The organism is Parvibaculum sp. (assembly GCF_002684405.1).
Lineage (GTDB): Bacteria > Pseudomonadota > Alphaproteobacteria > Parvibaculales > Parvibaculaceae > Parvibaculum.
The window spans coordinates 1-52,135 of sequence record NZ_NYVD01000042.1 but is presented as its reverse complement, the minus strand read 5'-3'; the positions used below and the strand labels follow the sequence as shown (position 1 = coordinate 52,135).

The window sequence follows — 52,135 nt, the reverse complement described above, 5'->3', positions numbered from 1 at the left end:
CGCGCAGCGTCGTGACGCCGAGCATGAACTCGCAAGGCTGGGCGAAGAGCCAGCGTCCGGCCTCGAGCGCATCGGCGCCCGTTCCGTCCTCCGTCTCGCCGCCTTCAGCTGTCATGAGATCAGCTCTTGCCGGAGCCGCCGAACAGGCGGTCGAAGCCGAGATTGCTGAAGATTTCGATCTTCACGCCCTGCCGCTTCATGATGACGCCCTGCTGCAGCACGGACAGGGAGTTGTTCCATGCCCAGTAGATGACGAGACCGGCCGGGAAGCCCGCCAGCATCACGGTGAAGATGACGGGCATCCAGGTGAAGATCTGCTGCTGGATCGGGTCGGCGGGCGCCGGGTTCATGCGCTGCTGCATGAACATGGTCACGCCCATGATCAGCGGCCAGGCGCCGATCATCAGCATGGAGGGCGGCGTCCAGGGGATCAGGCCGAACAGATTGAAGACCGTCGTCGGGTCGGGTACCGACAGGTCATGGATCCAGCCGAAGAACGGCGCATGCCGCATTTCGATGGTGACGTAGAGCACCTTGTAGAGCGAGAAGAAGACGGGGATCTGGATCAGAATGGGCAGGCAGCCGGCCAGCGGGTTCACCTGCTCCTTCTTGTAGAGCTCCATGATCTCCTGCTGCTGCTTCATCTTATCGTCGGCGTAGCGCTCCTGCAGCTCCTTCATCTTGGGCTGCAGCATCTTCATCTTGCTCATCACCACATAGGAGCGGTTGGCGAGCGGGAAGAAGGCGAGTTTCACGAGCACGGTCACGATCAGGATCGCAACGCCGAAATTGCCCACGATGTTGGCAAAGAAGTGCAGCGCCTGGAACATCGGCTTGGTCAGGAACCAGAACCAGCCCCAGTCGATCATCAGGTCGAACTTGTAGACGCCCTGGTCGCGATAGCCGTCGACAACATTCACCACCTTGGCGCCCGCAAAGAGCTTGTTGGTGATGGTCTGCGTGGCCGAGGCCGGGACGGTGACGGCGTCATAGCGGAAATCGGCCTGATAGATTTCCTTGGCCTTGCCCGGCGCCTCGCTGAAACGCGCATCGAAGCTGCGGTCCTTCTGGGGGATCAGCGCCGCGGCCCAGTATTTGTCGGTAATGCCGAGCCAGCCGTCAGTCGCCTTGTAGGTCTGGGCTGGTTCGTCCTTCACGTCGTCATAGTTGATTTCCAGAAGGCCTTCGCTGTCGAGGGCGCCGATCAGGCCTTCATGAAGGAGATATATCTTGCGACCGGCGGGCTCTCCGTTGCGAGAGATGAGGCCGTAGGGGTAGAGCGTGACCGACGACCCGGTCTTGTTTTCCACGCTGTCTTTGATCGTGAAGAGATATTCGTCGTCGAGCGAAATCTTGCGATGGAAGACGAGGCCCTTGCCATTGTTCCAGACGAGATTGACCGGCGTGGTGGGCGTCAGCGTGTTGTTGCCTTCCACGGTCCAGACCGTTTTGGCATTGGGTGTGGCGATGCCGGAATTGGGCGGCGCGATCCAGCCGAATTCGGAGAAATAGGGATGCTGGGTTCCCACCGGCGAGAACAGCCGGACTTCGGGCGTGTCGTCTTTGATGCCGGTGTGATAGTTGCGCAGTTTCAGATCGTCGAAGCGCACGCCGCTCAGCGAAATCGAGCCGTCGAGCTTGTCGGAGCTGACCTTGATGCGCGGCCCCTGCGTGGCAGCCGTTTCCGCGCTGAGAGCGGAGGTGGCCGGTGTGCGGGGCGCGGCACCGTCGATTGCGGGCGGGCGGGCATGTCCATCGCTTTGCGCGGCGGCATCGGTCTGCTGGGTCTGCGCAGCCTGTTGGGCGGCCTTCTGGGCCTTCTCGGCTTCCATCTTCGGATTGATGAAGAAGTACTGCCATCCGACGAAAACGAGCACAGAAAGCGCGATCGCGATGATGAAATTGCGGTTGTCACCCATACGGCAGGCTTCCTACTTTTCCACGTTTTTGGCTGGGCGCTGCTTGTCCGCCTTGCCGCCTTGCGGCGATACGGAGCGGCGCGCCGAATGGACGCGGGCAAGTGCCGCGCGCAAATCCTCCAGAAGGTCGGGCCAGGCGCGCGTCAGCGTTCCCGTCCGGCCGATCAGGACGTAGTCGTAACCGGGTTTTCCAAGGGAAGGAAGGATTTCGGCAGCTGCCGCGCGCAATCGTCGCTTTGCCCGGTTGCGCGTCACGGCTGTGCCCACCTTCTTGGTCACTGTGTAGCCGACCCGAAGCGGGTCGGTATCGCCGCGCTTATGCGCCTGCAGGACAAGGCCCGGCGCGGCCCATTTACGGCCTCTCGCGGCAGTCAGAAACTCGCGGCGGCGTCTGAGACGGTCCATCTTGGCGTCCATAGGCGCCTTCGGAGACGAAATCCCCTGAAATGGCGCAACGACGCTCGTCACCGCTGTCGGTTCAAGCGGAAAGCCGCTTGCGTCCCTTTGCGCGACGGGCGGCCAGCACCTTGCGGCCGCCGATCGTGGCCTTGCGCGCACGGAAACCGTGACGGCGCTTGCGGACGAGCTTGCTCGGTTGATAAGTGCGTTTCACGTTTCTTCTCCGGCATATCTGATGGAAATCCCCCGAAAAGGGGCTCCCCGGGGCCGCCGCGGCCAGTCCCGAAACCGGGGCCGGCGCTGTCGCCCCCGTCAGACGGTAGGGCCGTCATCGGGTCTTGAGATGGGCCATGAACAACAAGAGCCGCAGGCGTTGCCGCCAAACGGCTGGTTGGCGCGGTGTATAAGCGAAAGAGGGGGCGGAAGTCAACGCCGGAGCAGTCCGCCGCCCGCGTTCAAGCACTATGAACTCCTCTCACATTCGGGTGAAGAGGTCTTCGCAACCGGCCATTTCCCGTTACCTTCAGGCTCCGGACGCGCGGGGACCGGCCCAAGCCCTTCGTGTTCTCTAAATGTTCTTTTGTGCCGTCCGGCCCTCACATTCCGTTCCGAGGCCTTCAGAAGCGAGACGTCCATGATATCTCCAGCCGATCCGGTCCCCTCAGAGCCGGCAACGCCAGAGCCTGCAAAGGCCCGTGCGCTCTGGCGGCGGCTTCTCCCGCTGGCCATTCTGGCCGTGCTTGTTGCGCTCGCCTTCTGGTCGGGCCTCGACGATTATTTCTCGCTGCGGCGGGTGGCGGAGAACCGGGCCGCCCTGACAGGCTTCGTGCGCGACAATTTCCTGCTCGCGGTCATGGCCTACACCGCCATCTATATTGTCGTGACGGCGCTGTCGCTGCCCACGGGCGCGCTCCTCACCATTACGGGCGGCTTTCTGTTCGGCCCCGTTATGGGCGGAACAGCCACCGTCGTGGGGGCGACGATCGGGGCCACCATCATCTATCTGATCGCCAGAAGCTCTCTGGGCGAGCCGCTCGCGGCCCGGGCGGGGCCATGGCTTGCGAAGCTCCGAAAGGGCTTTCAGGACGATGCCATGTCCTATCTGCTCTTCCTGCGGCTGGTGCCCGCCTTTCCCTTTGCCGTGGTCAATCTGGTGCCCGCCGTCCTGGGGGTTCCGCTGCGCACTTACGTGATCGCCACGTTTTTCGGCATAATCCCCGGCACCTTCGCCTTTGCCTGGGTGGGGGCGGGGCTCGATTCCATCATCAAGGTCCAGCAGGAGGCCTATCGGCAATGCGTCGCCACGCAAGGGGCGGGGGCGGCATGCCGCTTCGAACTCGATCCCGGGGCCTTGCTGACCAGGGAAATCATCATCGCCTTCGTCGCGCTGGGCGTCGTGGCGCTGATCCCGCCGCTTCTCCGCCGCTGGCGGAACCGCGGCGTCTCGGAGTAGGAACCGGAATGGAAAGAATAAAAGCCGATATTTGCGTCATTGGCGCAGGCTCCGCCGGGCTTTCCGTCGCCGCCGGTGCCGCCCAGATGGGCGCGCGCACCGTGCTGGTGGAAAAGGCGGTGAGGAACGGCGCCATGGGCGGCGATTGCCTTCACACGGGCTGTGTGCCGTCCAAGGCGTTGCTGGCCGCCGCCGGTCACGCCCAGGCGATGCGCTCGGGCGCGGCGTTCGGCGTTGCCGCGACGCAGCCCGACATCGACTTTTCGCGCGTCCACGACCATGTGCATGGCGTGATCGCCTCCATCGCGCCGATGGATTCCGTCGCGCGTTTCGAGGGGCTCGGTGTCACCGTCATTCAGGACCATGCCCGTTTCACCGGCGAACGGCTGCTCGTGGCAGGGGATAAGGAAATACAGGCCCGCCGTTTCGTGATCGCCACGGGCTCGCGCGCCGCCATGCCGCCCATTCCGGGCCTGGCGGACACGCCCGCCTATACCAACGAAACCATTTTCGACCTGACCGAATGTCCGAAACATCTCATCGTCATCGGCGGCGGTCCCATCGGCATGGAGATGGCGCAGGCGCATCGCCGGCTGGGCGCCGAGGTGACGGTGATCGAAGGCGCGCGCGTGCTGGGCCGCGAAGACCCGGAACTTGCCGCGATCGTCGCCGACAATCTGCGCCGCGAGGGCGTGACACTGGTCGAAGAGGCCAGGGTGTCGAACATTTCCGGCGACACGGGCGCGGTCAACGTCACCTATTCCTGCGACGGCAAGGAGGCCTCCGTCTCCGGCTCGCATCTATTGGTCGCGACCGGCCGTACACCGAATGTGGAGGATATGGGCCTTGAGGAAGCGGGTGTGGACTACACCCCGCGCGGCATCACCGTCGACGACAGGCTGAGAACCACCAACAAGAAGATTTTTGCCATCGGCGACGTGGCCGGCGGACCGCAATTCACCCATGTGGCGGGCTATCATGCCGGGCTCGTCATTCGGAACGCGCTCTTTCGCGTGCCCGCCCGGGTCGATCATTCGGCGATCCCCCATGTCACCTATACCGATCCCGAACTCGCCCATGTCGGCGAGACCGAGGCGGAGGCGCGCGAGCGCCATTCGAAGATCAGTGCGCTTCGCTGGCATATGGCGGAGAACGACCGCGCCCAGGCCGACCGGCAGACCGAGGGGGCGATCAAGATCGTCATCGACGGCCATGCCCGCGTCCTGGGGGCGACCATTGTGGGGCCGCATGCGGGAGAGCTCATCCTGCCCTGGGTGATGGCCATGCAGCAGGGGCTGAAGCTCTCTGCGATGGCGGGCTATGTGGTTCCCTATCCGACCTATTCGGAAGTCACCAAGCGCGTGGCCGGCTCCTACTACACCTCCACCTTGTTCGGGCCCAGAACGAAGGCGCTGGTCCGCTTCCTGTCCTGGTTCGGCTGATTCCGCCCGGGCGCCGTTTGCGTATACGATGGCAGCGCGCGCGGTACGGCGCGGATCACGATCGAGGGGACGGCATGAAGGCGGGGGCTGAAAAGGACGAAGGCGGCAAGCCCGGCACCCTGCGGCATGTCGCCGGGCCGGTGCTGCGCCCCCTGCAAGCCAGCCTCTCTTTCCGGCTTCTGGTGATGACGGTGCTTTTCGTCATGCTGGCCGAAGTGATGATCTTCGTGCCGTCCATCGCCAATTTCCGCAAGACATGGCTCGACCAGCGCGCCGCCGCCGCGCAGATCGCCTCGCTATCGCTGGAAGCGACCCCCGACAACATGGTGTCGCCGGAACTGCGCGAGGAACTTCTGCGCAATGCCCAGATATTCCTTGTGGTGCTGCACCGGACGGATACGCGCAAGCTGCTGCTGAGCGAGAGTATGCCCCCCAAGGTCGATACCTATTACGACCTGCAAAAGGCAACGGCCTTTTCGCTGGTGGTGGATGCCTTTGAAACGCTGCTGGCGAAGGACGGGCGCACCATTCGCGTGATGAGCAAGCCCAACCATTCGGCAGGCGAGTCGATAGAAATCGTTCTGGACGAGACGCCGCTGCGCAGCGCCATGCTTCACTACGGTGCGAACATCTTCTGGCTGTCTCTCGTGATTTCCGTCATCACCGCCGGACTTGTCTATCTTGCGCTGCATGTTCTAATGGTCCGTCCCATGCGCCGGATCACCCATCATATGGTTTCGTTTCGTCAAAACCCGGAGGATGCACGCCGTGTCATCCTGCCGTCCGGCCGTCTGGACGAAATCGGTGTCGCCGAGCGCGAACTCGCCGCCATGCAGTCGGAGATTCGCGCGACCCTCAACCAGAAGGCGCGACTGGCCGCGCTGGGCGGCGCGGTGAGCAAGATCAATCACGATTTGCGCAATATTCTGGCGAGCGTTCAGCTCATCTCCGACCGTCTCGGCGCGGTCGACGATCCGACGGTGCAGAAACTCGCGCCGCGTCTTTTTTCTTCCATCGACCGTGCGATCCAGCTCTGCACCGATACGCTCAAATTCGGCCGCGCCAAGGAGGAGCTGCCGCAGCGGCGGCGTTTCCGTCTCGCTTCTTTCGCAAACGAGATCGCCGAGGCTTCGATCCCCGAAAAACTCGGTATCGGCTGGATCGATCATGTCCCCGACGATCTGGAGATCGACGCCGATCCCGACCAGCTTTTCCGGGTGCTGCTGAACCTCGTGCGCAATGCGACGCAAGCACTAGGTGAGCGAGGGCGCGTCGGCGGAGAAATTCGTCTCACCGCCCAGCGTTGCCAAGACCATGTCCATATATATCTGTCGGATAACGGTCCCGGCCTGCCGGAAAAGGCGAAGGCGCATCTTTTCGAACCCTTTTCGGGCAGTGCGCGGGCGGGCGGCAGCGGTCTGGGTCTTGCCATTGCCGACGAACTCGTGCGCGCACATGGCGGCCATATCGGCTTGTTGAAATCGGACGCCTCCGGCACCGTGTTCCGCATCTGCATTCCCGATGGCGGCGGTTCGGACGTGGACTGCGATGAGGCGGAAGATATATGCGGCCATACGGCGGGCGGGACGGTGCACAAGTGAGCGAATTCACTCTTCCCGAACCGCGCCGCAACTGGGCGCTCTTCCTCGATTTCGACGGAACGCTGGCCGAACTTGCGCCGCATCCCGATGCCGTGCGTATCGACCCCGCCCTGCCGGGGCTTCTTGAGACGATCTTCTCCGAACTGGACGGGGCGCTTGCTGTCGTCTCCGGCCGCAGGCTTTCAGAGCTGGATCGTCATCTGCGGGTCCGCTTGCCCGCCGCCGGGGTCCACGGGCTGGAACTGCGCGAACGGCCCGGCGCCACTATTCATCCGCCCGCCGAAGCGCTTCTCATTGCACGGCTCAAGGCGCGTCTGACCGGTTTTGTCGCCGCCGATAACCGTCTTCTGCTGGAGGAAAAGCCGGGCGCGCTGGCGCTGCATTTCCGCCAGGCGCCCGACAAGGCCGCCGAATGCGCACGCCTGATGGAGGAGGCGACGGCCGACCTCGATGGTATCCATGTGCTGAAGGGCAAAATGGTGCTGGAGGCCAAGCCTGCGCGTGTGAACAAGGGGTATGCGATAGAAGCCATGATGAAGGAGCCCCCCTTTATTGGCCGCATACCCGTTTTCGCAGGTGACGACACGACGGATGAGGACGGATTCCGTATCGTCAACGCGCTGGGCGGTATATCGATCAAGATCGCCGATGGCGATACGCTCGCCCGCTACAGGATGGATGATGTCCAGGGCTTCATTAACTGGTTGAAGCATGTAGCATCGGTATTGTCGCCCTAGGGCGTTACTCTGTATTTGTGTTTCCAGGAGGGTCTCTTGTCGTCGCTCGATCTCGGTGTCATCGGAAATGGCAGCTTTGGTGCATTGATCGACGAGGAGGGCCGGATCGTCTGGTGCTGTCTGCCCCGCTTCGACGGCGATCCCGTTTTTCACGACCTCCTGAACGGCAAGCGGGAGGGCGACGGCGAGCGGGACCGTGGCTTTTGGGAAATCTCTCTGGTCGGCCAGAAACACGTCACCCGGGAATACCGCACCAACACCGCGATCCTCGTCACCACCATCTCCGACGATAATGGCAATGCGATTGAGATTACCGATTTCGCACCGCGTTTTGCCACGCGCGGGCGCATGTTCCAGCCCATGTCGCTGGTCCGGCGCGTGCGGCCCGTCAGCGGTACGCCGCGTGTCAAGGTGCGGCTGCGTCCCGGCTTCAACTACGGCAAGATCGCGCCCACGGTGACGCGGGGCTCCAACCATGCGCGCTTCATGCATTCCGGTCTCGTTCTGCGCCTCACCACCAACGCGCCGATTACCTATGTGCTGGACGAAACCTCCTTCCAGCTCAAGACGCCGGTGAGTTTCATTCTCGGGCCGGATGAGACGCTTTCCGACGGCATCGAGGAAACCGCGCGAAAATTCGAAGAGGATACGGAATTCTACTGGCGACAATGGGTGCGCCGTCTGGCCCTGCCGCTGGAGTGGCAGCAGGCCGTCATCCGGGCTGCGATCACGCTGAAGCTTTGCTGTTACGAAGAAACCGGCGCCATCGTCGCGGCCATGACGACGAGCATTCCCGAGGCTGCGGAGAGCGGACGCAACTGGGATTACCGGTTCTGCTGGCTGCGCGACGCCTTCTTCGTCATTCGCGCGCTGAACTCTCTCGCCGAAGTCGAGACGATGGAAAACTATCTCCGTTATCTCGGCAATGTGGTCGGCGGCGCGCAGGACGGCCATTTGCAGCCCGTCTTCGGGATCGGTCTCGAAACCGACCTGACCGAACATATCGTGGATACGCTGCCCGGCTATCGCGGCATGGGGCCGGTGCGCCGTGGCAATCAGGCCTATGAGCATCTCCAGCACGACGTTTACGGCAATGTCGTGCTGGCCGCAGCGCAGAGCTTTTTCGACGACCGCCTGCTGCGACCGGGCAACCTCGAAGAGTTCGAGGCCTATGAGAAAGTCGGCGAGCGGGCCTATGCGATGCACAATGTGCCCGATGCGGGCATGTGGGAGCTGCGCACGCGGGCGCGCACCCATACCTCGTCGAGCCTGATGTGCTGGGCGGCCTGCGACCGGCTCGCGCGGATCGCCGGGCATATGGGGCTCGAAGACCGGGAAACCCATTGGCGCGGCCTTGCCGATGAAATCCATCAGACGATCTGCACCCGCGCCTGGAGCGAGGAAAAAGGCGCCTTCGTGGAAAGCTTCGAGGGCGAGGCGCTCGATGCCGGTCTCCTGCTGATGGCCGAGGTGAATTTCATCAGCCCCGACGACAAACGCTTTGTCGGTACGCTGGAAGCCATCGAGAAGTCGCTCCGACGCGGCAATCATATGTTCCGCTATGCCAGCGCGGACGATTTCGGCATGCCGCAGAACGCCTTCAACATCTGCACCTTCTGGTACATCGATGCGCTGGCCCGTGTGGGCCGGACGGACGAGGCCCGCGAAATTTTCGAAAGCATTTTGTCCTGCCGCAATTCGCTGGGTCTGCTGTCGGAAGATACCGATCCGGCAACCGGCGAACTCTGGGGCAACTATCCCCAGACCTATTCGCTGGTCGGCATCATCAATGCCGCGATGCGGCTGAGCCGGAAATGGGAGGAAGAGGTATGAGCCGGCTTGTCATCGTCTCCAATCGCGTCGGGCCGGTGCGCGATGCGGCGCGGGCGGGCGGTCTCGCCGTCGCGCTGGTGGACGCGCTGCGTGCCCGTGGCGGCCTCTGGTATGGATGGAGCGGCGACACCAATAACCAGAGCGCCGGGGTCAAGGTCGAACAGGCCGGCCCCTTGCAGCTCGCCACCGCCGACCTCACCGAAGATGAGTATGACGACTACTACAACGGGTTCGCCAATCGCTGTCTCTGGCCGCTCTTCCATTACCGGATAGACCTCACCGCCTTCGACCGCCGCTATTATGAAGGCTATCGGCGGGTGAACGCGAAATTCGCCAGCGGCCTCTTTCCCCTGCTGCGCGAAGACGACACGATCTGGGTGCACGACTACCATTTCCTCGCCTTCGGTAACGAACTGCGCCAGATGGGCGCCGAACAGGCCATCGGCTTCTTCCTGCACATCCCGTTCCCTTCGCCCGAAGTGCTCGCCACGCTACCGAACCATGACGCGCTGGTGCGCGGTCTCTTTGCCTATGACGTGCTGGGCTTCCAGACCTCGCGCGACCTTGAGCGCTTCTGCGACTTCGTGGTGCGCGAGGCAGGCGGCCATGTCGAGGGCGACCGCGTGACATGCTTCGGTCGCACCATTATTGCGCGCGCCTTTCCCATCGGTATCGACACGGAGGGTTTTGCGAAGATGGCGGCGGAATCGGAGGATGCGCGCCGTCAGCAGGAAAAAGCGGTGCGGAGCCTGCGCGGCCGCGCCCAGATGATCGGCGTGGACCGCCTCGACTACACGAAAGGGTTGCCGGAACGGTTTCAGGCCTTCGAACGGCTGCTGGACGATTATCCCGATGCCCGCGGCGAGCTGGTCTATCTGCAGATCGCGCCCACATCGCGCGGCGACGTGCAGGCCTATCGCGAGATGCGTCAGGAGCTGGAGGGGCTTTCCGGGCATATCAACGGGCAGTATGGTGAATTCGACTGGACGCCGCTGCGCTACATCAATCGCGCTTTTGCGCGCCGCTCGCTGGCGGGCCTTTACCGGGCCAGCAAGATCGGCCTGATCACGCCGCTGCGCGACGGCATGAATCTCGTTGCCAAGGAATACGTCGCGGCCCAGAACCCCGAAGACCCCGGCGTTCTCATCCTGTCGCGTTTCGCAGGCGCCATCTATCAGATGCCGGAAGCGATTGCCGTCAATCCCTACGACATCAAGGAAGTGGCCGACGCCATTCAGAATGCGCGCTATATGAGCCTAGAAGAACGCCAGGAAAGGTTCCAGGCCCTGTTCGACGGCCTCAAGCGCGACGACGTCGCCTATTGGCGCGACAGCTTTCTCGCCACGCTGGAGCATGAGGCGCCGATGCACCGCAACACGGAGCGGTCCGCATGAAGCGCTATCTCCTGGGAGATATAGGCGGCACCAATGCCCGTTTCGCGCTGGCCGAGGAGAGCGATGACAATCGGTCGCTTTCTATTCTGCACAAGGCGGGTTTCGCCACCGCCGACTATCGCTCTCTGGAAGATGCCCTGTCGCGCTTCCTGTCTGACGTTCGGCAGCCGCCGCTGGACGCGGCCGCCATTTGCGCGGCGGGGCCTCTCTTGTCGGAGGGAGAGACGGATCGTATCCGCATGACGAATTGTCCCTGGGAGATCTCGAGCGGCGCGATTGCACAGGTCAGCGGCTGCGCACATCCGCGCCTGATGAACGATTTCACCGCGCTCGCTCTCGCCATTCCCGAACTGCCGATGGAAGCGCTGCATGCGGTAGGTGATGGTGCCGCGGAGGTCGGGCGGCCGATTGCGCTGCTCGGCGCAGGCACCGGGCTCGGTGTCGCCTCGCTGGTGCATGACGGTACCCGCTACATTCCCGTGCCGGGGGAGGGCGGTCATGTCGATCTTCCGGTAACGGATGAATTCGAGATCGAGATTTTACGCCGCCTCATGGCCCGCTTCGGCCGCGTCTCCGTCGAGCGCGTCCTGTCGGGGCCGGGGCTCGTTTCCCTTTACGAGGTGCTGGGCGAATTGCGCCGCCGCCCCGTCGAAGTCGGGCTGACACCGGAGGAGGTGTCTGCGCATGCCGGCGACGGCTCGTGCCCGATTGCAGTCGAGGCGGTGTCCTTCTTCTGCGGCTGGCTCGGATCGGTCGCGGGCAATCTCGCGCTGACGCTCTGGGCGAGCGGCGGCATCTATATCGGCGGCGGGATCGTGCCCGGCTGGGTGAGTTCGGGCAGCGGGCTGTTCGACGAGGCGCATTTCCGCCGCCGCTTCGAGGCCAAGGGCCGTTTCGCGGAGCATCTGGCCGGGTTCCCGGTTCACGTCATTCTGGTGGAGGAACCTGCCTTTTTTGGCCTCGTCGCCGCCGCCCGCGAGGTGGCGCGCTGAACATCCGTCATTGCGGGTGTCGGCGCAGCGATCCGGCGGAGCATGGGTTGCTTCGTCGCTTCGCTTCTCGCAAGGACGAGTAGGGAAGTCTATCTTGTACCGCTCACCACATTGCCGTCGCGGCGCGGATCGGCCCCGCCGTCGAGCGAGCCGTCCGGCATCACCAGAAGGCCATGGAGGCCGCTCATCATTCGTTCGACCTTCACCTCATGACCGAGCTGCTCGAATTCGGGGATCTTCTGCTCGAGCACCGTGTTCTTCTCGATTTCCAGCGGTCCGTTCCGGTCCATGAAATGCGGCAGACCGATAGCCGCCGGCACATCCATGTCCCAGTCCAGCATGGCGATGAGCGACTGGTTCACATAATTGATGATCTTGGAGCCGCCGGGTGAGCCGATGGCGGCATGGAAGCTGCCATCCTTGTTGAAGACGATCACCGGGTCCATGGACGAGCGCGGGCGCTTGCCCGGCGCCACCGCATTTGCCACCGGCTTGCCGTCGCGTTCCGGCAGGAAGGAAAAATCCGTCAGCTGATTGTTGAGGATCATGCCGCCCGCCATCAGGTGAGAGCCGAACGGCCCTTCCACCGAGGTCGTCATCGACACCACATTGCCGTCCGGGTCGATAATGCTGAAATGGCTGGTGGAAGGCTGGGAGATATCGGCATTGGAGCCCCGGTTATCCGCGTGCTCTTCGCCCGGATTGCCCGGCGCGGCTTTGCCCATGGAAAGGCTCGCATCGATAAGCGCTGCGCGTGAGGCGAGATATTTCGGATCGAGCATTGCGTCCACCGGCACATCCACGAAATCGGGGTCGCCGATATACCGGTCGCGGTCGGCATAGGCGAGGGCTTCGGCCTCGGCGATGAAATGCATCGACGTCACGGTCATCGCGCCCATGCCCTTAAGGTCGAAATTCTCGAGAATGCCGAGTGTCTGCAGCGTGGTGAGCCCGCCCGAAGTGGGCGGCGGCATGGTGCAGATGCGATAGATACGATAGGGGCGGCAAAGCGCGCCGCGCTCCTTTGCCTGGTAACCGGCAAGGTCGTCCAGCGACAGCGTACCGGGCCGCGCCGGTGCGTTATGCACGGCATCGACGATCGCCTGCGCCACATCGCCCGCATAAAACCCGTCGGGTCCCTTCTCCGCGATTTCGCGCAGCGTCCGCGCGTAAGTCGGGTTCTTGATGATCTCGCCCGCCTTGTAAGGCACCTTCGCGCCATCCGGACCGGTCTTGTAGAAATAGTCGCCCGCCACCGGCATGTTCTTCAGCACCGGATCCCATTCCAGCCATTCCTGAAGTTTGGGCTGAACCTTGAAGCCGTTCTCGGCAAGGCGAATGGCGGGCTCGAAAAGATCGCTCCAGGGCAGGGCGCCGTGCTGTTGATGCGCAAGCCACAGCATCTTCACCACGCCCGGCACGCCGACCGACCGCCCGCTCACCACGGCATCGCGGAAATTGAGCGGCTGGCCGTCGTCATCCAGAAACAGCTTCGAGGTCGCCCCGGCCGGGGCCGTCTCCCGCCCGTCATAGGCCAGCACTTCATCCGCCGCCTTGTCGAAATAGACCATGAAGGCGCCGCCGCCGAGGCCGGAGCTTTCCGGCTCCACCAGCGTCAGTACGGCCTGAACCGCGATGGCCGCGTCGATGGCATTGCCGCCCTTTTTGATGATCTCCTGCGCCGCCGCCGTCGCATCGGGGTTCGCGGCGGCGATCATATAGGGGCCGGAGGAAGGGCCGGTGGCGATTTCGGGGCGCTGGCTGCCGAGCCACCAGGAGGTGCCGCCGATAATGAGGAGAAGGGCGGCGAAAATCACCGGGATCGTTCTTGAGTTTTGCATGGGCTCGCGCCTCCCCCTGAATCTATGTGTCGTCTATTGCTATGTTATCGCCAGTTTAGCCGCTCACGCTCGCGGCGTCTGCCAACAGGAGTTTTGAGATGGCCGAAGCGCGGATTACGCCGGGCCCCCGCAACCTGATTACGGATGTAGCTGGGCTCTCCATCGGCAATGCGCAAGATGAGCGCGCGCGCACCGGCGTCACGGTGCTGCTGCCGGACGAACCCGGCACCGCCGCCATGGATGTGCGCGGCGGCGGGCCCGGCACGCGCGAAAGCGATGCGCTGGACCCGAGGCATCTGCTGGAAGGCCGGGTCGATGCGCTGGTGCTGTCCGGCGGGTCGGTCTACGGGCTCGACGCGCCCTCCGGCGTGACGCACTGGCTGGGCGGGCAGGGGCGCGGCTTTGCCTTTCCGGGGCTTTCCATCACCGCGCCCATCGTGCCCGGCGCGATCCTCTTCGACCTTGCCAATGGCGGCGAGAAATACTGGGCAAATGGCGGTGCGGAAGAGCCGCCCTACCGTGCGTTGGGCTATGAGGCCTGCGAGGCGGCGGGTGCGGATTTCGAGCTCGGCAATGCAGGGGCGGGGTTCGGCGCGCAGGCCGGGCACTACAAGGGCGGGCTCGGCTCGGCCTCCGCCGTGACGCCGGACGGCATCACCGTCGGCGCGCTTGTCGCTGTGAACGCGGTAGGCTCGCCCGTCATCCCCGGTACCGACTGCTTCTGGGCGGCGCCCTTTGAGCTCAATGGCGAATTCGGCGGCAGGCGCTGGAACGGGGAAGGCGCGCCGGCCTCATACGATCCGCTGGAGGGCACCAAACTGGCGGGCCCGCGCGAAAACACCACCATCGGCATCGTCGCGACCGATGCGGTGCTCGATGCGACCGCCATGCACCGCATCGCCGTGATGGCGCATGACGGCTTCGCCCGCGCGCTTCGCCCGGTTCATGCGCCGGTGGATGGCGATGCCGTTTTCGCGCTCTCGACGGGCAGGAAACCGCTGGAGGCTGAGGCGCGGACGCTCGACATCACCCGGCTGGGCGCCATCGCGGCCGATTGCATGGCTCGCGCCATCGCCAGAGGGGTTTTCGAGGCGGAAACGCTGGGGTCGATCCCTTCGTGGGCCGCCCGCCACGGGGCCGGGTAAACGGCAGGAGGGCCCCGCGGCCATACCCGGCGATGGGCACTTGCGTTCGGGCGCATGACGCTTTATGAGTACGCGCCTCGCCCGACGGTGCCCGTGCTTTTCAGCCGTTTTCGCCCGTCAGGTCAGGTTGCGCCGGTAGCTCAGCTGGATAGAGCACCAGACTACGAATCTGGGGGTCGGGAGTTCGAATCTTCCCCGGCGCGCCACTCCCTCGCCTTCCCGGCACCTCCTCAAACCCGTTCTTTTTCTTTAGGCGCCGTAACGCGCCGCGGTTTGCTCTCCATCTTTGGCTTGGGCAGGAGACGGAAGCGCGTTTGGCACCATGCGAAGCCGACACCGACATCCAGGAGCGCATCTGAACGCCCGCATGGGCAGGCAAACTCCATGACATCGAGAACACGATAGGTCTCTCCGGCCTGCAGAGGCACCGGCGTGCCTGTAACGTGGTTCGGGGCGGCATTGACGCAAAGAACCAGATCGCTTGGTCCGATCGTGTCGCTCATGGCTTCCATCCTTGTCCGGGGACGAGATTAAACCTCGACCGGCAAGTGGGAAAGATCGCTTTTGGCGCAAAGCGGGCATTGGAGATGCCGATAAAAGGCTGTTAATCGGAAATTTTAGCGGAAGCAGACTTCGTTCGCGACCGTTCGCTATGCCATCTTTCTCTTATTCCCTAAACAACGTCTCGCACCCCGTGTCCTTGAGGATCGCGTCCACAGCCTTGCGGTCGGTATCGCTCAGCGCGGCGCGTTTTTCGCGCAGCCACGCCAGGCACTTGCCCTGATAGGGGAAGGGCTGCTGGACCCATTCGCGGCCGTCGACTTCCGTGCGCACTTCCTCCGCGCCGTCCATCAGCGCTTTCGCATTAGCGAGCATGACGGGCGCATAGACGCGGCCGACCTCGTTGAGGAGGCCCTTGAGCGTCTCCGGGATCGCGTCGCGGGAGATCCAGTCTTCCTCAGTCGGCTCAACGCCGGATGAGTCCTCCACGATATCGACCCAGGCGAAAACGCGCGGCGCGCGGATGAGCGTTTCTTCCATCGGCGTCGGGTCGAAATGGGTGAGCTGGGTCAACTGGCCGTAAAAGCCGAAATCGGACGCGCCGGGCCGCTTGCCCATGATGTAGGGCGCGGTTTCGAGATGCGCTTTCAGTGCGTCGAGAAGGCGCAGATAGCTTGCTTCGATCACCGGTGCGGTCACGTTGTTGGAGCCGACGACATAAAGCCGCTTGATCTGCCGGTCGGCGAAAATCTCGCCCATCTTCAGCGCTTCATCTTCGGGTTGCGTCACGTTCCTCCAGCGCGGCAGGATCGCCGCCGCGCGGTCGATATCCGGCTTGTAATACCAGCGATAATGGAACATCGCCTTGGTGAGCCATTCATCCGCAAAGTCTTCCAGCAGATAATCGAGAAACTCGATCACCGGATCGGAGGGCACGATCTTGCGTTCGGGAAACGCCGCCTCAAAGCGGCGGATGAGCGGGGTGGAATCGACCACCGCTTCCATCTCGCCCGTGTCGTTTGGCAGGTAGAAGGTCGGCAGCAACTGAACTTTCGGCTTCGGCAGGCCGAGTGCGGCGGGCGTCTCGCCGATCAGGAAGCGGTAGGGGATCAGCCGGTAGCGCAGCACTGCCAGCATCTTTCGCGTATAGGGCGAGCCGGGCGCGCCGCTCAGCAGCAAGGGTGTTGCCGTCATCTCTGTCTCCATCCCCATTACGTCTTGCTCTCGCTCATTTTTCTGGCACCAAGCGTGTCACCATGGGTAACGGAGCGTCAAGCATTTGGAGCGCAGGGTTTTGAAAAATGGCATTACAGGTGCCAATAGATTGTCCGGGTTTTTGCCGTTGAGCCGGGCGTCGATACGGCTTGCGTTATTCGCCGCTCTGGCACAGCTTTCTACCTTGCTGAGCTGGGCGAGAGGGAGGACACCATGATCGTGGAACTGGACGTGAAGCGCGACGCCATCGGCGAATGCCGCGTGATCGCACGCGAAGAGCGGGCGCTGGAAGAGGGCGAGGTCGAGGTGGCCGTGCGCAAATTCGCACTGACGGCCAACAACATCACCTACGCGCTCACTGGCGACATGATCGGCTACTGGAAGTTTTTCCCCGCCGAGGTCGAGTGGGGCATCGTGCCGGTCTGGGGCTTTGGCGAGGTTGTGGCCTCGCGCTGCGATGATGTATCGGTGGGGACGGAGATCTGGGGCTTCCTGCCCATGGCCTCAAGCGTGGTGATGCGTCCGGGGCCGGTTGACAGAGGAGGCTTCTCGGACGAGGCGCCGCACCGCAAGGACATGCCGCTTGTCTACAACCGTTACACCATCACCAATGACGATCCGGCGGCGCTGAAGGCGCTGGCGGATGCGCGCTGCGTGTTCTTCCCGCTCTTCACCACCTCCTATCTCATCTACGACTATCTGATGGACAATGACTGGTTCGGTGCGAAACAGGTCATTATCGGCTCCGCCTCGTCGAAGACGGGTGCCGGCCTCGCCAACATGCTGGCGACACATGCGAAAGGCAGCATTCGCGTGGTCGGCCTCACCTCGCCGCGCAACAAGGACTTCGTGGAAAGCCTCGGCACCTATGACGAGGTCTGCCCCTACGGCGACATCGCCGGGCTCGATGCCTCCGTGCCGAGCATCTATGTGGACATGTCGGGTGATGGAAAGGTTCTCTCCGAGCTGCATCACCATTTCGGGGACAACATCAAGGCGAGCTGCGGCGTCGGTGCGACCCATTGGGAAGCACCGCGCGATACAGGCGACCTGCCCGGTGCGAAGCCCGAATTCTTCTTCGCGCCCGCCCAGATCCAGAAGCGCGACAATGAGTGGGGCCCGGGCGCGGCGATGCGCCGTGCGCAGGAGGAGTGCGCACGCATGGCCAAGGAGATGGAAGCTCATCTGAAGATCGAGCACGGCACGGGCGCGGAAGCGGTGAAGGCCGCCTATCTGTCGATGGTGCGCGGCGAGACGACGCCGGACCGCGGTCTCATGCTGTCCTTCGGCTGAATGCGCTAATGGCGCGGCGCGATCGCGTCGGCCATATGTTTCATCACGGCCAGCGCCGCCTTGGGGGCGAGCGCCTGGTCGTGACGCAGCCTTTGCCACATCTCCATGCTGAGTGCGGCATCCAGCGCCTCGAAGGGCCGGGTGCCGGGCGTCATTTTCTTCGGCAACACCTCGGCGAGTGTTCGCCGTGTCATGGCGGCAAGCAGCGCATGATCCTTCTGCAGGAAGGGTGAGCGGTGGCGTTGCGCATCGGCGGCGGTCTTGAAGGGTAGGATCTCCTCGAACACCGTTGCGCGGCGTTCGATCAGCGCATCCAGCCTGTCGCGCCATCCGCGCCCCTCCAGCGGCGCAGAGAAAAGCGGCTCGATCCGCGCCAGCATCGCGTGCTGGATCTCGGCATAAACGGTTTCCATGTCGGAAAAGAGCCGGAAGACCGTGCGCCGCCCCACGCCGGCCTTCAGCGCGATGGTCTCCGCGCTGGGCGCGATTTCACCGGCTTTCATCAGCTCCATCATCGCGTCGACGATGCGCTGGCGCGAGGTGTCGGCCCTGCGGCGTCGGCCGTCCGGGTTTTCTTTGGCGGATGATTGGCTGCTCATATCGGATATCAGACTAACGCCATCGCCGCGCGAAGCCACAGGGGCGCGGCATGAAATGGGGCGGCACGGCATACGGAGGCCTCATATTGCAAATGACTATCAATAACGGTATAGGAGCGGGGCCGGGTGTGGCAGCATGCGCGGATTGGCCTGTTTGAATTAATGGCTATTGTGGCGGCATCATGGGCCGGTGCCGGTCGATCCGAGGCCGGCCCGCAATATTGTGCCCGAGTTGATCGAAAGGAAGCTTGATGGAACCCCAGAGCGATGCCGCGGCGACGGGAAGCGCCGCGCCGCAGGCCGGGACGGCCGTCACGGGTGACATGCCATCGGCGGCGCTTTCCGCCACGACCGAACAGGCAACAGGCCCGGGCGCCGAAATGAGCGCCTTGGTCGGCGCGGGCGGCCCGGTGCTGATGATCATCATCGTCATGTCGGTCATCGCGACGGCGTTCATTCTCGCCAAGCTCTGGCAGTTCCGTCATGTGAGCGAGGGCGGCGCCCGCAAGACCAAGCGTATTCTGGGCGATGCCGCCAATCGCGAAGAGGCCGCCAAGCGCCTCGGCCGGTTGAAGGATCCGGTGGCGCGCGTCGCGGCCTTTGCCATTTCCGGCGCCCCTCAGGAACGCGCCTGGCGCGAGGCGGAAGAGACGATCGAGCCTTACCGGTCCCATATGCGCCTGCTGGAAGTGATTGCGGCGCTGGCCCCGCTGCTCGGTCTGCTCGGCACGGTGCTGGGCATGATCGGTGCGTTCCAGGCGCTGGGCGCCGCACAAGGCCGCGCCGACCCGCACATCCTCTCGAACGGCATCTGGGAAGCGCTGCTGACCACGGCGGCGGGCCTGTCGCTCGCCATTCCGGCGACCGCTTTTGTCAACTGGTTCGACCGCCGCATCGAGCGCATGACCTTCCATATGGAAACCGTCCTCTCGCGTCTCTTCGACAACGGGTCCGCCATGCATCTGCTGGAAGGAGACGAGCATGAGTCTCGCAGCCTCGCGACGCCTCGCGCGGCCGAATAACGCCAGCCACGCACGGATCAGCCTGACGCCGCTGATCGACGTCATCTTCATTCTCCTGATCTTCTTCATGCTGGCCTCGCGCTTGTCGGCCTGGCAGGACATAGATATTTCCATTGCAAGCGATAGCGGCACCCCGCAGCAGATGACGGGCGACCTGCATCGCGTGAGCCTGCTTGGCGATGGCGGTATGCTGCTGGACGGGGACGCGTTGAGCGCCGATATGCTGGCCGCCCGCCTGAAGGCGCTGCCGAAGGATGCGCGTCTCGTCGTGGACCCGGCGGCGGGCGTGACGCTGGAAAGCGCTGTTCGCGTACTCGACATGGCAAGCGGGGCAGGCATCGCCGCTTCGCTGGTGGCGGAAGAGGGTAAGCGATGAAGCTCACCCGCCGCAGACGGCTGGCGGAGACGGAATCCGTCGTACCGCTCATCAATATCGTCTTCCTGCTCCTCATCTTTTTCATGGTGGTGGGCGAACTTGCCGCGCCCACGCCCTTTCCGCTGGAGCCGCCGCAATCCTCCAGCGACCTTGCTTCGGAAAAACGCGAGGCGGAGCTTTTCGTGAGCGCGGATGGCGCTCTCTCTTTTAATGGAGCGAATGTGACGGAGGCGACGCTTGCCGACGCGCTGGGCACGCCGCCGCCTGCAGAAGTGCGTGTTGCCGCCGATGGCAAGGTGGAGGCGCGTCTCGTCGGACGTCTTCTTGCCGGGCTGAGGGAGGCGGGCGTGAAGCGCGCCTTTCTCGTGACGGTGAAGAATTAGGGCCGGGCATGACGCTGACGCGCAACGAAATTGCGGCCTTTGTTGTTGCCGCCATCCTGCTGCATCTGGCGGGCTTCTACTGGATTTTTCACGGGGAGCCGCAAACGACGGGCGCGATGGCGCCGGGCAGTGGCGGTCTGATGATCGACCTGGCCGGGCAGGCGGGCACGGGCGGCGCGCCGAAAGGCAACACATCCGAACCCACCTCCGAGCCGGTCGAAAAAACAGCCCCTCCGGAACCCAAGTCGGAACCAGAGCCGGAATCCAAACCAGAGCCGAAACCTGAGCCCGTCGCCAAATCCGTGCCGAAGCCCGAACCTGCGCCGACCCGCCAGCCGAAGCCCACGCCGAAGCGGAAGGCAAAGCCCGAACCGCAAAAGCGGATGGAAACGAAGCCTGCGCCGCCGCAGGAAAATGCCGAAACGCAGGGGCGGCCCGATGGGGTTGCAGAGACATCCCAGGACACTGCCGGAGGAAAGCCGGGTCTTGCGGCGCAGGGCAAGGCCGGGACAGGCGCCACCGCAGGCGGCGGAACGCCCGGGGCGCGGGCCGATTACCGGGCGCTCATTATCGGGCGGCTGGCGCGAGAGAAGCGCTATCCGTTGCGGGCAAGGATGCGCGGTATCCAGGGGGCGGGGCTGCTCCGCCTCGTCATCTCGCCGGAAGGCGCTGTGCTCTCCGCGAAGCTCGAAAAATCCACCGGCAGCAGCCTGCTCGACAAGGAGATCGATCGGATGGTGGAGCATGCCTCCCCCTTTCCGGCCTTTCCGGAAAACATGGTGCCCAAGCCGCTGACCTTGCGTATTCCGGTTGATTTCGAGCTTCACTAGAGTGCACGCCGCGCCCTGTTTCCCTTGCGTCAATTGCCGTTGATACGGCGCCGTTTTAATTTGCCGGTGAAATCCCCCGACAGCGGTGCTAGGAAAACGCCTACAACAAAGCCGGATGAACCGGCCAAAAAGGCAGGCGAGGAATGAAACTCTATCATTGCAAGGGCGCGCGCTCGCTGCGCCCGCTCTGGACGCTGGAGGAAATGGGACTCGACTACGAACTCGAGACCATGCCCTTCCCGCCGCGCTTTCTGCGCGAAGGCTATACCGGCATCAATCCCGTCGGCACCGTGCCCTATTTCGTGGATGGCGAGACGGAGATGACGGAATCGGCGGGCATCGCGCAGTATCTGGTGGAGGTCTACGGACCGACCGATCTGGCGCTGAAGCCGGGCGACAAGGAATATGGCGCCTGGCTCAACTGGATCCATCGCAGTGACGCCACGCTGACCTTCCCCCAGACCATCGTGCTTCGCTACACCCAGCTCGAGCCGGAAGAGCGGCGCCTGAAACAGGCGGCGGAAGACTACACGCAGTGGTTCTTTGCGCGCCTGCGCACCGTCGAGGCGGCGCTGGACGGGCGCGACTATCTGTGTGCGGACCGCTTTACCGTCGCAGATATATGCGTCGGCTTTTCGCTCTATCTGGCCGACACGCTGGGCTTCAAGGGCGGTTTCAAGCCCAACACGGCAGCCTATTACGAGCGCCTCAGCGCGCGGCCCGCTTTCCAGCGTTCGATCGAATTGTAGGGAACGAGAACATGTCCGATGTGAGTCAGAAGGAACTGGACGAATTTCGCGCCGGCGCGCGCGCCTGGTTTGCCGAGAATGTCCCCGCCGATCCGGACTTCATGCTGCCGCTCACCTTCATGGAAGTGGGCACGCAGGAACAGTTCGACTTCCTGCGCGATTGGCAGCACAAATGCTACGAGGCGGGCTATCTCGGCGCTGCCTGGCCGAAGGAATATGGCGGCGGCGGACTGGCGCAGGCCTTTCAGGATGTCGCGACGCAGGAAATGCATCGCGCGGGTGGCCCCATCATGCTCAATGCCATCGGCATCAACTGGGCAGGTCCCCTCATCCTCGACATGGGGTCCGAAGAACAGCGCAAGGCCTATATCAAGGGTATCCTGAGCGCCGAAGACATCTGGTGTCAGGGCTTTTCCGAACCCGACCACGGGTCCGACCTCGGCAATGCCCAGACCCGCGCCGTGCGCGATGGCGACGATTATGTCGTCAACGGCTCGAAGATCTGGACGACGCAGGGCAATTACGCGAAATATATGATCCTGCTCGCCCGCACCGATCCCGATGCGCCGCGCAAATATGACGGTCTGAGCTTCTTCCTCGCACCGATGACGGTGCCGGGCGTCGAAACCGTGCCGATCAAGAAGCTCACCGGCGAATACGGCTTTACCCAGACCTTCTTCACCGATGCCCGCATTCCGGCAACCTCGCTCATTGGCGGCGAGGGCAAGGGCTGGGCGGTTGCCATGCGCACGCTGGAATATGAGCGTGGTGCGCGCGGCGGCCAGGCAGGCGGCTATGTGACCGTCTACCCGGATGTCGGCGAAGTGGTGGAACTGGCCAAGCGCGCCCTGCGCAATGGCCACCCGGCCTGCGAGGACCCGATCATTCGCGACAAGCTGGTGAAGCTGCTGGCGACCTATCGCGGGCTTCAGCTCAACGGCAAGCGTTCGCGTATCGCACCGCTGGTGCAGGACAAGCCGATGTCCCTGCCGCTGATGTCCAAGCTGATCGCGACGGAGTTCTATCGCGAGATCAACCAGCTTGCGATGGCCATGCAGGGGCCGCGCGGCGCCTATTATGTCGGCGAGCCGGAAGCCTATGACGAAGGGATCTGGCAGCGCTCTTATCTCAATGCTTTCTCCGGCACGATCGGCGGCGGCACCAGCCAGATCCAGCACAACATCATTGGCGAGCATGTGCTCGGCCTGCCGAAGAGCTGAGGAGCGAGGGAACGACAATGGAAAGAAACGTCACGCTCACATTCAGCGAAGAACAGGCCGAACTCCTCGAAGTCGCGCAGAATTTCTGCCGCGACAAGTCGCCGGTTCCGACCGTCCGTAAGCTGATCGAGGACGAGCTGGGTTACGATCCCGCCGTCTGGCAGGAAATGATTGCGCTGGGCTGGCTCGGCATTGCCGTGCCCGAAGAGTTCGGCGGCGTCGGGCTCTCCATGGCCGAAGTCGTGCCGGTGGTGGAGCAGATGAGCCGCCGCCTGATGGGCGGCCCCTTCGTGCCGACGACGCTTGCCGCGCAGGCGCTGTTGGCGGGCGGCACGGAGGCGCAGAAATCGAGGATCCTGCCGGAGATTTGCGCCGGCAAGGCCGCAACCCTTGCACTGACCGAACCCCATGCCGACTGGGATCTCACCCATATCGAGGCAAAGGCGGTGGAAGAGGGCGGCAAGCTGAAGCTCTCCGGCACGAAGATTTTCGTGGTCGATGCAGCCAGTGCGGAATGGATTATCGCCTCGGTGATGAAGGACGGTAAGCCCGCCCTCGTCATTATCGAAAAGGCGGCTTTGCCGGAAGGCGCGCTGCGCCGCGAAGTGGTGGCAGATGAGACGCGCCGCTCCTTCCGTCTGGAGCTTGACGGTGTGGAGGTTCCAGCCGACGCGCTTCTCGATACGTCACGCACGAGCGAGACGCTCGCCCATATCGATCTGGCGTCGTCGCTGCTTCTCTCGGCGGAAGCCTGCGGCGCGGCGGCAAGCTGCGTGGACTACACGGTGGAGTATCTGAAAACCCGCAAGCAGTTCGGCAAGCTGATCGGCTCCTACCAGTCGCTGAAGCATCCGACAGTCGATGCGCTGGTCGCTTATGAGACCGCGCGTTCGCATCTCTACAACGCAGCCTGCACCTTCGGTCAGCAGGGCGAGGGCGAGATCGCGGTGCGCATGGCGAAGTCGGAATCCTCCGACGCGCTTTCATTCGCCGCCGACCGCGCCATTCAGTTCCATGGCGGGTTCGGCTTCACCTATGAATGCGATGCGCAGCTTTATCGCCGCCGCGGCATGTGGTGCGAATATCTGCACGGCGACGGGCCCTATCAAAGGGCGAAGCTCGCAGACCTTCTGTTCTGAGGAAAAGCGGCGCTCTGGACCACACAGGTCTCAGGCGTCGTTTTTTTTCGTCAGGCAACCGTTCATGAAAGTGTCGAGCACGACATTCGTGTAGTGGCGACGAAGATCGTCGGTGATCTCGTCCACACCATAGACATATTTCAGGTTCGCCTGGTTGACGAAAATCTGCTCGCAGGCCCCTAGGGCCGCGAAATAGAAGAGCATCGGATCTTCCACATGCATCAGCCCGGCGGCCTGTGCCTGCCGGATGAGCCCGGTCGCGGCGCGTCCAAGCGGTGCGGCGAAGAATTCCGCAATTTCCTTGGACGCATCCGTCGAGGCATCGCGCATCAGCGAATGCAGCAGCCGGTTCAGATAGGGATAGCGGAAGAAGGTCCAGATGACGCCGGCCAGATGCCGCCGGAATTTCTCCACTGGATCGATATCGAGGGCGAGCAGCCTGTCGAGTTCCGCGAGCGCCTCGGTCGCATTCCGCTTGGCAAGCGCCAGCAGCAGCCCTTCCTTGCCGCCGAAATAATAGCTCACAAGCGCCACATTCACTTCCGCCCGCGCCGCGATTTCGGCGAGCGGGACATCGATGGTCTCGCGTTCGGTCATCAGGGCGCTGGCCGCGTCCAGAAGCTGGTCGCGCGCCGCGGGCCGGGCCGGAGCCGCCTTGATTTTCGCTTTCGCCTGCGGCTCCACGATCCCTCCTTGCGTTTCCGTTTTTTTGGATTTAAATACGCATTTAAGAAATTAAATACGCCTTTAAGAGCATCCGCGCAAGACGGATGAGGGTGTCAGGGAGGACGAGGATGAAGGTTACCGCTGCGGTAGCACGCTCGGCTGAAGACGATTTCTCCATCGAAGAAATGACCCTCGACGAACCGAGGGCCGATGAGGTTCTGGTGCGTGTTGCGGCGGTCGGCCTCTGCCACACCGATCTCGTCTTCAAGGCGACGGGCACCATTCCGCATCCGCATGTGCTGGGTCACGAAGGCGCGGGCGTGGTCGAAAAGACCGGCAGCGATGTCACCAAGGTGAAGCCCGGCGATCGCGTGGCGATCACCTTCCGCTCCTGCGGACAATGCCCGCGTTGCGCCAGTCACGATCCGGCTTATTGCCACTCCATGCCGCTTCTCAATTATGCGGGCATGCGGCCCGACGGCACGAAGGCGCTCCACAAGGGCGGCGAGGACATCGGCAGCAATTTCTTCGGTCAGTCCTCATTTGCCACGCATTGCCTCGCCTATGAAACCAATCTGGTAAAGCTCACCGACGACATGCCCTTCGAACTCGCCGCGCCGTTGGGCTGCGGGATCCAGACGGGCGCGGGCGGCGTCATGCGGTCGCTTGCCTGCGAAAAGGGCTCCTCCCTTCTCATTCTGGGCGGCGGTGCCGTTGGGCTTTCCACCGTGATGGGCGCGGTCGTGCAGGGCTGCGATCCCATCATCGTGCTGGAACCGCATGAGGAGCGCCGCAAGCTTGCACTGGACCTCGGCGCGACCCATGCGCTCGACCCGGCCGAGGCGACCGACCTCGCCGAAGCCGTTCGTGCGATTGCGCCGATGGGCGTGGACTATGCTTTCGACACCACCGGCATCCCCGATCTTCTGAATGCGACGATGATGGCGCTGGCGCCCAAGGGCACCTTCGGCATTGTCGGCATCGCGCCGCCCGGTACGCCGCTTCCCGGCGATCTGATGAACGCCGTGACCTTCGGCCATACGGTGAAGGGCATCATCGAGGGCGACAGCGATCCGGACGACTTCATTCCCGAGCTCATATCGCTCTACAATCAGGGCCGCCTGCCGGTGGACCGCCTGGTGAAGACCTATCCGCTGGAAGAAATCAATCGGGCCGTGGCCGATCAGCACGCAGGCAAATGCGTGAAAGTCGTGCTCACCATGGACCGGCCGTGAAACCGAATTCCGATAAACGGAACGAAAGAACCGAAACAGGGAGAAACGTGAATGTCTGACGCATATATCATCGACGCATGCCGCACGCCGCGCGGCATCGGCAAAGTGGGCAAGGGCTCGCTCGCTCATCTTCATCCGCAGCATCTGGCCCGCACCGTGCTGGCGGCCATTGCCGAGCGTAACAACCTGAACACGTCCGATGTCGAAGACGTGATCTGGGGCACCTCGTCCCAGCGCGGCGCGCAGGGCGGCGATATGGGCCGCATGGCCGCGCTCGATGCGGGCTATGACATCACGGCGTCGGGCGTCACGCTCGACCGCTTCTGCGGGTCGGGCATCACCACGGTGAACCTCGCCGCGGCGCAGGTCATGTCCGGCATGGAAGATCTCGTCGTCGCCGGCGGCACCGAGATGATGAGCTACACATCCGCCACTGCCGATCCCAAGACCCCGCCGATGATGGATGCCGGCAACCTGCACCTGCGTAAGATTCATCCGCAGTCCCAGCAGGGCGTCTGCGCCGACGCGATCGCGACGCTGGAAGGCATCGATCGCCAGGCGGTGGATGAGCTTGCCCTGACCTCGCAGCAGCGTGCCGCCAAGGCGATTGCGGAAGGCGCGTTCAACAAGTCGCTCGTCACCGTCTACAATGACGACGGCTCGGTCGCGCTCGACCATGAGGAATTCCCGCGTCCGCAGACGACTATGGAAGGTCTCGCGGGCCTGAAGCCTTCTTTCGCGGCCTGGACCGGCATTCCGGTAGACGAGCAGGGCACGACCTATGGCTCGCTGATCCAGCAGGTCTATCCGCAGATCAAGGAATTCAACCATATCTACCATGCCGGCAACTCGTCGGGTGTCGTGGATGGTGCGGCGGCGATCCTGGTCGCCTCGAAGAACTATGCGGAAAAGAACGGCCTGAAGCCGCGTGCCCGCATCGTCGCGACCGCCAATATGGGCGACTGCCCGACGCTGATGCTGAACGCCCCGGTGCCCGCCGCGAAGAAGGTGCTTCAGAAGGCCGGTCTGACTACGGACGATATCGACCTCTGGGAGATCAACGAGGCCTTTGCCGTCGTCGCCGAGAAGTTCATCCGCGATCTGAAGCTCGACCGCGAAAAGGTGAATGTGAATGGCGGCGCGTGCGCCCTCGGACATCCGATCGGCGCGACCGGCTCCATCCTCATCGGTACGCTGCTCGACGAGCTTGAGCGTCGTGACCTGAAGCGCGGTCTGGTGACCATGTGTGCCGCTGGCGGCATGGCCCCGGCCATCATCATCGAACGCGTGTAACAGCCGAGCCCGGCGGGCGGGAATTCGCCCGTCCGCCGGTCCGGTACCAACTTCGAATAAGTAATCGAAAGGCTTGACCCGATATGACCTACTCGATCACGGAACTCGCCAACGAATTCGAAATCACTCCGCGCGCCCTGCGCTTTTATGAAGAAAAGGGCCTGCTGATCCCGGCCCGCGACGGTCAGACGCGCATCTATTCCCACAAGGACCGTGCCCGCCTGCAGCTCATTTTGAGCGGCCGGAGCGTTGGCCTCACCTTGCGCGAAATCGGCGATATCTTCGATCTTTACCAGGCCGATGGCGATTGCGAGGAGCAGTACAAACTTGCCATATCGCTCTTCCGCCGCCGCATGAAGGTCGTGCAGGAGCAGCGCGAGATGGTGGACCAGCAGATCGAGCGCCTGCACGATATCTGCAGCAATCTCGAGCAGAAGCTGGAAGCGACCCACGAAGCACCCGCCCGCCGCGCGGCGAACAACGAAGTCCACGCCCCGGCCATGTCGTAGATAACGCCTGTGACAGGAGTAACGCCTGTCACAGGGCCGCATGGAAGGCTGTATTGTTTTCCGAGATAACAGCTCCCGGCAGAGGAGCGTATAAGGCATATGGGAGACACCGAAATGAGCGAATTCAAGCTGCTGATCGGCGGCAAGCTGGTCGATGGAGCGAAATCCTCGCCCGTCCTTAATCCCGCGACCGAGGAAAGCGTTGCCGATTGCCCCCGCGGCTCCGAGGGGCAGTTGAACGAAGCCGTGGCGGCCGCCAAGGCGGCGTTCCCCGGCTGGTCCGCGACCTCGATCGACGAACGCAAGAAGGTGGTCAACGCCATCGCCGATGCGATCGAGGCCAATGCCGACGATCTCGCCCGTATCCTGACGCAGGAACAGGGCAAGCCCCTCGGCGACGCGACGATGGAAGTTTACGGCACAGCCGCTTTCTTCCGTTACTTCACATCGCTCGACCTGCCGGTGAAGGTGATCGAGGACAGCGAAGGAAAATATGTCGAGGCCCATCGCCGTCCGCTCGGTGTCATCGGCGCCATCGTGCCGTGGAACTTCCCGATGATCCTGATGGCGTTCAAGCTGCCGCCGGCCCTGATCTCGGGGAATACGGTGGTGCTGAAGCCCGCACCGACGACCCCGCTGACCTCGCTGAAGCTCGGCGAACTCATCAAGGATATCGTGCCCGCGGGCGTGGTGAACGTCATCGCCGACGAGAACGATCTCGGCGCGCCGCTCACCGCTCATCCCGACGTGCGCAAGATTTCCTTCACCGGCTCCACCGCGACCGGCTCGAAGGTGATGGAAGGGGCCGCCGGCCTCCTGAAGCGCATCACGCTGGAACTCGGCGGTAACGACGCCGGTATCGTGCTCGGCAATGTCGATCCGAAGGAAGCCGCGCCGAAGCTCTTCCAGAGCGCTTTCCAGAATTCCGGACAGGTCTGCATCGCCATGAAGCGGCTCTATGTGCACGAGTCCATCTATGACGAGATGTGCGACGAGCTGGCCGCGCTGGCCGACAACGCCATTGTCGGCGACGGCCTGAAGCAGGGCACGCAGCTTGGGCCGCTCCAGAACAAGATGCAGTACGACAAGGTCTGGGACCTGATCGAGGACGCCCGCAAGAGCGGCAAGATCATCGCCGGCGGCGAGAAGGTAGAAGGCAAGGGGTACTTCATCCGCCCGACAATCGTTCGCGACATCGAGGATGGCTCGCGACTTGTGGACGAGGAGCAGTTCGGCCCGGTCCTGCCGGTCATCCGTTACTCGGATGCGGACGATGCGGTGTCCCGCGCCAATGCGTCCGACTACGGGCTTGGCGGCTCGATCTGGTCGTCCAGCAACGACGATGCCTATGATCTCGCGCTGAAAATGGAGAGCGGCTCGGTCTGGATCAACAAGCATGCCGATCTCGCGCCGAACATTCCCTTTGGCGGCGCGCGTTTCTCCGGCCTCGGTACGGAACTTGGCGAAGAAGGCCTGCTGGAATTCACCCAGCTCAAGGTCATCAACATGGCCCGCTGAGCGAACCGCCTCGGCAATGCAAACGAAAACGGCGGTTCCGGTTCATATCCGGGACCGCCTCTTTCATGTCTGAACATGTATCGGTCGCGCATCGCACGGCCATTTCGTATTAGATGATTTCCGAAAAATAACACCCGGGAGAAGACAACATGAAGACCCGTATCACCGAACTCTTCGGTATTGAGCATCCGATCGTCCAGGGCGGCATGCATTTCGTCGGCCTCGCCGAAATGGCGGCGGCGGTTTCGAATGCGGGCGGGCTCGGCATCATCACGGGCCTCACCCAGCCCACGCCGGAAGACCTCGCCAAGGAAATCGCCAAGTGCAATGACATGACCGACAAGCCCTTCGGCGTGAACCTCACCTTCCTGCCCGGCTTCACCAATCCGCCCTATCCGGAATATATCGACGCCATCATTCAGGGCGGCGTGAAAGTGGTGGAGACGGCGGGCCGCAGCCCGGAACAATACATGCCGGCGCTGAAGGAAGGCGGCATCAAGGTCATCCATAAATGCACCTCCGTGCGCCATTCGCTGAAGGCTGAAAAGATCGGCTGCGACGCGGTGAGCGTGGACGGCTTCGAATGCGGCGGCCATCCGGGCGAGGACGACATCCCGAACATGATCCTGCTGCCCCGCGCGGCGGAAGAATTGAAGATCCCCTTCGTCGCTTCCGGCGGTATGGGCACGGCCTCGCAGCTCGTCGCCGCGCTGGCACTGGGCGCGGACGGCATCAATATGGGCACGCGCTTTATCGCGACGAAGGAAGCGCCGGTGCATGAGAATGTGAAGCAGGCGCTCATCGCGGCAAGCGAACTCGACACCCGCCTCATCATGCGCCCGCTGCGCAATACCGAGCGTGTGCTCGCCAATGAAGCGGTCGAAAAGATCGTCGAGATCGAGCGCGAAAAGGGCGCGGCGACCACCATCGACGACATCAAGGATCTGGTCGGCGGCGTCTATCCGCGCGTCATGCAGAAGGGCGAAATGGATGCAGGTGCCTGGAGTTGCGGCATGGTCGCGGGCCTCATTCACGACATCCCGACCTGCAAGGACCTCATCGAGGGCATGATGAGCGAAGCCAACGAGATCATCCGCAAGCGGCTCGACGCGTTCGCCGCCGCCTGATAGAGGCTTTCCGTAACATCTTCGCGATGACGGCCCGGACGGTTTACCGCCCGGGCCGTTTTTATTCGTCACGGATGCGGCGATTCCACGCGGACCGCACCTGGGGCGCATTCATCTGATGATGACAATCGCCGCTTAGAGTGTTGATACTTCTCAATGCGCTCTGTCACGTGCCGGGCAATGCTGCCCGCCACGCCCGCATGAAGGTATGTCCGAAGGAGTTGCGTCATGGCCGACCAGACCCGCGCGCCCAAGCCCCACTCGAAAACCGGCAGAAAATCGGCGCAACTTGAGGCGAACAAGGCCGCGGCCGCCCGCAAGGCAGCGCCGTCGGAGAGCACGGAAAGTGCCGAGAACGGGCAAGGGAGGGACGCCAATCCCTTTCTCGACCTGGCCGGAAAATGGCAGGACGCCTGGGCCGACGGCATGAACGGGCTGCTTGAGCACCAGCGCGGCCTGAACCCTTTTCTCAACAACCGGCACCCCGAACAGGTGAAACCGGCGGAAGAAGGCTGCCCGCCGACCGATGTGGAGCCCGCCGCCAAGCTGACCAGCGTCGACCGGCTGATCCATGTCATGCTGGGTCAGGCCATGGGCGGCGTGTCGCCCGCCTCGCTCGGTCTTGCCTGGATGGACTGGAGCGCCCATCTGGCCATGTCCCCGGGCAAGCAGGCGCATCTGATGGAAAAGGCGCAGCGCAAACTGGCCCGCCTTGCCCTGCGCCAGATGAAATCGCTGCGCAAGGGCGAGACGCAGCCGCCCTGCATCCAGCCCCTGCCGCATGACCATCGCTTCGACGATCCCGCCTGGCACGAGCCGCCTTTCGACAGCCTTTATCAGAGCTTCCTGCTCATGCAGCAATGGTGGCACAATGCCACCACCGATGTGCGCGGCGCCTCGAAGCATTCGCTCGACATGATGAACTTCATGTCGCGTCAGGTCCTCGACATGTGTTCGCCCTCCAACAATCTCTTTACCAATCCGGAATTGCTGAAAAAAACGCTGGAAGAGGGCGGCGACAATCTTTCGCGTGGTTTACTCAACGCCGTCGAGGATTGGGAGCGTGCCAGCGCAGGCCGTCCGCCGGTGGGCGCGGAGAACTACCGCCCCGGCGAGACGGTCGCGGTCACCGAGGGCGAGGTCGTTTATCGCAACCGGCTGATCGAACTGATCCAGTACAAGCCGACAACGGAAAAAGTCGGTGCCGAGCCGGTGCTGATCGTGCCGGCCTGGATCATGAAATATTACATCCTCGATCTCGAGCCGCAGAACTCGCTGGTCAAATATCTGGTCGATCGCGGCCACACCGTCTTCATGATCTCCTGGAAGAACCCGACCGCGGAGGATCGCGATCTCTCCATGGACGATTATCTCGATTTCGGGATCATGAAAGCGGTGAAGGCCGTCGAGGCGATTATGCCTGACCGGAAAATCGACGCGGTCGGTTATTGCCTGGGCGGAACGCTGCTTTCCATCGCGGCGGCCTATATGGGCCGCAATGGCGACGGGCCGCTCAATTCGGTCACGCTGTTTGCCGCCCAGACCGATTTCAGCGAAGCGGGCGAACTCAAGCTCTTCATCGATGAAAGCCAGCTCACCTTCCTCGACGACATGATGTGGGATCAGGGCTATCTCGACACCAAGCAGATGGCGGGCGCCTTTCACATGCTGCGCTCGCAGGATCTCATCTGGTCGCGGCTGGTGCATGAGAATTTGATGGGCGAGCGCGCGCCGATGAACGCGCTGATGGCATGGAACGCAGACGCGACGCGCATGCCCTATCACATGCATTCCGAATATCTGCGCCACATGTTCCTGAACAACGACCTCTTCGAAGGCCGTTATGAAGCCTTTGGCCATCACGTGTCGTTGTCGGATATTCAGGCGCCGCTTTTCGTCGTCTCCACGGAAACGGATCACGTTGCGCCGTGGAAGTCGGTCTACAAGATCAACCTCGTCGCGGATGTGCCGATCACCTTCGTCCTCACCTCGGGCGGGCACAATGCGGGCATCGTTTCCGAGCCCGGTCATCCGCACCGTCATTTCCGGATTTCGACGCGCGGACCGGCGCAGCGCTATGTCTCGCCGGAAAGCTGGCTGGAGCGTACCCCCGTCAAGGAGGGCTCATGGTGGCCCAGCTGGGTGGATTGGCTCGACGCCCTGTCCAGCGGCCAGACCGAGCCGCCCTCCCTGGGGCTCGCCGATACCGACTATGCGCCCATCACGCCCGCGCCCGGTCACTATGTCCTGCAGTCCTGACGGGCGGTTCGGTTTCTCCTAGCGGAATCGGACGTTCCCGTGCTTTCCCGGCCTTCCCGTCGCGGCTACTCTGCCGCAATACAAATAAGGGAGGCCGCCCATGCATGGGTCCAAAGACGCCACGAAAGCTACCTGCAATGCACATGAAGAGCTGAAGGAGGGACTGCCGCCCGCCTCCGAGCAGGATTTCGAGGACGCAAAGCGCGGCTTCATCGCGACGATCCCCGATGCGAAAGTGCTGAACGAGGCAGGTAATCCCGTATGGGATATGGGCCAGTTCGCCTTCGAGGCGGAAGGCTGCGATTGCCCCGACACGGTAAACCCGAGCCTCTGGCGTCAGGCGCAGCTCAATTCCATTCACGGTCTCTTCGAAGTCGTGCCGGGCATTTATCAGGTCCGTAATTTCGACATCTCGAACATCACCTTCATCGAGGGCGATACGGGCTACATCGTCATCGATCCGTTGATTTCTGCCGAACCCGCCGCCGCCGCGTTGAAGCTCATGCGTGAGCAACGCGGCGACAAGCCCGTTACCGCCGTCATCTACACGCACAGCCATGTCGACCATTATGGCGGCGTGCGCGGTGTGATCTCGGACGAGGACGTCAGGAACGGCCTCATGATCGTCGCGCCGGAAGGCTTCCTCGAAGCCGCGGTAAGCGAGAACGTGCTGGCGGGCAATGCGATGGGCCGCCGTGCGACCTACATGTATGGGTCGATGCTACCGCGCAATGCGAAGGGCCATGTCGATTCCGGTCTCGGCAAGACCGTCTCCATGGGCTCCGTTTCCATCGTGCCGCCGACGAAAAGCATTTGCGAGACGGGCGAGAAGCTCGTCATCGACGGTGTGGAAATCGTCTTCCAGGTGACGCCCGATACCGAAGCGCCTTCGGAGATGAATTTCTATTTCCCGCAGTTCAAGGCGCTCTGCATGGCGGAGAACTGTTCCTGCCACATGCACAACATCTACACGCCGCGCGGCGCGCAGGTGCGCGACGCCAAGGCGTGGAGTTATTACATCAACGAAGCGATGGACCTCTTCGCGGGCGAGGCGGAGGTTCTCTTCGCCTCCCATCACTGGCCGCGCTGGGGCAAGGATCGCTCGGTCGACTTCCTGAAGAAGCAGCGCGACATGTACAAATATGTGCATGACCAGACGCTGCGCCTTGCCAATCACGGGCTGACGCCGATCGAGATTGCCGAGGAAATCCAGTTGCCGCCGACGCTCGCCGCCGAATGGTACACACGCGGCTACTACGGCACGCTCAACCACAATGCGAAAGCCGTCTATCAGCGTTATCTCGGCTGGTTCGACGGCAACCCGGCAAACCTCCACAAGCATCCGCCGGTGGAAGCGGGCAAACGCTATGTGGAAGCGATGGGCGGCGTGGACGCCGTGCTCGCCGCGGGCCGCAAGGCCTATGAGGCAGGCGACTATCGCTGGGTGGCGGAACTGGTGAACCATCTCGTTTTCGCAGACCCCGCCAACGAGGAGGCCCGCCATCTGCAGGCCGATGCGCTGGAACAGCTCGGCTATCAGGCGGAGTCGGGACCGTGGCGCGCCTTCTATCTGACGGGTGCGCAGGAATTGCGCAATCCGCGCGCACCGTCCGATGCGCCGCGCCCGGGCGGCGCGGGCACCATTCTCGCCCTGCCGCCGGACCAGCTTCTCGATTCCATGTCGGTGAGGCTCAACGGCTTGCGCGCGGGCACACGCGAAATCGCACTGAACCTGCATTTCACCGATACGGACGAGCGCTTCCTGTTGTCGCTGGAAAATGCCGTGCTGCACCATCTGCCCGGCAGGAAGAACGAAAACGCGGCGGCGAGCCTGACCCTGACGCAAGCGGCGCTGGCGCATGTTCTGGTCGGTCAGGCGACCGCGCGCCAGCAGATCGAGGAAGGGCACATCGCGGTCGAGGGCGACAAATCTGCGGTCATCGAGTTGATGGAGCTGCTCGATTTCTTCGATTTCTGGTTCGAGATCGTGATGCCCTGATGAAGACGTGAAATTTCCGCCCTTCTGCCAGCGGCGCGGACCTGTCATAAATTCCGGCACGAAACCAATTGCCAATGACAGACCGCGCCGCAAGGCAGGGGAGGAAACCATGTCCGACAAGAACCGTCAGTTTCGCCTGAAATCGCGCCCCACGGGCCGCATCGAAACCGGCCATTTCGATTTCGTAGAGGAGGCCCTGCCGGAGATTTCCGACGGCGAGGCGCTGGTGCGCACGCTCTATCTGAGCCTCGATCCCACCAACCGCATCTGGATGAGCGACATGGACCAGTACATGCCGCCCGTCGGCATTGGCGAGGTCATGCGCGGCGGCGGCATCGGTCAGGTCGTGAAGTCGAAATCCGGACGCTATCCGGAAGGCGCCATCGTCAGCGGCATTACCGGCTGGCAGGACTATTGCGTCGCCGATGAAGGCGAACGCGCCATGAGCGTGCTGCCCGACGGCCTGCCGGTGGACCTGCCCGTCATGCTGGGTGCCTGCGGCATGACCGGTCTCACCGCCTATTTCGGCCTGCTGGAACTGGGGCAGCCGCAGCCCGGCAACACCGTGCTTGTGTCCGCCGCCGCCGGTGCGGTCGGTTCCGTCGTCGGACAGATCGCGAAGATCAAGGGGTGCCGCGCCGTCGGCATCGCGGGCGGCAAGGAAAAATGCGCCCACATCGTCGAGGAGCTCGGTTTCGACGCGGCGGTCGACTACAAGGCGGCTGACTGGCGCGACCAGCTCGTCGCTGCGACGCCCGATGGCGTCGACGTGAATTTCGAGAATGTCGGCGGCGAGATCATGGAAGCCGTGATGACGCGCATGAACTTGTTCAGTCGCATGCCGCTTTGCGGAATGATCTCCGGCTACAATACGGGCGATCCCGCCATGCGCGCGGACTATTCGCCCATCCTGATGCGTCGTATCACCGTGCGCGGCTTCATCGTCATCGACTTCATGGAGAAGTTCGCCGAAGGCACCATGCAGCTCGCGCAATGGGTGGCGGAAGGCAAGCTCAAGCACCGCGAAACCATCGTGGACGGTTTGGAAAAGGCACCGACCGCCGTCAACATGCTGTTCGACGGCACGAATGTCGGAAAGCTGGTCGTGAAAGTCGCCGACAAGGCGTAAGAAACGGGACCCGGCGTCTTCTCAAAGACGCCGGGTTTTGCCCGTATTGGCGCGCAGATGGGCGCAATAGGTCATGCGGCCATGCGCTTCCACCTTGGTAATGGTCGCATCGACCGGAAATTCCTCGCCATCCTTGCGCATGCCCGTCACCGGCCCGCGCTCGCTCATCCAGCGCGAAGCGACCTTGCCGCGTCCGAAGGCGGCGATGTCCGCGGCGTGCCCCGGACGGAGCCGTTGCGGCAGCAGCATGTCGAGCGGCTGGCCCAGCACTTCGTCGGCGCGATAACCGAACATCTTCTCCGCCTTGAGGTTGAAGAAAGTGATGTTGCGGTCGGCGTCGATGATGACGATACCGTCTTCGGCAACCTGCAGGATGCGCGAAAAGAGCAGATGCTGTTCCTTGAAGTCGATCATCTCCTGCCGCGCCACGCTGTTGTCGCGCACGGTAATGAAAAAGCGCTCCGCGCCGCCGATACCCGCTTTCACCACGCGCACATCTACCGGCATTTCATGCCCGTCCTTGCGTCGTCCGGTGAGGTTCAGGAAGCGTGATTGCTCATGCTCGCTTTCGCCGGCCCAGCGGATGAGCCATTTCATCGGTTCCGCGCGCTGGCCGGCCTGTTGCGGCACGAGGGTGGTGATGCTCTTTCCCACGATTTCGCTCGCGTCATAGCGCAGCAGCTTTTCGAGCGCCGGATTGACGTAAGTGATCTCGCCCTCGGGCGTCGAAACGATGATCGCTTCGGGCACATTTTCGACAAGAGTGCGGAAGAAGTCTTCCGTTTGCGCATCGCGATGCGAAGATTGCCCGTTCATTTCGTTCCTCCGAAAACCGTTTCCGGCAAAATAGCGTCGGCGGCGGGACGTGGATGCGCGTCCCGCCGCAGGGCTCCCCTATTCGGCCGCCTCGACCTCGCCCGTCGGGTGGCCACCTTCCATCGCCTGAAGAACGCGCTGATCCTCGGCGATGGGAATACCCGCTTCCTCGTATTTCTTGCGGATGGTCGGCGTCAGCAGGCCGACGCGCGCCAGCGCAGGCATCATCAGGTCTTCCAGAGCATGGACCTGTCCGGGCGGAAGCGCCTGCGTGATACCGGCTTCCTGAGCTTCCTTCAGACCCTTGAAGAAATCGTCGGCGTCGATATTGCTGTTCTCCAGCACTTCCATGAAGCCGGGATCGACCTTGTTGGCGATCGTGCCCGCCGTCTGTGCTTGCACCAGAATGTTGACCGCGCCGAAGGCGAATTCGGCAAGATCTTCCAGCTCGTCTTCCGGCAGGTTCTTGAAGACCGGGCCGAGGAACACATGCCCGAAGGAAACGTGACGGGATTCGTCACGCATCACATTGAAGGTGAGTTTCTTCAGCAGCGGGCAGGTGGTGGAGCGGTACATGTTGTTGAAGGCGCCAAGCGCGAGGCCTTCCACGATCATGTTCATGCCGATCATGACCTTCTCGTAGCGGTCGGACTGAAGCGTCGCGTCGATGAGCTGCTTCAGCCAGGGCGACATGGGATAGACCATGGCGATCTTGTCGCAATATTTCGAATAGACCTCGACATGGCGTGCTTCGTCCATGGTCTGCGTCGCGGCGTAAAGCTTCGCGCCTTCATCCGGCACGGAATGCGTCACGCAGGCCGCCGTCATCAGCGCGCCCTGCTCGCCATGCAGGAACTGCGAGAGAAGCTGCGCCGTCGAATGCGCGGTAAAGGTTTCCTGCTGCGACTTCGACAGCTTCTTGAAGAAGGGCATCTGGTGATAGATGTCCGACCGGTCGTTCACCAGCGGCTTGGAGGGATCGACTTCCGTATCCCAGGGCAGCAGTTCGTCACTGTCCCACTGGTTCTGCTTTGCGCGGTTGTAGAGGTCCTCGACCTTGTCTTCGGAGAACATGTATTTGAACGTCCATGCGATATCCATGGGGTTCTTGTAGATGTCGTCCGGCGTCATGCTGACGCGCCAGTCGCCTTTGGTGACGACCTCATGCTCCGTATTTGCGCTCATCGTCCTTCTCCTGGTTGGCCGCATTCAGCGGTGTTGTTCTCGGGACGGATGTTTTGCCGTCCTCTTTCTTCTCAACGCACGGAATTCAGTACTGACGGGCAGGTGTTTTCACCACGAGTCCGTCGAGCGTTTCGTCAACCTTGATCTGGCAGGAAAGTCGGCTGTTGTCGGCAACGTCGAAGGCGAAATCCAGCATGTCGCGTTCGAGTTCTTCCATCTCGGGCAGCTTGTCGAACCAGCCATCCTCCACATAGACATGGCAGGTGGCGCAGGCGCAGGCCCCGCCGCAATCGCCGTCGATACCCGGAATGGTGTAGCGCAGCGCGCCCTCCATCACGGTAAGACCGTTGGGGACGTCGACGTCATGCTCCGTCCCGTTGAACTCGATATATTTGATCTTCGCCATCTTCCCGATTTCTCTTCCGGTCTCTGCCGCGGTCGGTTGTTCTTGTTTCGGGCGAATACCCATAAGAAAAGTATTGTCATTTTGACCGCGAGAAGAATGCGGCAAACTGTCCGGGCAATGCTGCGGTGCGGGACGGACGCGCCGTTTTGCCATGTCCGGAAATGATCCAATGTAAGGCAGTGCTTACATTTCCGACACATTGCGACGAATGGCGGCACAACGCGGTTGCCTTGGCGGTTAGGTTTTTTCCGGTGGTCCAGCAGATGAACCGGAGAAAATATCGATGGGTGACGACTGCCGACCGACCGTGCCTACCCGCCGGAGCGCGCGGGAAATTCGCTTCATTGCCGTGTTTGCCGCAGGCGCCGCGCTTGCTCTTTCCGGTTGTGGCGGAGGCGGTGGGGGCGATGCGCCGCCATCCCCGTCTCCTTCTCCGACCCCGTCGCCCGTTTTCGACCCCCTTGTGGAAATTCCCTCGCCTGTCGTGCGAACGCCGGTCGTTCCCATCCGGACGGCGGAATACGACAACTCGACTTATCTCGACGGCATTCATGCCGACGGGGCCTACCTGCTGGGAGCTACGGGCAACGGCGTCAATATCGCGATCATCGACGAAGGCATTTCCGAAACGAGTCCGGAGCTGTCGGGTCGGGTGCGCAACTATATCGACACGACGGGCTTTTACCCCTCCGGCGGACTTGCCGATCACGGAACATCGGTTGCCTCTATCGCGGCCGCGGTGCGCGATGGCGCGGGCGTTCACGGGGTTGCTTTCAACTCATATCTCTACGACATCAACGTCTTCACCAAATCGGCGACAGGAGACGTTTCGGCCTCCGACGCGGATATCGGCGACGCACTGAACATCGTCGCGGGCAACAATCCTTCCTACAGTTCGGTGAATGCACGCATCGCCAATATGAGCCTTGCGGGAGACGGTGGTTTTTCGTCCTCCACGCTTGCCGCTATGCGCTCGGTCGCGGCGGCCGACAGGATCATGGTCATTTCAGCCGGCAATGACGGGAAGGCGCAGCCGGCGCCGACGGCGCTGGCCGTGACTGACCCCGGTATCGGTCCGTCCATGCTGATCGTCGGCGCGGTGGACGGGACCAACACCATTGCGAGCTTCTCCAACCGCGCGGGAAGCTATGGCGACTATTTCGTTGTGGCGCCGGGGGTGCGGTTGATTACCGCTGCGAAGGATGGCGGTTATGTCTTCTTCTCCGGCACCAGCGCGGCGACGCCTGTGGTCAGCGGTGCGCTTGCTGTGCTTGCCAACGCCTATCCCTTCCTGACGGGCCCGCAGCTTGTGGCGTTGATCAAGCAGACGGCGGATGATCTTGGGGCGCCGGGCGTCGATGCCATTTACGGCTCCGGTCTCGTCAATCTCACCACGGCGATGAACCCCGTCGCCCCGTTGGTCATGACGGTAGGCAACACGGTGGATGCCGTCACCGCGCCGCTTTCCGGCGCTACCGTCGCAACGGGCAGCGTGCTGGGCGGCTTCAAGGGTGGGCACACGATCCTGCTCGATGCCTATCGCCGCGCCTATACCGTGCCGCTCGACACCTTCGTCACACGCCAGGCGAGCCTCTTCGATAACTTCACAGGCGTGGACGGCCGCGCGTCCGGCGCGGGTATCGGTGCCTTGCTCGACAACTGGTATCCGGAAAAGGGCGCCTCGCTCGCCTTTGGCAGCGGCGTGGCGGCGCGGCATGTTTCGGCCGCCTATGCGGTCGCGCTGTCCGGCAATACGTTTGCGATGTCCATGCGACATGCGGGCGTGGCAAGCCTGGTGGCGATGCCGGAACTGGAGCCCGCCGCGGGCAATGGCCGCTCTCTTTTCCTCTCCACAAGCTCGGCCGCGACGCCGCAGGGCGCGTTCATGGGCGACGGCGTGTCGGGGGTCGCCCTGGGCTGGCGGAATGACGGTCTGCGCATGACAGCAAGCTATGCGGCGGGGCGCAATATCCGCGGCCGGAGCGACCTCATGCAGTCTTCCATGGCGGTGAAGACCGGACCGGTCGAATGGGGCCTTTCAGGCAGCCTTCTGACCGAGGACGGCAGTCTGCTGGGGGCCTTCGGCCAGGGCGTCTTCGCGGGCGCGGGCGGCCGTACCGGCTTTGCAACCGCAAGCCTGCGCTACGATGCGGGCGCGGACTGGGCCCTTGCCGCGACCTACACCCGCGCGCGTCTGACCGAGGGCACGCTCGGCAATGGTCTGGGGCTGCGCAATGTCGATGGCAGTGCCATGTCGTTCACCCTGTCCGGCCCGGCGGGCTGGCGCGAGGGCGACCGGCTCGGTTTCCGTATGGCCCAGCCGCTGCGTGCCGAAAAGGCGACCGCCAATATCTGGCTTCCGGTAGGTCGCGATATCGCAGGCAACATCATCCGGCGTCATCAGGCGGTCGGCATGGAGCCGGATGGCCGGGAGCTCGATTTCGAGCTGGCCTACGCCACCCCTTTGCCGGAATTCGTCTGGGGAAAGGCGGCATTCCTTACGCTTAACGGCTTTGCCGCGCTGCAACCGGGGCATGTGGCTGCGGCAGGCCCTGCCTATGGCATGGCGGCTCAGTTCACCTTTCGCTGGTAAATCCGCCGGCCGGGGAGTGTGGCGCGGGCGCCATAGCCATTCGTAAAGCGTTAAGAATAAAACCGCAGCGGTGACACTCTCTCACATTGGCTGCGTGCGAAAGCGCGCGCCGGCGTTATAGTGGTTGCGATCCTATCTATGGCGCAGTCCGCGCCGGTGACGTTGAAGCAGGGAGAGCCCGTTATGGCGCAGAATTTCTCTATTGCGGCAGATCTGAACGACAAGCGGACAAAGGGGCTTCTGGTCGCCTCCGCCGTGGCGATCTCCGTCATGTTGCTGGCCGTGACGATGTCCACGCCGTCCCGGGCGCAGGAAAAGGAAACCGCGCCCAACGGAGATACCGTCTACAAGGTCACCGACGAGCCGGACACCCCGCCCGTCAATTATCGCTCCGAGCAGGATCCGCAATACGACACGAAAAAGCAGCATGATGCGGAAATGTATGCCGAGCAGTATGAGAAAGAGCGCCGCAAGAAGCAGCAGGAAGACAAGGAGCAGCTTCAGCGCATTCTTAATTTTTCCGCGGGCGGTACCGAGCCGAACAGCGTGAACCCGTCGGGCGATTCGATGGGCCGCTACTGAGCGCGCGCTTTTTGCGGGCGGATCAGTAGTCCCATTTCCAGTTGACGCCCGCGCCGCCGCTGGCGTCCTGCCCCACCGAGGTCTCGACGCTGATATTGTCGGTCACGTCGATCTCGACCTTGACCGAGGAATCGCTGGCCAGCGCGCCTTGCTCGACCCCGACATAGATTCCCTTGTCGATATATTTGCCCGCCGACACCGTCGTCTGGCCGGAGGCGCCCTGGTTCACGCGCAACACGTCGAGGCCGAGCTGCTGCTGAATCTGGCCGAGCACGCTCAGCCCGCCGCCGCCCGTGACGCCTGAAAGTTCCGCCGCCGTCGCTGCGAGCTGTGCCGCCTCGAAAGCCGACAGCTCGCCGACTTGCTTGTCGAACAGGATGCGCGAAATGACTTCGTCTTCCGGCAGCCCGGAAGGGGAAGAGAGGTCGATCTCGGGGTCGGAAGCCTGTCCCGTCACGCTGATCGTGGCCTCGAAATCGTTTCGCTGATAGCCGAGCGCGACATCAATGGTCGGGTTCGGCGGGTTGCGCCCGTAGAAGGTGATGACGCCTTTCTTCAGCGTGAAGGTCTTGCCCGCAAAATCCAGCGTGCCGCGCAGGCTGGTCAGCGACCCCGAAATCCGCGGGGCGTCGGCCGTGCCGGTTATGTGGAGAGATCCCTGCCACAAGGCATTGACGCCGCGCCCCGTCACCAGCGCGGGCTGGCCGATTTCCACCGTCAGGTCGAGGGCCGTGGGGAGGGGTGCCTCTTCCTTTTTCCGCTGGACGATGCCCGCGGGCGCATTGATCTCCGTCACCTGGATTTCCGGCACGCTGGCGGGCAGGCTTTGCGGAATGCGGTATTGCGCAAGATCGGTGGTGAGCTTGCCGCTGACGGACAATGGCGCCTCTGGCGTGGGCGGCAGCGATTTCGCCTCGATGGTGAGGTCGCCGCTGACTGCGGCATCCGCTTCGGCCTGCCGGACAAGATGGGCCTTGTCGAAATCGAGCTTCACCAGGAGAGGCGTCTTCGCATCCTTGCCGAGAGTGAGGTTGCCTTCCGCTTTCATGCGGCCCTTGCCGCCATCATCGGCATCCAGCCGGAACGTGAAGGCGCGGCTATTTTGCGCTTCCATATGGAAGCGCATGTCGCGCAGCACCGTGCCCGTCGAAATATTCTCGAACCGGCCATCCGTGATGTCCACCGTTCCGTTGACGAGAGGCGCGGATATGTCGCCGCTGACTGTCAGCAGGACATCGGTCGCGCCGTCGATCTTCTGTCCGTCGAGGTCGGCGAGTGCGGCGAGGGATCCGAGCGGACCTTCCCAGGTCAGTTTGCCCGACACCGGGCCCCTTTCGGGCAGCATCGGAAAGGCACCTTGCGGGTCGCGGATGAGCGGCAGCGTCGCATCGAGTTTGAAAGGTTCGGTCGACACGCCTTTGGCCCAGGCGGAAAGGGTGAGTTTGCGTCCAGCCCATTTCCCGTCGAGCGAGGCGTCGAAAGCGGGACGTTCTTCCAGATTGGCTTCCGGCACGCGCACATCTTTAAAGTCGAGTGCGATCTCTGCCGACGACTTGCCGCTGTCGAGCGCGACGGTGCCGCTTGCAGACCCGCGTGCCGCCTCGACCGGCAGGACGGGCGTCAGCAATTCGAGCGGCGCATTGTCGATCGTCGCGTCGAGGCGCGCCGCGCGCGGGCGGAGGTCCATCTGCGCGGTGATGGAGCCCTTGCCCTCGGTGCTGTCTGTGTCCAGCGACAGCTTGTCCGTCTTGATCGTCTCGCCCAGCTTTATCGTGAAAGGCCGGGTGAGATGCATCTCCGCGGCGCCGACAACATAGTCGAGCGCATCGAGCGAAACCCCGTCACCGGTATAGGTGCCATTGGCAAGGAAACTGAGGCCCGCGGGCTTGAGCTGTTCGCGTTCGCCCTTCACCGCAACATCGAAGGTGATATTGTCGAGGGGGCCGCTGGCCGTTGCGCCGAATGCGCTGAAACGTGTATTGCCGGCGCCACCCGAACGGGTCTTCATCACCACGTCGAGGGAGGGATCGCCCGTCAAATCGTCCGCGCGGAGAGCGACTTCGGCTTTTTCCAGCGTCAGCCGGCTGCTGACATCGGCGATCAGCCTGGGAACGAGAATATATGCCGTGGCGTTTTGCTTGCCGTTCCGCGTATCCAGTGCGAAATCGATATCCGCCTGCCCGTCGATCGGCAGGCCCGCCAGCGCCGCGAGGGGAGCGAGCGCGAGGTTCTCGCCGGTCAGCGATCCCGATGCAAGCCCGTCGGCATCGACGCTCAGGCTTCCTTTAAGCGGCGCGCCCAGAATCGACGCGTCGATCGGGTCGAGCGTTGCGCCGCCTTTCTCGGGCAATGCCAGCTTCGTATCCAGCCTGATCTGGCCATCGTCGCCGTTCAGGCGGAAGGCGATGGGGCCTAGCGATCCCCCGTCTTGTCTGTCGCTCGCGCCGATTTTGGCGGTCAGGCTTGCCAGCTTCGCATCGAGACCGGCCAGCATGCCTTTCTGAAGTTTCGCATCGAGCGAGAGCTGCGGCGCCGCGGTCGTGCCGCCCAGCGTTGCCTGGGCGGAGAGCTTGCCGCGCGTGTTCGTGCTGCCGAGCACCTTACCGGCCTCGGGCATGTTCAGCATGGCGTCGCCCTTCAGCGCGCCGGTCGCCGTCATGGACCCGTCGCCCGTCAGCGAGAAGCTTGCCGAACTGGCCTCTACATTCGAGGCCGAATAACCCCCCTTGCTATCCATGGAAAGCGCCGCCGCGGCGGTAAAGCCCGGCGACAACAGCCCGTCCAGCATAGGATCGCCCGTGGAAATCTTCTCTCCCGCAAGCGAAAGCTGAGCATTGGCCGTGCCATCCGGATCGAGCGTTAGCGGAGCAATGTCGAGTTTCACTTGTCCCGCGAGCGGCTGTCCCGCCAACTCGCCAATCGGTTTCAGGTCGGCGAGCGTGCCATGCGCTTCGCCATCGACGCTCAGCCCGTCGGCGAGCGCGACCTGCCCGGCAAAACGCAGCTCATTGTCTTGGCCGGCGAGAGCGAACTCCCCGATATCGGCCTGCATCCTGTCCAAGTCGGCCTTGGCCGCGAGACGCCAGTCCATGGCGTCGAGGAAGCTGTTCCCGTCCGCGCCTGCGAGCTTGTCGAGTCCCCGGATCGTCCCCGACCCCTTTATGTCGGCAACGCCGCCTTTCGCCGCGCCTGCCGTCTCGATGTCGCCTGTCAGGGCAAGCGCGCCCGCCGTCACGTCGATTCCCCGCAGGGAGAGGCGTCGGGCGCCATCCCAGCCGATGCGGGTCTCCGCCTTCACTGTCTTGGCGCCGACCGGTTCCATCGCGTCGGCGATCATGCGGCCTTGGGCATCGAGCGACAGCGTGATGTCGGTTTCATCGCCGGTCAGGCCATGCGCGGCGAGCCGGGCGTCGATCGCGCGGCCGGCCGTCACCGACATCTCGCCCGTCATCGCGCCTTCGCGCATCGTGCCGCTTGCTTTCGCCGTGACGCCGGCAAAATGCGGGTCCTCCGTCAGCGCGGCGACGAAACCCGGTTTGGCGGATGAGCCGTCGGTGACGTCGAGTGTCAGGTCGCCCCGTCCGCTCCCTGCATCATGCGCGATATGCGCTGCGATATGTCCCGGCACATTGTCGGTCCGGTCGGCACGCAGGTTGAGGTCGATATCCGTGCCCTTCCAGTGGAGGTCGCCGCTGGCATTGAACCGCGTATCGCTGCCGGCAAGTGCCTTGCCGAGACTTGCCCCGTCGAGCGTGAGGGCGTCGATCCGGATGGCAACCGGCAGAGACGGCAAACGCGGCAGGGTGAAGGGAGGATCGCCTGCGGGCTCTTCGGCGGGCGCGCCGCTTTCCGGCGCCCGGTCGACGTCGAGCCCGGTGACGGTCAGCGCGACGATATGGACTTCGCCCGACCAGAGCGCCAGCGGCCGCCACTCGATGGAGGCATGGGGCAGGGTGAGCCAGGCCCCCTTTTCATCCCGCAGCGAGACGTTTTCGAGGATGAGCGTCGACGGCCAGCTGCCGGAAATATCCTCGACCGAGAGAGCGAGGCCCGCATTGTTGGCTTGCGCCAGCCCGACATCGAGAAGCGCCTGCCGTACCGGGCGGATATTGAGAAGCGCGATGGCAAGGGCCACCAGCAAAAGCACCAGACCGGCAAGGCCGAGTATCACCGCGCCTGCCCGCCGCAGCAGGCGGGCCGTCACATCGCGTTTTTGCGCCGCTGCCTGTGCCATCAGAATGCCTGCCCCAGCGAAACATAGATCTGGAAGCGGTCGTCGATCCCCGCGCGCCGGTCCAGCGGCACGGCAACGTCGAAGCGCACCGGCCCGATAGGCGTGTAGTAGCGCAAGCCCAGCCCCGTGCCCCATTTGAGCGGCTTGCCGAATGTGGGTGTGAGGCCGGAATAGGCATTGCCGCCATCGAGAAAGGCGACGACGCCGACAGAGTCGGTCGCGCGAAATCGCGCCTCGAAATTGGTTTCCAGCACGGAGCGTCCGCCGACCGGGTCATTGTCGCTGTCGAGGGGCCCCAGCATCTGGTAGCCATAGCCGCGGACCGATCCGCCGCCGCCCGCATAGAAGCGTGTGGAGCCCGGCACATCGTCTGTTTCCGAGGCGAGCAGCGAACCCGCCCGGCCGCGCGCGGCGAGCGTCACCCATGGTGAGCCGTCGTTTCTCTTGCCGAAACTGAGATAGGTCGAGCCGACACCTTCCAGCCGCGTAAAGGCTACCGCTTTCTGATTGGCGCGGCCGAAATAGGGCGTTGCCCGCACGGTGGCGCGTATTCCGGACGTCGGATCCAGCAGGCTGTTGCTGCCGTCATAACTCAGCGAGGCGGGAATGCCGATCAACTGATAACGGTTGTTGCCGCGCGAATCCGTCGTGCGTACCAGTTCGAAAGTAACGCCAAGGCTGGCCTGGATCTTGTCCGTCAGGGGACGAACGAGACCGGTGCCCGCCTTGATGCGGTTTTCGTTGTAGGCGTCCGAGCGTTCATGCGCGATTTCGAAACTGGCGGTCAGCGTCTGGTCCTGCCTCAGGAAACGGGGCTTGCTGAAATCGGCGGTCGCGGATTGTTCCGTCTGCGAGACGTTGAGGCCCAGCGTCATCTTCTCGCCCCGCCCCAGCAGGTTGCGATGTTCCCAGGACGCCTTGGCTCCCGCCCCGGTGGAGGTCGTGTAGTTCGCGCCAAGCCGGACCGTGCGGGCGTCGCTTTCCTTGAGGGTAAGCTCCTGCGGCAGTTCGTTGCCGTTGATCGGCTGTCCGCTATCGAGTGCCATCTGATCGAACAGGCCCGTCTTGCGCAGTGCGTTCAGCGAGTTGTCGACTTCGCTGCGGTCGTAGGTTTTCCCCTTCTCGAAGGTGATGAAGGAGCGCACATAATCGTCGCGGGTGCGGCCTTTATTGGAAATGGCCAGCGGGCCGAACAGCATGGGCTCGCCCGCCTTGATGGAAAGCGTGACGGTGGCCGTATGCGCGGCGAGGTCGACGATCACCTTGCGGTCGTCGAGTTCGGCGTCGGGGTGACCGTTATCGTAGAGCCAGGTAAGCGTCTCATTGGTGAGGTCGATGATGCGCTGCGCCTTCGCCGCGCGCTCGGGTTTCAGCCCGAAAAAGGCGCCGTCTTTCGGCAGCTTGCTTTCGTCTTCCGGGTGGTCGGGGTAAACGATGTCGAAGCTTTCGATCATCGTTCGCTCGCCCAGGTCGACGTCGAAAACCACTTTGTAGGCGCCGCCGGTTTCCTGCCGGATGGATGAGGAAATCCTGCCGTTGTAATAGGCCTCCGAGCGCAGTACGCGGTCGATCCGCTTTTCGTCCTCGATCGCGCGCCGGCGAAGCTGGGCGAGCGTCGGTACGGGCGTATCGGTCTTGCCGAGCTGGACGGAATCTTCCATCAGCTTTTTCAGATAATCGGGAATACGTGGGCCGCGAACCTCGGTGGAAAAGTCGAGGCTGCGTTCGCCGGTTGGCGCAGCGGATGCGTCGTCGGGCGGAGTGGATGCGTCTTCAGGCGGAGCAGAGGCGGACGGGGTCTCGACAGTGCCGGGCTCGGTTTGCGTGTGAGTGGCCGGTGCGGCAAAGGCGCTCGTCAGCGCAACCGCCAATGCGGTCGCCGAAACGCCCGCAAGCGTGCGCAGCCGGCCTGTCGGCCATGCTGTACGCCCACCACCGGGCTGCCACCGCGCATTGCGGATCATTCGTCACTCGCTCCAGACAGGGTCGCGCTCCAGACAGAACGAAGCCCCGGACATGCCGGCCCTGACAGCCGGTTCAACCTACGACGCCGCATTATGCACGAGGCCGGGCTCCTGCGGCCATGCTCCTGCACCGGGATGACTGGCATTCTGCCATTTTCCCGTCAACCTTGACCTTCCAGCAACTGGAAGCATTACGTTTCAGGGAGAGAATTGGACCTCCCTGCGGGAACGAGACCATGAGCGAACAGGAAAGCTGCTGCCATCATCATGATCATTGCCATGGCGGCGGGGACAGAACGCCCCCGCCGGTGATTCCCGGTGCGCAATATACATGTCCCATGCACCCCGAAATCGTCCAGGACGGTCCCGGCACCTGTCCGAAATGCGGCATGGCGCTGGAGCCCATGACGGTGACCCGCGATGCGGAGCCCAATGAAGAGCTGATCGACATGACGCGGCGCTTCTGGATCGGTCTCGCGCTGGCGCTCCCGGTCTTCATCCTCGAAATGGGCGGTCATCTGTTTCACACGGATTTCGGTCTTTCCCCGGATGTGAGCAATTGGGTCCAGTTCGCGCTGGCGACGCCTGTCGTGCTCTGGGCGGGGGCGCCCTTTTTCCAGCGCGGCTGGTCCTCGGTGGTGACGAACAATCTCAACATGTTCACCCTCATCGCCATGGGCACGGGCACCGCCTATGTCTATTCGGTGGTGGCGATCCTCTTTCCGCATATTTTCCCCACGGCTTTCCGTAATGAGGACGGGACGGTGCCCGTCTATTTCGAGGCCTCCGCCGTCATCATCGTCCTCGTGCTGCTGGGGCAGGTGCTGGAACTGAGGGCGCGCGACCGGACGAGCGAAGCGCTGCGCTCGCTGCTCGATCTCGCGCCGCGTACGGCTCGCCGCCTGACCGATAGCGGCGACGACGAGGAAGTGGAGCTTGGTGAGGTCGAAAGGGGCGACCGCCTGCGCGTACGTCCGGGCGAGAGCGTACCGGTAGACGGCGTGGTGATCGACGGCCGCAGCTCGATCGATGAATCCATGATCACCGGTGAGAGCATGGCCATCGAGAAAGCCGAGGACGATAATGTCATCGGCGGCACGCTCAACGGCACCGGTACTTTCGTCATGCGGGCCGAACAGGTCGGCATGGAGACCATGCTGTCGCGCATCGTCAACATGGTCGCCGAGGCGCAGCGCAGTTCCGCGCCCATTCAGGGTCTTGCCGACAAGGTGGCGGGCTATTTCGTCCCCGCCGTCATTGCGGTTGCGATTATTGCTTTTGTCGCCTGGTCGTTCGCCGGGCCGAGCCCGGCCTTCGGCTATGCGCTGGTGGCGGCGGTGTCGGTTCTCATCATCGCCTGTCCCTGCGCGCTGGGGCTGGCCACGCCCATGTCGCTGATGGTCGGCATGGGGCGCGGCGCCGGTCTCGGCGTGTTGATCCGCAGTGGCGATGCGCTGGAACGGATGGAAAAGGTCGATACGCTGGTCGTGGACAAGACCGGCACGCTGACCGAAGGCAAGCCGCGCGTGACCACGGTGGAGCCGGCGGACGGGGTGAGCGAAGACGATCTGCTGCGCCTTGCCGCAAGTCTTGAGCGCGGCAGCGAACATCCACTGGCGGACGCCATTCTCGAAGCAGCGAAGGAACGCGGCCTGACACTCTCCGATACGCAGGATTTCGATGCACCGTCGGGCAAGGGCGTCACCGGCACGGTGGAAGGCCGCAAGCTGGCGCTCGGCAATCGCCGGCTCATGGAGGATATGGGGATCGCCACCGACAAGCTTGCCGCCCGCGCCGATGAACTGCGCGACAAGGGCGCGACCGTGATGTTCGTCGTGATGGACGGCGCACTTGCAGGATTGCTCGCCGTCGCCGATCCGATCAAGAAGACGACACCCGACGCGATCGCGCGTCTGCGCGAAGACGGCCTGCGCATTGTCATGCTGACCGGCGACAATGAACGCACCGCCCGGGCGATTGCAGCCGAACTCGGCATCGATGAAGTCGAGGCGGAAATCCTGCCCGACAGGAAAGCGGACATGGTGAAGCGGTTGCAGGGCGAGGGCCGCGTCGTCGCCATGGCGGGCGACGGCGTCAACGACGCCCCTGCGCTCGCATCTGCCGATGTCGGCATTGCCATGGGCACGGGCACCGACATCGCCATGGAAAGCGCGGGCGTGACGCTGGTGAAGGGCGACCTCATGGGCATCGCGCGGGCGCGCGAACTCTCCCGCGCGACCATGCGCAATATTCGCCAGAACCTCTTTTTCGCGTTCATCTATAATGCCGCGGGCGTGCCCATCGCGGCGGGCATTCTCTATCCGGTTTTCGGTCTCCTCCTGAGCCCGGTCTTCGCGGCGGCGGCCATGTCTCTTTCATCTGTCTCCGTTATCGGCAATGCTTTGCGCCTGCGCGGGCTCAAACTGTGAGCCTGTTTCGATTGACCGATATAATGGAGGCCATTAGTCTCGCCCCATGTCCGAGGCCAGAAGTAAAGCGGGAAACCGCAGCAGCGATACGCGTGAGAGGTTGATCGTCGCCGCCGAGCAATTGTTCGGCGAGCGCGGCATCCATGCGGTGACGCTGAAGGAAATCAACGCCGCGGCGGGGCAGCGCAATGAATCCGCGCTGCACTACCATTTCGGGTCGAAAAAGGCGCTGATCGGGTCGATCCTGCGCCAGCGTGCCGATGTGCTGGATACCCGCCGCTCGCAATTGCTCGACGATCTGGCGGCAAGCGGCGAAAAGCCCGACCTTCGCGGGGTCGTGAAGATCGCCTTTCAGCCGATCTTCGAATTGCTGCATACGAGAGACGGTGTGCGCTTTGCCCGTTTCGTGGCGCAGGTGCTGGGCGATCCGCAATTCGACCTGCCGCGCATGACGGTCTGGGGGCGCTATGACGGCCTCACCCGGGTCAATATTCTGCTGGCCGACTATCTGAACGACCTGCCGCCGGAGGTTGCCGAACAGCGCCAGCGTTTCATGCTGGAAATGGCGATCAGCGCCCTTGCCATCTGGACGCGCCGTCACGATGCGCTGAAGGATGTCGCGGCGCGCGAATTTTTCACGGCAAATCTCGTCGACGGCCTGCTCGGCATGTTGACCGCGCCCGTCTCCGCGGAGACCGAGGCCGCATTGACGCCGGCTGTGAAATCCAGGGGGAGGAAAACCGATGAGCGAAAAGCTCGAGCCGACTGAGGCGCAACTCGATGCGCTGATGAAAGCCGACCAGACGACACCCATCGTCATGGTCAATCTGCTGAAGTTCCGCGCCAAAGCCGTCTATGAGGACGGCCGCGACGCAGGCGGCATCAGCGGTGCGGAAGCCTATGGGCTCTATGGCCAGGTCGCGCAGAAGAAGATCAAATCCGTCGGCGGCGGTATTCTCTGGCAGTCCCCGCGTGAGCAGCTCGTCGTCGGTACGGACAAGGACGATTGGGACGCGGTGGTGCTGGTGCGCTATCCCTCCCGCAAGGCCTTCCTCGAAATGACCTCGGAAGCCGACTATCGCGAAGCGCTGCCCCATCGCACGGCGGGCCTGGAACGCACCGCGCTCATCCAGTGCATGGATACAGGCGCTGTGGGCTAGGGCTATGGGCTGGAGGTTCAACCGGGAAACCGTCCGGATCGAGTCCGACGATCGCAATATGTTCGTTGAGTGCCTTGTCCCCCACCACCCTGAAGTTGGAAGCGAGTTCGTCCTCGACATGGGAGGGAAGAAGATCGGATTCCGGACGGCTGATGATTGGCAGGATGATACGTCGGAGCGCTTGTCTGACGGCACCAAGATATGGCGTTTCGATCGGGTTGGTATCCTGGTAATTCGATGGGATAACGAAACACGAAAACCCGTTACCCTTGCGAAAGAGCATAAGTTTTCTTCGCGGGAAGAGCAGGACGAGGTGCTTCGGACATTCGCTGATGCTCTTGCTGTCTTTGATGGCAACCGCAAGCCCGACGACCCTGCATCGATCAAGGCGCGCGTTGAATTCACCGACCGAATGAAGGCGTGCATCGAAGCCGGTGAGCTTCTGAAATAAGCTGGTCGCTCTAACCTTTCAGGAAGTCCCGCGTCACGCTCAGAAACTCGTCCAGCTTGTCATGCTGGACCCAGTGGCCTGCGCCTTCGATGTTTACGACCTTCGCATTCTGGAAATGCTTCGCGCGCCCGTCCTTCACCGGATCGCTCGCCCAGCTTTCCGTGCCGCGAATGAGCAGCGTGGGGCAGGTGATGCGCGACCAGAGATAAGTCGTGGTCGTTTCGTCGAAACCCGTCGGCGGAAAGACGCGCACATAATTGTCGAACTTCCAGCTATAGGTGCCGTCTTCGTTCTGGTGCACGCCGTGAACGGTAAGGTGTCGCGCCCGCTCCGGCGAAAGATGCGGGTTCTCGCCCTGCATGCGCTTATAGGCTTCCTCGATGCTGGTATAGCGGCGCGGCTGGCGGCCTGAGAGCTTGCGCGTCTCGTCGATCCAGTTGCGTAAGCGCTGGTCGGTCGTCATGTCCTTGCCTTTTTCGAGCATGGCGGGCGAGGGG

Annotated in this window: 44 protein-coding genes and 1 tRNA gene; 31 read left to right on the top strand and 14 right to left on the bottom strand. The window is 63.1% G+C overall.

Annotated features, from left to right (window positions below):
* Window positions 1–119: 119 nt before the first annotated feature.
* The 3 genes from yidC to rpmH all read right to left on the bottom strand — a co-directional run bounded on the left by yidC (window position 120) and on the right by rpmH (window position 2,532).
* The gene (gene yidC / locus CMI59_RS03785; protein ID WP_293324964.1) at window positions 120–1,919 is read right to left on the bottom strand and encodes a membrane protein insertase YidC; all 1,800 of its coding nucleotides are present in this window, start codon (window positions 1,917–1,919) and stop codon (window positions 120–122) included.
* Between the two features lie 12 nt (window positions 1,920–1,931).
* Window positions 1,932–2,336: a ribonuclease P protein component gene (gene rnpA / locus CMI59_RS03780; RefSeq protein WP_293324961.1), complete on the bottom strand. Its 405-nt coding sequence runs from the start codon at window positions 2,334–2,336 to the stop codon at window positions 1,932–1,934.
* 61 nt (window positions 2,337–2,397) lie between these two features.
* A complete protein-coding gene (gene rpmH, locus CMI59_RS03775) occupies window positions 2,398–2,532 on the bottom strand; it encodes a 50S ribosomal protein L34 (protein WP_167091446.1) in 135 nt (44 codons plus the stop codon).
* A 420-nt stretch (window positions 2,533–2,952) separates the two neighbouring features.
* On the opposite strand from rpmH, the gene CMI59_RS03770 reads away from it, so the two are divergent.
* The 7 genes from CMI59_RS03770 to glk all read left to right on the top strand — a co-directional run bounded on the left by CMI59_RS03770 (window position 2,953) and on the right by glk (window position 11,770).
* Window positions 2,953–3,771, top strand: a complete 819-nt coding sequence (locus CMI59_RS03770) for a TVP38/TMEM64 family protein (protein WP_293324956.1) — start codon at window positions 2,953–2,955, stop codon at window positions 3,769–3,771.
* Between the two features lie 8 nt (window positions 3,772–3,779).
* The gene (locus tag CMI59_RS03765) at window positions 3,780–5,213 is read left to right on the top strand and encodes a mercuric reductase (protein ID WP_293324953.1); all 1,434 of its coding nucleotides are present in this window, start codon (window positions 3,780–3,782) and stop codon (window positions 5,211–5,213) included.
* 74 nt (window positions 5,214–5,287) lie between these two features.
* Window positions 5,288–6,814 (top strand): HAMP domain-containing sensor histidine kinase, encoded by a 1,527-nt coding sequence (locus tag CMI59_RS03760; RefSeq protein WP_293324950.1) that lies wholly within the window; start codon window positions 5,288–5,290, stop codon window positions 6,812–6,814.
* On the top strand, window positions 6,811–7,551 hold the full coding sequence (otsB, locus tag CMI59_RS03755) for a trehalose-phosphatase (protein WP_293324948.1): 741 nt from the start codon (window positions 6,811–6,813) through the stop codon (window positions 7,549–7,551). Before CMI59_RS03760 ends, otsB begins: the two co-directional genes overlap by 4 nt.
* 36 nt (window positions 7,552–7,587) lie before the next feature.
* On the top strand, window positions 7,588–9,384 hold the full coding sequence (locus CMI59_RS03750) for a glycoside hydrolase family 15 protein (RefSeq protein ID WP_293324945.1): 1,797 nt from the start codon (window positions 7,588–7,590) through the stop codon (window positions 9,382–9,384).
* On the top strand, window positions 9,381–10,778 hold the full coding sequence (gene otsA / locus CMI59_RS03745) for an alpha,alpha-trehalose-phosphate synthase (UDP-forming) (RefSeq protein ID WP_293324942.1): 1,398 nt from the start codon (window positions 9,381–9,383) through the stop codon (window positions 10,776–10,778). Before CMI59_RS03750 ends, otsA begins: the two co-directional genes overlap by 4 nt.
* Entirely contained in the window at window positions 10,775–11,770 is a 996-nt protein-coding gene (gene glk / locus CMI59_RS03740; RefSeq protein WP_293324939.1) for a glucokinase, read from the top strand. The genes otsA and glk overlap by 4 nt, the downstream gene beginning before the upstream one ends.
* Window positions 11,771–11,859: 89 nt before the next feature.
* On the opposite strand, the gene ggt is transcribed toward glk, so the two are convergent.
* Window positions 11,860–13,611 carry a gamma-glutamyltransferase gene (gene ggt / locus CMI59_RS03735; protein WP_293324936.1) on the bottom strand — a complete coding sequence of 584 codons (1,752 nt, stop codon included), beginning with the start codon at window positions 13,609–13,611 and terminating at the stop codon, window positions 11,860–11,862.
* Window positions 13,612–13,709: 98 nt separating this feature from the next.
* On the opposite strand from ggt, the gene CMI59_RS03730 reads away from it, so the two are divergent.
* Both CMI59_RS03730 and CMI59_RS03725 read left to right on the top strand, forming a co-directional pair.
* On the top strand, window positions 13,710–14,756 hold the full coding sequence (locus CMI59_RS03730) for a P1 family peptidase (RefSeq protein ID WP_293324933.1): 1,047 nt from the start codon (window positions 13,710–13,712) through the stop codon (window positions 14,754–14,756).
* A gap of 129 nt (window positions 14,757–14,885) precedes the next feature.
* Window positions 14,886–14,962, top strand: a tRNA-Arg gene (locus CMI59_RS03725).
* Between the two features lie 24 nt (window positions 14,963–14,986).
* Here the strand turns inward: CMI59_RS03725 and CMI59_RS03720 are convergent.
* Both CMI59_RS03720 and CMI59_RS03715 read right to left on the bottom strand, forming a co-directional pair.
* Entirely contained in the window at window positions 14,987–15,259 is a 273-nt protein-coding gene (locus CMI59_RS03720) for a hypothetical protein (RefSeq protein WP_293324931.1), read from the bottom strand.
* A gap of 163 nt (window positions 15,260–15,422) precedes the next feature.
* Window positions 15,423–16,451 (bottom strand): glutathione S-transferase N-terminal domain-containing protein, encoded by a 1,029-nt coding sequence (locus tag CMI59_RS03715; protein ID WP_293324929.1) that lies wholly within the window; start codon window positions 16,449–16,451, stop codon window positions 15,423–15,425.
* Window positions 16,452–16,685: 234 nt separating this feature from the next.
* Between CMI59_RS03715 and CMI59_RS03710 the strand changes: the two genes are divergently transcribed.
* A complete protein-coding gene (locus CMI59_RS03710) occupies window positions 16,686–17,765 on the top strand; it encodes a DUF2855 family protein (protein WP_293324926.1) in 1,080 nt (359 codons plus the stop codon).
* 5 nt (window positions 17,766–17,770) lie between these two features.
* On the opposite strand, the gene CMI59_RS03705 is transcribed toward CMI59_RS03710, so the two are convergent.
* On the bottom strand, window positions 17,771–18,364 hold the full coding sequence (locus tag CMI59_RS03705; protein WP_293324923.1) for a TetR/AcrR family transcriptional regulator: 594 nt from the start codon (window positions 18,362–18,364) through the stop codon (window positions 17,771–17,773).
* Between the two features lie 251 nt (window positions 18,365–18,615).
* Between CMI59_RS03705 and CMI59_RS03700 the strand changes: the two genes are divergently transcribed.
* The 7 genes from CMI59_RS03700 (at window position 18,616) to CMI59_RS03670 (ending at window position 24,083) form a co-directional block, all read left to right on the top strand.
* Window positions 18,616–19,386 (top strand): MotA/TolQ/ExbB proton channel family protein, encoded by a 771-nt coding sequence (locus CMI59_RS03700; protein WP_293324920.1) that lies wholly within the window; start codon window positions 18,616–18,618, stop codon window positions 19,384–19,386.
* On the top strand, window positions 19,346–19,762 hold the full coding sequence (locus CMI59_RS03695; protein ID WP_293324917.1) for a biopolymer transporter ExbD: 417 nt from the start codon (window positions 19,346–19,348) through the stop codon (window positions 19,760–19,762). The genes CMI59_RS03700 and CMI59_RS03695 overlap by 41 nt, the downstream gene beginning before the upstream one ends.
* Window positions 19,759–20,145 carry a biopolymer transporter ExbD gene (locus CMI59_RS03690; RefSeq protein WP_293324914.1) on the top strand — a complete coding sequence of 129 codons (387 nt, stop codon included), beginning with the start codon at window positions 19,759–19,761 and terminating at the stop codon, window positions 20,143–20,145. Before CMI59_RS03695 ends, CMI59_RS03690 begins: the two co-directional genes overlap by 4 nt.
* A gap of 8 nt (window positions 20,146–20,153) precedes the next feature.
* Window positions 20,154–20,975, top strand: a complete 822-nt coding sequence (locus CMI59_RS03685; RefSeq protein WP_293324911.1) for an energy transducer TonB — start codon at window positions 20,154–20,156, stop codon at window positions 20,973–20,975.
* 143 nt (window positions 20,976–21,118) lie between these two features.
* The gene (locus CMI59_RS03680) at window positions 21,119–21,724 is read left to right on the top strand and encodes a glutathione S-transferase family protein (protein ID WP_293324908.1); all 606 of its coding nucleotides are present in this window, start codon (window positions 21,119–21,121) and stop codon (window positions 21,722–21,724) included.
* 11 nt (window positions 21,725–21,735) lie between these two features.
* Window positions 21,736–22,944, top strand: a complete 1,209-nt coding sequence (locus tag CMI59_RS03675) for an acyl-CoA dehydrogenase family protein (RefSeq protein WP_293324905.1) — start codon at window positions 21,736–21,738, stop codon at window positions 22,942–22,944.
* A gap of 17 nt (window positions 22,945–22,961) precedes the next feature.
* Window positions 22,962–24,083, top strand: coding sequence for an acyl-CoA dehydrogenase family protein (locus tag CMI59_RS03670; protein WP_293324902.1), 1,122 nt, complete (start codon window positions 22,962–22,964; stop codon window positions 24,081–24,083).
* Between the two features lie 30 nt (window positions 24,084–24,113).
* Here the strand turns inward: CMI59_RS03670 and CMI59_RS03665 are convergent, their stop codons facing one another.
* Window positions 24,114–24,767, bottom strand: a complete 654-nt coding sequence (locus CMI59_RS03665) for a TetR family transcriptional regulator (RefSeq protein WP_293324899.1) — start codon at window positions 24,765–24,767, stop codon at window positions 24,114–24,116.
* 110 nt (window positions 24,768–24,877) lie between these two features.
* Here CMI59_RS03665 and CMI59_RS03660 point away from each other — a divergent pair, with 110 nt between their 5' ends.
* From CMI59_RS03660 to CMI59_RS03625, 8 genes are all read left to right on the top strand, one after another.
* Window positions 24,878–25,984, top strand: coding sequence for an NAD(P)-dependent alcohol dehydrogenase (locus CMI59_RS03660; RefSeq protein ID WP_293324896.1), 1,107 nt, complete (start codon window positions 24,878–24,880; stop codon window positions 25,982–25,984).
* A 51-nt stretch (window positions 25,985–26,035) separates the two neighbouring features.
* On the top strand, window positions 26,036–27,277 hold the full coding sequence (locus CMI59_RS03655) for an acetyl-CoA C-acetyltransferase (RefSeq protein ID WP_293324893.1): 1,242 nt from the start codon (window positions 26,036–26,038) through the stop codon (window positions 27,275–27,277).
* A gap of 83 nt (window positions 27,278–27,360) precedes the next feature.
* Entirely contained in the window at window positions 27,361–27,786 is a 426-nt protein-coding gene (locus CMI59_RS03650) for a MerR family DNA-binding transcriptional regulator (RefSeq protein ID WP_293324891.1), read from the top strand.
* 114 nt (window positions 27,787–27,900) lie between these two features.
* Complete coding sequence (locus CMI59_RS03645) at window positions 27,901–29,304, top strand: aldehyde dehydrogenase family protein (RefSeq protein WP_293324888.1); 1,404 nt, start codon at window positions 27,901–27,903, stop codon at window positions 29,302–29,304.
* A gap of 149 nt (window positions 29,305–29,453) precedes the next feature.
* A complete protein-coding gene (locus CMI59_RS03640) occupies window positions 29,454–30,431 on the top strand; it encodes a nitronate monooxygenase family protein (protein ID WP_293324885.1) in 978 nt (325 codons plus the stop codon).
* A 228-nt stretch (window positions 30,432–30,659) separates the two neighbouring features.
* Window positions 30,660–32,690 carry an alpha/beta fold hydrolase gene (locus CMI59_RS03635; RefSeq protein WP_293324882.1) on the top strand — a complete coding sequence of 677 codons (2,031 nt, stop codon included), beginning with the start codon at window positions 30,660–30,662 and terminating at the stop codon, window positions 32,688–32,690.
* Window positions 32,691–32,790: 100 nt separating this feature from the next.
* Window positions 32,791–34,689, top strand: coding sequence for an alkyl sulfatase dimerization domain-containing protein (locus tag CMI59_RS03630; RefSeq protein ID WP_293324879.1), 1,899 nt, complete (start codon window positions 32,791–32,793; stop codon window positions 34,687–34,689).
* 109 nt (window positions 34,690–34,798) lie between these two features.
* Window positions 34,799–35,818 (top strand): NADP-dependent oxidoreductase, encoded by a 1,020-nt coding sequence (locus CMI59_RS03625; protein WP_293324876.1) that lies wholly within the window; start codon window positions 34,799–34,801, stop codon window positions 35,816–35,818.
* 21 nt (window positions 35,819–35,839) lie between these two features.
* Here CMI59_RS03625 and CMI59_RS03620 read toward each other — a convergent pair whose 3' ends face one another.
* The 3 genes from CMI59_RS03620 to CMI59_RS03610 form a co-directional block, all read right to left on the bottom strand.
* Window positions 35,840–36,634, bottom strand: coding sequence for a PAS domain S-box protein (locus CMI59_RS03620; RefSeq protein ID WP_293324873.1), 795 nt, complete (start codon window positions 36,632–36,634; stop codon window positions 35,840–35,842).
* 78 nt (window positions 36,635–36,712) lie between these two features.
* Window positions 36,713–37,819: a ferritin-like domain-containing protein gene (locus CMI59_RS03615; protein ID WP_293324870.1), complete on the bottom strand. Its 1,107-nt coding sequence runs from the start codon at window positions 37,817–37,819 to the stop codon at window positions 36,713–36,715.
* 85 nt (window positions 37,820–37,904) lie between these two features.
* Window positions 37,905–38,225: a 2Fe-2S iron-sulfur cluster-binding protein gene (locus CMI59_RS03610; protein WP_293324867.1), complete on the bottom strand. Its 321-nt coding sequence runs from the start codon at window positions 38,223–38,225 to the stop codon at window positions 37,905–37,907.
* Between the two features lie 283 nt (window positions 38,226–38,508).
* Between CMI59_RS03610 and CMI59_RS03605 the strand changes: the two genes are divergently transcribed.
* Window positions 38,509–40,818: a S8 family peptidase gene (locus tag CMI59_RS03605; protein WP_293324865.1), complete on the top strand. Its 2,310-nt coding sequence runs from the start codon at window positions 38,509–38,511 to the stop codon at window positions 40,816–40,818.
* Between the two features lie 183 nt (window positions 40,819–41,001).
* A complete protein-coding gene (locus tag CMI59_RS03600) occupies window positions 41,002–41,400 on the top strand; it encodes a hypothetical protein (RefSeq protein ID WP_293324862.1) in 399 nt (132 codons plus the stop codon).
* 22 nt (window positions 41,401–41,422) lie between these two features.
* Here CMI59_RS03600 and CMI59_RS03595 read toward each other — a convergent pair whose 3' ends face one another.
* Window positions 41,423–45,634, bottom strand: a complete 4,212-nt coding sequence (locus CMI59_RS03595; RefSeq protein WP_293324860.1) for a translocation/assembly module TamB domain-containing protein — start codon at window positions 45,632–45,634, stop codon at window positions 41,423–41,425.
* Entirely contained in the window at window positions 45,634–47,598 is a 1,965-nt protein-coding gene (locus CMI59_RS03590) for a BamA/TamA family outer membrane protein (RefSeq protein ID WP_293324857.1), read from the bottom strand. The genes CMI59_RS03595 and CMI59_RS03590 overlap by 1 nt, the downstream gene beginning before the upstream one ends.
* Before the next feature lie 236 nt (window positions 47,599–47,834).
* Here CMI59_RS03590 and CMI59_RS03585 point away from each other — a divergent pair, with 236 nt between their 5' ends.
* From CMI59_RS03585 to CMI59_RS03570, 4 genes are read left to right on the top strand one after another with little or no spacing between them, the layout of a single operon-like run.
* Entirely contained in the window at window positions 47,835–50,027 is a 2,193-nt protein-coding gene (locus CMI59_RS03585) for a copper-translocating P-type ATPase (RefSeq protein ID WP_293324854.1), read from the top strand.
* 46 nt (window positions 50,028–50,073) lie between these two features.
* The gene (locus CMI59_RS03580) at window positions 50,074–50,796 is read left to right on the top strand and encodes a TetR family transcriptional regulator (RefSeq protein WP_293324851.1); all 723 of its coding nucleotides are present in this window, start codon (window positions 50,074–50,076) and stop codon (window positions 50,794–50,796) included.
* Window positions 50,771–51,187 carry a DUF1330 domain-containing protein gene (locus CMI59_RS03575; RefSeq protein WP_293324849.1) on the top strand — a complete coding sequence of 139 codons (417 nt, stop codon included), beginning with the start codon at window positions 50,771–50,773 and terminating at the stop codon, window positions 51,185–51,187. The genes CMI59_RS03580 and CMI59_RS03575 overlap by 26 nt, the downstream gene beginning before the upstream one ends.
* A gap of 4 nt (window positions 51,188–51,191) precedes the next feature.
* Complete coding sequence (locus CMI59_RS03570; protein WP_293324847.1) at window positions 51,192–51,638, top strand: hypothetical protein; 447 nt, start codon at window positions 51,192–51,194, stop codon at window positions 51,636–51,638.
* Between the two features lie 10 nt (window positions 51,639–51,648).
* Here CMI59_RS03570 and CMI59_RS03565 read toward each other — a convergent pair.
* Window positions 51,649–52,135: alpha/beta hydrolase (locus CMI59_RS03565; protein ID WP_293324845.1), on the bottom strand; the 487-nt coding region annotated here is incomplete at its 5' end.

Bases quoted from the DNA above. Each gene is read 5' to 3' on its own strand.
- CMI59_RS03645 (WP_293324888.1), top strand. From the start codon at position 27,901: ATGAGCGAATTCAAGCTGCTGATCGGCGGCAAGCTGGTCGATGGAGCG.
- CMI59_RS03670 (WP_293324902.1), top strand. From the start codon at position 22,962: ATGGAAAGAAACGTCACGCTCACATTCAGCGAAGAACAGGCCGAACTC.
- CMI59_RS03770 (WP_293324956.1), top strand. From the start codon at position 2,953: ATGATATCTCCAGCCGATCCGGTCCCCTCAGAGCCGGCAACGCCAGAG.
- CMI59_RS03680 (WP_293324908.1), top strand. From the start codon at position 21,119: ATGAAACTCTATCATTGCAAGGGCGCGCGCTCGCTGCGCCCGCTCTGG.
- CMI59_RS03685 (WP_293324911.1), top strand. From the start codon at position 20,154: ATGACGCTGACGCGCAACGAAATTGCGGCCTTTGTTGTTGCCGCCATC.
- CMI59_RS03690 (WP_293324914.1), top strand. From the start codon at position 19,759: ATGAAGCTCACCCGCCGCAGACGGCTGGCGGAGACGGAATCCGTCGTA.
- CMI59_RS03765 (WP_293324953.1), top strand. From the start codon at position 3,780: ATGGAAAGAATAAAAGCCGATATTTGCGTCATTGGCGCAGGCTCCGCC.
- CMI59_RS03675 (WP_293324905.1), top strand. From the start codon at position 21,736: ATGTCCGATGTGAGTCAGAAGGAACTGGACGAATTTCGCGCCGGCGCG.
- CMI59_RS03615 (WP_293324870.1), bottom strand. From the start codon at position 37,819: ATGAGCGCAAATACGGAGCATGAGGTCGTCACCAAAGGCGACTGGCGC.
- glk (WP_293324939.1), top strand. From the start codon at position 10,775: ATGAAGCGCTATCTCCTGGGAGATATAGGCGGCACCAATGCCCGTTTC.
- CMI59_RS03625 (WP_293324876.1), top strand. From the start codon at position 34,799: ATGTCCGACAAGAACCGTCAGTTTCGCCTGAAATCGCGCCCCACGGGC.
- CMI59_RS03630 (WP_293324879.1), top strand. From the start codon at position 32,791: ATGCATGGGTCCAAAGACGCCACGAAAGCTACCTGCAATGCACATGAA.
- CMI59_RS03655 (WP_293324893.1), top strand. From the start codon at position 26,036: ATGTCTGACGCATATATCATCGACGCATGCCGCACGCCGCGCGGCATC.
- CMI59_RS03635 (WP_293324882.1), top strand. From the start codon at position 30,660: ATGGCCGACCAGACCCGCGCGCCCAAGCCCCACTCGAAAACCGGCAGA.
- CMI59_RS03640 (WP_293324885.1), top strand. From the start codon at position 29,454: ATGAAGACCCGTATCACCGAACTCTTCGGTATTGAGCATCCGATCGTC.
- CMI59_RS03695 (WP_293324917.1), top strand. From the start codon at position 19,346: ATGAGTCTCGCAGCCTCGCGACGCCTCGCGCGGCCGAATAACGCCAGC.
- CMI59_RS03620 (WP_293324873.1), bottom strand. From the start codon at position 36,634: ATGAACGGGCAATCTTCGCATCGCGATGCGCAAACGGAAGACTTCTTC.
- CMI59_RS03575 (WP_293324849.1), top strand. From the start codon at position 50,771: ATGAGCGAAAAGCTCGAGCCGACTGAGGCGCAACTCGATGCGCTGATG.
- CMI59_RS03650 (WP_293324891.1), top strand. From the start codon at position 27,361: ATGACCTACTCGATCACGGAACTCGCCAACGAATTCGAAATCACTCCG.
- CMI59_RS03570 (WP_293324847.1), top strand. From the start codon at position 51,192: ATGGGCTGGAGGTTCAACCGGGAAACCGTCCGGATCGAGTCCGACGAT.
- yidC (WP_293324964.1), bottom strand. From the start codon at position 1,919: ATGGGTGACAACCGCAATTTCATCATCGCGATCGCGCTTTCTGTGCTC.
- CMI59_RS03610 (WP_293324867.1), bottom strand. From the start codon at position 38,225: ATGGCGAAGATCAAATATATCGAGTTCAACGGGACGGAGCATGACGTC.
- otsA (WP_293324942.1), top strand. From the start codon at position 9,381: ATGAGCCGGCTTGTCATCGTCTCCAATCGCGTCGGGCCGGTGCGCGAT.
- ggt (WP_293324936.1), bottom strand. From the start codon at position 13,611: ATGCAAAACTCAAGAACGATCCCGGTGATTTTCGCCGCCCTTCTCCTC.
- CMI59_RS03600 (WP_293324862.1), top strand. From the start codon at position 41,002: ATGGCGCAGAATTTCTCTATTGCGGCAGATCTGAACGACAAGCGGACA.
- CMI59_RS03605 (WP_293324865.1), top strand. From the start codon at position 38,509: ATGGGTGACGACTGCCGACCGACCGTGCCTACCCGCCGGAGCGCGCGG.
- CMI59_RS03715 (WP_293324929.1), bottom strand. From the start codon at position 16,451: ATGACGGCAACACCCTTGCTGCTGAGCGGCGCGCCCGGCTCGCCCTAT.
- CMI59_RS03710 (WP_293324926.1), top strand. From the start codon at position 16,686: ATGATCGTGGAACTGGACGTGAAGCGCGACGCCATCGGCGAATGCCGC.
- CMI59_RS03705 (WP_293324923.1), bottom strand. From the start codon at position 18,364: ATGAGCAGCCAATCATCCGCCAAAGAAAACCCGGACGGCCGACGCCGC.
- CMI59_RS03720 (WP_293324931.1), bottom strand. From the start codon at position 15,259: ATGAGCGACACGATCGGACCAAGCGATCTGGTTCTTTGCGTCAATGCC.
- CMI59_RS03595 (WP_293324860.1), bottom strand. From the start codon at position 45,634: ATGGCACAGGCAGCGGCGCAAAAACGCGATGTGACGGCCCGCCTGCTG.
- CMI59_RS03585 (WP_293324854.1), top strand. From the start codon at position 47,835: ATGAGCGAACAGGAAAGCTGCTGCCATCATCATGATCATTGCCATGGC.
- CMI59_RS03730 (WP_293324933.1), top strand. From the start codon at position 13,710: ATGGCCGAAGCGCGGATTACGCCGGGCCCCCGCAACCTGATTACGGAT.
- CMI59_RS03760 (WP_293324950.1), top strand. From the start codon at position 5,288: ATGAAGGCGGGGGCTGAAAAGGACGAAGGCGGCAAGCCCGGCACCCTG.
- CMI59_RS03590 (WP_293324857.1), bottom strand. From the start codon at position 47,598: ATGATCCGCAATGCGCGGTGGCAGCCCGGTGGTGGGCGTACAGCATGG.
- CMI59_RS03580 (WP_293324851.1), top strand. From the start codon at position 50,074: ATGTCCGAGGCCAGAAGTAAAGCGGGAAACCGCAGCAGCGATACGCGT.
- CMI59_RS03700 (WP_293324920.1), top strand. From the start codon at position 18,616: ATGGAACCCCAGAGCGATGCCGCGGCGACGGGAAGCGCCGCGCCGCAG.
- CMI59_RS03660 (WP_293324896.1), top strand. From the start codon at position 24,878: ATGAAGGTTACCGCTGCGGTAGCACGCTCGGCTGAAGACGATTTCTCC.
- rnpA (WP_293324961.1), bottom strand. From the start codon at position 2,336: ATGGACGCCAAGATGGACCGTCTCAGACGCCGCCGCGAGTTTCTGACT.